The sequence below is a fragment of the Streptomyces sp. NPDC017991 genome, assembly GCF_044328075.1.
Taxonomy (GTDB): Bacteria; Actinomycetota; Actinomycetes; order Streptomycetales; family Streptomycetaceae; genus Streptomyces.
In genome coordinates, this window is the sequence record NZ_JBIRGP010000018.1 from 113,650 (window position 1) to 169,119 (window position 55,470).

Here is a 55,470-nt window from a genome sequence, read left to right on the forward strand (position 1 = left end):
CGGCGAGGAGGCCGGCCGGCATGGCGGAGCCGTTGCCCACGGCGGCCTGCTCCGGCATTCCCGGTGGCCCGTCCAGCAGCCGTACCGTCTCACGGAGGCGCTCCGCCTCCGCGGCACAGCTCTCGCATCCGGCCAGATGCGGCGGCACGGCCCTCTCGTCCGCGGGCCGCAGGGCTCCGAAGGCCCAGGCGGCCAGCAGTTCGGGCACGCCGTCGTGGTCGTCGCTCACCGGAGGCCTCCTTTCCCTGTCGCCATCATGCGCCCCTTTCCCACGCCGGATCCGACGGGTCGCCCAACGACACGGCCAGCTTGCGCAACGCGGACCGTAATCGGGTCTTGGCGGTGCCCTCCGGGATACCGAGCTCGACGGCCGCCTGGCGGTAGGTGCGGCCCGCGAAATAGGCGAGGTGCACCACCTGCCGCTGGGGCTCGGGGAGTTCGGCGAGCGCGGAGTGCAGCAGGAGCGAGCGTTCGCGTTCGACGATCGCCTCGTCGGGCCCCGGTCCGGTGTCCGGGATGGAGTGCAGCGCCGCGTCGTCCGCCCGGACGTCCTTACGGTGCCTGGCCTCGCTGCGCACCCAGTCCACGGCCCGCCGGTGCGCGAGCAGGGACAGCCAGGTGCGCATCGAACCCCGGCCCGGGTCGAACGCGTACGGCCTGCTCCACAGCTGGGCGAAGACCTCCTGCGCCACGTCCTCGGCGGCTGCCGCGCTGCGTGTGACCCGGACCGCGACGTGCCGCACCAGGCCGCCGTACGCCGCGTACGCCTCGGCCAGCGCGGTCTCGTCGCCGTACACCAGCCGCCGGTGCAACTCCGCATCCGGGGACGGCCGTTCGGACGTGTGGAGAGTTGGCTCCACCGGCACCACCACCTCGTGGTGCCCTTCCTAGCGTTCTCGTGGGCCGGGCGCCAGAGGGGCGCGCCGTCATCCGGACAGGACGTCCAGCAGTCGGTCGACATCCGCGGGCGCGTTGTACAGGTGGAAGGCGGCCCTCAGGTTGCCCGCGCGGTCGGAGACCTCGATCCCCGCCCGGCTCAGCTGAGGCTGCCGGTGACCGAGTCCGGGCACGGAGACGATCGCCGACCCCGGTGCCGGGACCGGCTCGTGTCCCAGTGCGGCGAGGCCCGCCCGGAAACGGTCGGCGAGGGCGAGGTCATGGGCGCGTACGGCCTCCACGCCCAGCTCCTCGACCAGTTCGAGGGAGTGGCGGGCTCCGGCGTACGAGAAGAGGCTGGGGCTCTCGTCGAACCGCCGCGCGGAGTGGGCCAGTTCCTCGACCGGCCCGTAGCATCTGTCCCAGGGGTTCTCTCCCGCCACCCAGCCCGCGAAGACCGGATCGAGCCCCCCGAAGTCCTCCGGAACGACGAGGAAGGCCACGCCCCGCGGACAGACGAGCCACTTGAAGGCGACGGAGGAGACATAGTCGTACGCGTCCGCGTCGACCGACAGCCATCCGGCGGCCTGGGACGCGTCGACGTACGTACGGGCGCCGTGTGCGCGGGCGGCCTCGCGCAGCGCCGGCAGGTCCGCGATCCGGCCGTCCGCGGACTGCGCGGCGCTCACCGCGACGAGCGCGGTGCCGGGGCGCACCGACTCGGCGATCCGCTCCAGCGGCACCGTGCGCACCTTGAGGCCCCGGCGCACATGGAAGGGGTTCACCACGGAGGTGAAGTCGCCCTCGGCGGTGAGGACTTCGGCGCCCTCGGGCAGCGAGGCGGCGATCAGTCCGGTGTAGACGGCGACCGAGGCCCCGGCCGCGACCCGGCTGTCCGGGACTCCGACGAGCCGCGCGAAGGAGGCACGGGCCGCCTCCACGTCGGCGAACATGTCCTGCGGCAGGCCGTCCGCCACGGACTCGACACCGGCCCGCATGGCCGCCACCGCGCGGGCCGGGAGCAGCCCCGTGCTGGCGGTGTTGAGGTAGGTGTTCTTCGGGGTGAACTCGGCTCGGACGAGGCTCTCGAAGGTCTCCATGGCACCACTCTGCGGCGCGGAGAACTCCCCGTCCATTGCGTTCTTTTAAGTGGTTCCGCTAAGGGACGCTTATATGTCCAGGTCAGAGGACCAGGTCAGCGGTAGAGGCCCGGAGCAGGGGCAGGAGGCGCGGGTCAGTGCTGCTGGGGGGCCACGCAGCCGTCCGGACCGCACGCCTTGGCGTCGCCCCGGCTGTCCGGCTGGATCAGCTTGATCGGTGAGTGACTCGCCCACGCCTGCTCCAGTGCCTGCGCGAAGACCTCGGCGGGCTGGGCGCCGGAGACGCCGTACTTGCGGTCCAGGACGAAGAACGGCACGCCGTTCGCACCCAGCTCGGCGGCCTCGCGCTCGTCGGTACGGACCTCGTCGGCGTACGCGGCCGGGTCGGCGAGCACCTTGCGGGCCTCGTCCGCGTCGAGCCCGGCGTCGACCGCCAGCTCCACGAGCCGCTCGTCGTCGCCGAAGACGGAACGCTCCTCGGCGAAGTTCGCCTTGTAGAGGTTCTGGATCAGCTCGTCCTGGCGGCCCCGCTCCTTGGCCAGGTGCAGCAGCCGGTGCATGTCGAAGGTGCTGCCGTGGTCGCGGTCCTTCGTGCGGTACGCGAGGCCCTCGGCGGCGGCCTGGGTGCCGAGGTTCTCCTCGCCGGCCTGGGCCTGGGCCTCGCTCATGCCGTACTTCTTGGTGAGCATCGGGATGACGGGCTGGATGTCGTTCTTGGCGCGGTGCGGGTCGAGCTCGAAGGAGCGGTGTACGACCTCGACGGCGTCGCGGTGCGGGAAGGTCTGGAGGGCCTTCTCGAAGCGGGCTTTGCCCACGTAGCACCATGGGCAGGCGATGTCGCTCCAGATCTCGACGCGCATGTCTTGGGCTCTCCCTCATCTCGACCGATCAGCTCCGCTGGTGCGTGAACGTTCAAGAAGCGTTGCGTATTCCCTGCGGGTCCGGTGGGGGCCGTTCGCGCAGTTCCCCGCGCCCCTCAAAAGCGGGGCTGCGCCCCTGCTTTTGCCCCTTCAGGGGCGCGGGGAACTGCGCGGCCCGCCCCCACCAGGCCCGCAGGCGACATCGGCGGCTAGGCGGCTGCCAGCGCAGCGCCCAGCGCTTCGAGGCAGCGTCGGACCACGGCAGGGTCGGCCGCGGGCCCGTAGTGGTTGACCCGGATCATCGACGACGCCAGCGCACCCCCACCCGCGGCCAGCGGAAGCGAGGGATCGACAGCCAACGCGGCGCGAACCAGCTCCGAGGCATCCACCCCGGCAGGGGTCCGCACCGTCGTGGCGACCGGAGCCGCGTCGGACGCCGCGTACACGTACGGCTCAAGCCCCCCGCCCAGCGCGAGCACCCCCGCCCGGGTCGCCGCCGCAGCCGCCGCGTGCCGCGCCATCACCGCATCCAGCCCCTCCGTCCCGATGCGGTCCACACACGCCTCCAGCGCCAGCATCTCCAGCTGCGCCGGAGCATGGAGAAGAACCTTGCGCCCGGCGTCGACCCACCGCTCCTTCCAGTCCAGGAGGGAGAGGTACGACCGCCGCGGTGCGTCCGGGTTCGCGGCCATCCGCGCCCACGCCCGCTCGCTCACCGACACCGCCGAGACCCCCGCGGGCCCGCCCATCGCCTTCTGCGCCCCGATCACACACAGGTCCACGCCCCACGCGTCCGGCAGCACCGGCTCGGCACCGACCGAGGCGACCGCGTCCAGATAGAAGAGGGCACCGTGCGCCCGTACGACCTCGCCGATCTCCGCGACCGGATTGGTGTTCCCGGTGGCCGCCTCCGCGTGCACCAGGGAGACGAAGTCGATCTGCGGGTGCTCGGCGAGAGCGTCGCGGATCTGGTCGGCCGTGACCGCCGTGTGGAAGGGGACGGCCAGGTCGTACACGGTCGCGCCGCAGTCCCGGAGCCAGTCGCCGAACGTCTGCCCGTACGGGCCGGTGATCACGTTGAGGGCCGTCGTACCGGGACCGGCCGCGCCGCGAATCGCCCCTTCCAGCGGAAGCAGCGCCTCGCCCTGCATGATCACGACGTCCTGCTCGGTGGAGAGCAGCCGCGCCACGCGGTCCTCGATCGCCGCGAAACGCGCGGCGCTCAGCGGCGCCAGGTCCAGGAAAGGGTGGGTCACGGCGTTGCTCTCTTCACTCACGTTGCTCTCGACGCTCACGTTGCTCTCGTCACTGACGGGGTAGGCAGCAACGAGCGTAACCGCCGTCCCAGCGGTCGCCCACCGACGACTTCTGAGGCCGGACAGCCCCAAGGCCATGGGATTGGTTTGAGCGCCTCAAACCAATCCTTATAATCAGCAGTCACAGTTTCCCCACAGGAGGTCTCCCCCGTGAAGATGGTCCCCGGGCGCCGAACCCGCATTCTGGCCGCCACCACCGCGACGGCCGGGCTGCTGCTCGTGTCCGGCTGCTCCTCGGACGACGACGGGGGCAAGAAGACCACCGCGAACGGCGTCGAGCTGGTCAAGGGCGGCCAGCTCACCACCTGCACGCACCTGCCGTACCCGCCGTTCCAGTCGGAGATCGACGGCAAGGTCCAGGGCTTCGACGTGTCGCTGGTCGACCTCGTCGCCAAGGACCTGGGCGTGAAGCAGGAGATCCTCGACCAGCCCTTCGAGAACTTCAAGACCGGCGGATCCCTCAACTCCGGCCAGTGCGACCTCGCCGCGGCCGGTATGACGATCACCGCCGAGCGCAAGAAGAACGTCGACTTCTCCGACCCGTACTTCGAGGCCACCCAGGGGATCCTGGCCGACAAGAAGAGCGGCATCTCCTCCCTCGCGGACCTCAAGGGCAAGAAGGTCGGCGCGCAGGCGCAGACCACCGGCGAGGAGTTCGCCAAGAGCAAGGGCCTCGACCCGGTCTCCTTCGAGTCCTCCGACGCCCTCCTCAACGGTCTGCGCACCGGCCAGGTCAAGGCCGTCGTCATCGACTACCCGGTCGTCCAGGGCTGGCTCAAGGACAAGGCCAACGCCGCCTCCTTCGAGGTCGCCGACAACATCAACACCGGTGAGGAGTACGGCTTCACCATGAAGAAGGGCAACACCAAGCTCCTCGAAGCCGTGAACAAGGCGCTCGCGGACGCCAAGGCCGACGGCACGTACAAGAAGCTGTACGAGAAGTGGATCGGCCCCTACGACGAGACCGCCGCCTCCGCTTCGCCCTCCGCCTCCTCATGACGGAGACCGACACCAGGACCCAGCCCCGCAGGCGCGGTCCGACCAGGAGCCAGAAGCGGGCCGTGTCGCGGGGCGTCCAGTACGCGGTGTTCGTCGCCGCGCTGGTCGCCCTCGGCCTCACGGCCGACTGGGGGCAGCTGCGGAACCAGTTCGCCCAGGTCGACCTGGCCGAGCGGATGTTCCCGGACATCATCACGCTGGCGCTCAAGAACACCGTCCTCTACACGGTGTCCGGTTTCGTCTTCGGCCTCGCCCTCGGCGTGGTCGTCGCCCTGATGCGCCTCTCCTCGGTCGGCCCGTACCGCTGGCTGGCCGGCATCTACATCGAGATCTTCCGAGGGCTGCCCGCCCTGCTGATCTTCATCTTCGTGGGCGTCGCCGTGCCGTTGGCGTTCCCCGGCACGGAGATCCCCGGCGGCACGTACGGGAAGGTCGCCCTCGCGCTCGGTCTTGTGGCCGCCGCGTACATGGCGGAGACGATCCGCGCGGGCATCCAGGCCGTCCCCAAGGGGCAGATGGAGGCGGCCCGTTCGCTGGGCTTCTCGCACGCGCGGGCCATGGTCTCCATCGTCATCCCGCAGGCGTTCCGGATCGTGATCCCGCCGCTCACCAACGAGTTGGTCCTCCTCTTCAAGGACTCCTCGCTGGTGCTGTTCCTCGGGGTCACCCTGGAGGAGCGCGAACTGTCCAAGTTCGGCCGCGACCTGGCCAGCGAGACCGCCAACTCGACACCGATCCTGGTGGCGGGCCTGTGCTATCTGCTGGTCACGATCCCGCTCGGTTTCGTCGTACGCCGTCTTGAGGCGAAGGCCGGGGAGGCCAAGTGAGTGACACCGGCACCACCAGCACCGGCACCACCACCGACGCCACGCCGGAGATCCAGGTCCGCGGTCTGCACAAGTCGTTCGGCGACAACGAGGTGCTGCGGGGGATCGACCTGGAGGTCGGCTCCGGTGAGGTCGTGTGCGTCATCGGCCCCTCCGGCTCCGGCAAGTCGACCCTGCTGCGCTGTGTGAACCTCCTCGAAGAGCCCACCCGGGGGCAGGTCTTCGTCGGCGGCACCGAGATCACCGACCCGGACGTCGACATCGATGCCGTACGCCGCCGGATCGGCATGGTCTTCCAGCAGTTCAACCTCTTCCCGCACCTGACGGTGACCGACAACCTGACGCTGCCGCAGCGCCGGGTGCTGGGCCGTGACAAGGCGGAGGCCGCGAAGGTCGCCGCCGAGAACCTCCGGCGCGTCGGGCTCTCCGAGAAGGCGACGGCCTACCCCGCCTCGCTCTCCGGCGGCCAGCAGCAGCGCGTCGCCATCGCCCGCGCGCTCGCCATGGGCCCCCAGGTGATGCTCTTCGACGAGCCCACCTCGGCGCTCGACCCGGAGCTGGTCGGGGACGTCCTGGCCGTGATGCGGATGCTCGCCGACGAGGGGATGACGATGATGGTCGTCACGCACGAGATGTCCTTCGCGCGCGAGGTCGCCGACCGGGTCGTCTTCATGGACGGCGGTGTCGTCGTGGAGCAGGGCCCCCCGGCCCAGGTGATCGGCGCCCCGACCCACGAGCGGACCCGCCACTTCCTCTCCCGCCTGCTGGACCCGGCGATGGCGGAGGTGGAGGACGCTCCGCGGAAGTCGCCGTAGGACCGGGGTACCGGGGTCCACCTCGGCCTGCGGGCCGGTGGGGGTTGCCCGCGCAGTTCCCCGCGCCCCTCGGTAGGGGCTGCGCCCCATCAGGGGCGCGGGGAACTGCGCGAACGGTCCCCACCGGGGCCGCGGACGGCATACACCGGCGAAGAACTAGGCTGCCGTTCATGAGCGATCAGTCGGTGGTACTGCACGTGAAGGGCCGGGTGCTGGTCGCCCCCGACGAGGCCCGGGACGAACTCTGGGTCGTCGACGGCAGGGTCACGTACGACCGCCCCCGGGGCGAGGCCGCCCAGGACGTCCGTACCGTCCAGGGCTGGACCCTGCCAGGACTGGTCGACGCCCACTGCCACGTCGGCCTCGGCCCCCACGGCGCCGTCCCCGACGACGAGTCGGAGAAGCAGGCCCTGGCCGACCGGGAGGCAGGCACCCTGCTCATCCGGGACGCCGGCTCACCCGCGGACACCCGCTGGGTCGACGACCGCGACGACCTGCCGAAGATCATCAGGGCGGGCCGCCACATCGCCCGTACCCGCCGCTACCTCCGCGGCTTCGCGCACGAGATCGAGCCGGCGGACCTCGTCGCGTACGTGGCCCGGGAGGCCCGGCGCGGCGACGGCTGGGTGAAACTGGTGGGCGACTGGATCGACCGCGGCACGGGCGACCTCGGCGCCTGCTGGCCGCGCGACGCGGTCGAGGCGGCGATCGCCGAGGCCCACCGCCTCGGCGCCCGCGTCACCGCGCACTGCTTCGCCGAGGACTCCCTGCGGGACCTCGTGGAGGCGGGCATCGACTGCGTCGAACACGCCACCGGCCTGACCGAGGACACGATCCCGCTCTTCGCCGAGCGCGGTGTCGCGATCGTCCCGACCCTCGTGAACATCGCCACGTTCCCGCGGCTCGCGGACGGGGGCGAGACCAAGTTCCCCCGGTGGTCCGCGCACATGCGGCGGCTGTACGAGCGCCGTTACGACACCGTGCGCGCCGCGTACGACGCCGGGATCCCGGTGTTCGTCGGCACCGACGCGGGCGGCACGCTTCCGCACGGGCTGGTGGCGGGGGAGGTCGCCGAGCTGGTGACGGCAGGCATCCCGCCCCTCGAAGCGCTTTCGGCCACCACGTGGGGTGCCCGCGCGTGGCTGGGCCAGCCCGGCCTGGAGGAAGGGGCCCCGGCCGACCTCGTCGTGTACGAGCAGGATCCGCGGGCGGACGTACGGGTCCTGGCGGCGCCGCGACGGGTGGTGCTGGACGGCCGAATCGTCGGTTGACGGAGAGTGACCGCTGGGCCCGGTCCGCGCGGCGCGCACTCCCTCCAGTGCTCCGGCGCTTTCCGGCCAGTTGAGTTGGGTTCAGTGATCCGGGTGGCCTTGAGGAACGTACGTGCAGGGTGAATCGAAGAGGTGCGCGGAAAGTCCACGTATGGGTGAACTCCCCTCAGCTTGCTGACTGTTCACTCTCCGTGCGTAAGGATTCCCGTCATCGACGCCGCCGGACGCTCCCCGCATGTCCCTGCGAGCGGAGCGTCCGGCGGCGTCGCGTCTCCAGTTCTGTCTCCTGTGGGGGTCCCACCACCATGAACAGCATCGTCTTCCGCATGCCCGCACACAGGCTGGCCGCCACCGTGGCCGCCGTCTCCTTGGCCGCGGGTCCCGTGGTCCTGGCCGGCGCGGGTCCGGCCCACGCGACCGACGACCACGGCCGGGCGGGGGCCGTCGTGCTCCGTACCGGACTCGACGTGTCCCTGCTCAACAAGACCGTGAACGTCCCGCTCGCGGTCTCGCTCAACGAGGTACAGGCGCCGCGGAGCGCCGAGAAGTCCACGCTCACCGCGAAGCTGGACGGTGTCGACGGCGGTCAGCCGTTCACCGTGCTCGGCGCGGAGGTCGCCAGAGCGAGCGCGACCGTCTCGGCGGAGAAGGCCGAGGGGTCGGTCCATCTGGCCCACGCCGAGGTGCACATCCCGGGGCTGCCCCTGCTGTCCCTCATCGAGGTCGAACAGGTCACCGCGAAGGCGGTCTGCGCGGCGGGGGAGAAGCCGGTCGCCTCGGCGAATCCGCTGGGCGCGGTGACGGTGCTCGGCAAGCGGACCGCGGTGACCTCCGGTGGGGTGACGGAGGTGAAGGTGCCAGGTGTCGGTGAGGTGCGGCTGGACCTGTCGTCGACCCGGACCACGTCCCGTACGGCGGCGGCGACGGCGCTGCGGCTCACAGTGTCCGTGAACCCGCTGAAGCTGAACGTGGCGGAGGTCGAAGGAACGGTCACTCTGGCGGAGGCGACCTGTGAGGCCCCCGCGGGGTCCGTGCCCGGGGTGACGCCGCAGGGGGCTGCCGCCGCCGAGGAGCCCGGGCTCGCGGAGACCGGTGGTGGTTCGGCGACGCCGTATGTCGCGGCGGGGGCGGTCGCGCTGCTCGCCGCGGGCGCCGGAACGGTGGCGCTGACGCGCCGTCGCAACGGCTGACGCCGGGTCCCACACCCTTGAGGGGGAGGGTGGCTAGGGCCGGAGTGCGCGCTGCGGCCCGGCGGGCCCCGCCCGCGCAGTTCCCCGCGCCCCCAAAAAACGGCCCTGCGCCCCATCTCTCACCTCCAGGCCAACGGAGAACAACGCGACAAGCCCCCACCGGCCGGCACGATTCTGGTCGGCGGTCAGCCCCGCCCTCTTCAGGGGCGCGGGGAACGGCGCGACAAGCCCCCACCGGCCCGCACCATTCCGGTCGGCCGTCGGCCCCGCCCCCTGCAGGGGCGCGGGGAACGGCGCGAACGGCCCCCGCCGGGCTGCGGGTTCGTACTCAGTGCGTGGATGTCGAACCGCCGGTCAAGCTGATCGCCTGGTCCAGGGCCTGGAGGAACCGGTTGACCGTAGGACGGTCACGCACCGCCAGCCGCAGCCAGGTCTCATCAAGTCCAGGGAACGTATCCCCCCGCCGCACCGCGAACCCCAGCCGCCGCAACCGCTCCCGCACAGCCCCCGCCCCAGGCAGCGAGACCAGAACGAACGGCCCCTCCGCGGGCTCCGCCACCCGTACCCCGTCGGACGCGAACTCCTTCAGCCCGGCGACCAGATGCGCCCGGTCCGTCGCCACCCGCAGAGCCGCCCGGGCCTGCTCGGCCAGCGCATCCGGCGTCATACAGGCCTCGGCGGCGGCCAGAGCGGGCGTGGACACCGGCCAGAGCGGCTGCCCCCGTTCGAGCTCGCCGATCGTCTCGGGCGCCGCGAGCACGTACCCGATCCGCAGCCCCGCCAGCCCCCACGTCTTGGTAAGACTGCGCAGCACCACGAGCCCCGGTACGTCGGTCCGCTCCGCGAGCGCCTCCCGTTCGTCGGGCACCGCGTCCATGAACGCCTCGTCGACCACCAACGTCCGCCCAGGACAGGCGAGTTCCGCGATCAGCCCGGCCGGATGGAGCACGGACGTGGGATTGGTCGGGTTGCCGATCACCACCAGGTCCGCGTCCTCGGGGACGGCCGACGGGTCGAGCCGGAAACCCTCCTCGGGGCGGAGCAGCACCCGGCTCACCGTGTGCCCCGCGTCCCGCAGCGCCGCCTCCGGCTCGGTGAACTGCGGGTGTACGACGACAGGGTGACGGACCTTCAGCGAACGGGCGAGCAGCACGAAGGCCTCGGCGGCCCCGGCCGTGAGCAGCACCCGTTCCCCGGGCAGCCCGTGCCGTGCCGCCACCGCGGCCCGCGCGGCCCGCCCGTCCGGGTAGGCGGCCAGCCCGCCCAGCGACTCGGCGATACGGTCGCGCAGCCACTCCGGGGGAGTACCGGCACGGACGTTCACGGCGAGGTCGACGAGCGCCGAGCCGCCGTCGCGCACCTCGGCGTCACCGTGATGCCGCAGATCATGGCTCCGCCCCGGCCCCTGCCGCCCGTCTCTCCCGTCGCTGTCAGTGCGCATGGGAGGAAGCCTGGTCGTGGTCGTGGTCGCGGTGGTGGTCGCGGACATGGTGCCCGTGGCCGTCGTCGCCCGGCTGAGTCTCCCGGTAGCGCTCCATCACCAGGTCGAGCAGTTCGGGCTCCGGCCCGATGACGTCGGCGGGGACCACCTCGACCTCCGGACGCGCCGCCGCCCACCCCTCGCTCTGCTGCCGGATCCGCTCCGGGAGCACGCCGGTGAACAGGAAGTAGGGCAGCACGACGATCCGCCGCGCGCCGAGTCTCACGCAGCGGTCCAGGCCCGACGGCACGTCCGGCGCGGCCAGCGACACGAACGCCGTCTCCACGCCCGCGTAACCGCGCCCCTCCCACAGCAGCCGCGCCGCCTTGTGCACCTCCGCGTTGGCCTCCGGGTCGGCCGAGCCGCGGCCGACGAGCAGGACGGTCACCTCGGCCCGGTCCTGGGGTGTGCGCGCCGACCCGCCGAGCGCCTCGTCGAGCCGCCGCTCCAGCACGGCGAGCAGCGCGGGATGCGGACCCAGCGGGCGCCCGTACGCGTACGAGGTCCCCGGATGCCGTGCCTGCTCACGGGCGAGCGCGGCCGGGAGGTCGCCCTCGGCGGACCCGGCGGACACGAGCATCAGCGGGACCGCGGCGAACCGGCGCACCCCCTGCGCGGCCAGCTCGGCCACCGCGTCGCCGAGCGGCGGCGGGGAGAGCCCGATGAAACCGCCCGCCACGGGCAGGCCGGGGTTGCGCCGGCCCAGCTCCCGTACGAAGTCGCGGAACGCCTCGGCTCCGGCATCGTCCCGGGTGCCATGGCCTGCGAGGAGCAGGGCTGGGGCGGGGGTGGTCACGAGGTCTCCTCGGGATACGTCATGGAGTGGGGGGTTGGGGGGCTGGGCGGGGGTGAGAGGGCGGGGCGTCGGCTCCGGGCAGGGCCGGAGCCGGCGAGTGTCCGGCGTGCCCGAGGCGCCTGACGGGTGTGACGGCTCACCGGGGCTCCTCCCGCCGACGGTGGCCGCGCTGCGCCACCTTACGACCGGAGGCCTCGCGGGTCGCCGTCCCGCCCACACTCATCCCGGGCACTCCGGCCCCGGCCGTACGATCCCGCTCCACCTCGGTCCCGAGAACGGCCCCCGCACCGGCCCCGGCCACCGGGAGCCGCCCGCCCCCGGTCCGGCGTACGACCGCGCAGGTCGCCATCGCCGGGCGCGCGGACGACGTGCGCTTGGGGACGAGAAGCTCACCGCCACGGGCGAGGGCCGCGGCCTCGGCGACCGAGGGCGTACCGACGGCGGCGAGCGGCGCGTCCGAGGGGTTCGGCACGTCGACCCGTGCCAATTCCTCGGCGCCGTACGTCACCACGGGCACCCCGAGCCGCTCGGCCGCACCGAGTATCCCGGGCTCGTCGGCCTTCGTGTCGACGGTGGCGAGTTCGACGACGGACCGCGCGGACAGCCCGGCGTCCCGCAGGGCGTCCTCGACGAGCCCGAGCATCTCGTCGACCGGTACGCCCCTGGAGGCACCCACGCCGACCACGAGGGACGGCGATCTTTCCGGAAGCCGTGCAAGCCGGGAGGCATCCGGAGTGCGGCGAACGTGCGTGAAGGCCGGTTGATCGGATAGCAAGGGCGTATGGCGGTGTTCGTCGCGCTCGGCGCGTTCCTCATGACGCTGGCCGGCGGCTGGACGGCGCAACGCGTCACAGACCGCCGCCACCTCGTACTCGGCCTGGCCGGCGGCCTGATGCTGGGCGTCGTCGGCCTCGATCTGCTGCCGGAGGCGCTCCACGCGGCGGGCGAGGAGATCTTCGGCGTCCCGGCCGCGCTGCTGCTGTTCGTGGCCGGTTTCCTCGCGGCCCATATGGTGGAACGGCTGCTGGCCGTGCGCCAGGCCTCGCACGGCGGCGGGGAACACGACGGGCGGACGCCCCAGGTGGGTCTGACGGCCGCCGCCGCGATGGTCGGCCACAGCGCCATGGACGGGGTGGCGATCGGCGCGGCCTTCCAGGTGGGCGGCGGGATGGGAGCGGCCGTGGCGGTCGCCGTGATCGCCCACGACTTCGCGGACGGCTTCAACACGTACACGATCACGACCCTGTACGGGAACGCCCGCCGCAAGGCGGTCGCGATGCTCGTCGCGGACGCCGCGGCCCCCGTGATCGGTGCCGCCTCGACGATGCTGTTCACCATTCCCGGGCATCTGCTCGGCGGATACCTCGGCTTCTTCGGCGGCGCGCTCCTCTACCTCGCCGCCGCCGAGATCCTCCCCGAGGCCCACCACGAACACCCCGCCCGCTCCACACTGCTGTGCACGCTCGCCGGGGTGGCCTTCATCTGGCTGGTCGTCGGCATCGCCGAGTGAGCCAGGGGTGACCGGCCCCAGCGCGCCGGGAGCCGGTCTCATGACCCAGTACTCCCGGCACCGCCAACGTTCCCGGCACACCTCTCCACGAACCTGCGGGCGACACCGGGCGAGCCCGCCCAGTGCGTGTGCAGATAGCTCGCGTGCACGCCCCGCTGCACGAATCCCTCGACCCGCCGCACGGGAGTGCGCAACCCCCAGGCGGCGGTCGCCCCGGCCCCCGGCTCGACGACGGTCCGGTGGAACTCGTGCCCCCGCATCCGGGTGCCCGCCTCGGCCAGCGAACTGTCGGACACCGCCACGGCGTCGCGGTACCCGAGCGTCAGCCGCGCGTCCATCCGGGCCTCGGCGTCGATGACCCCGCACATCGGCAGCCCGTCGAGCTCACGCGAGAGGTAGAGCAGCCCCGCGCACTCGGCCGCGATCGGCGCCCCGCTCTCGGCGAGCGCGGCAACGGCCTTGCGCAGCGGTTCGTTGGCGGACAGTTCCGGCCCGAACACCTCGGGAAACCCGCCCCCCAGGACCAGCCCGCGGGTCCCGTCCGGCAACTGCTCGTCCCGCAGCGGATCGAACGTGACGACGTCGGCCCCGGCGGCGGCCAGCAACTCGGCCTGCTCGGCATAGGAAAAGGTGAAGGCAGACCCCCCGGCGACGGCGACGACCGGAGCGTTTCTCAGCCCGTCCGGCGTTTGAGGACGAGCGCGAAGCGCGATACGGGGGGCAAGGGGGCGCGGCCCCCATGCGTGGATGGGATCGGGCAGGGGCGGCGGGGGCGAGGAAGTCAGCGCCTCACCCGCATCCCAAGCCCCACCCCCCACGTCCCCCGCACTGCGCGCCAACGCGAACAGCGCCTCCAGATCACACCCGGCCCGCACCCGCGCCCCCATCGCCGCGACAGCGGCAACCGCCTCGGCCCGCCGCTCGGCCACAGGCACCAGCCCGAGATGCCGGGACGGCGTACCCACCTCCTCGGCCCGCCGCAGAGCGCCCAGCACCGGCACCCCGGACTGATCCATCGCCTCCCGCAACAGCGCCTCGTGCCGATCGGACGCGACCTTGTTGAGAATCACCCCGCCGATCCGCACCCCGGGATCCCAGGAGGCGAACCCGTGCACGAGCGCGGCCACCGACCGGGACTGCGAGGACGCGTCCACGACCAGCACCACGGGCGCCCGCAGCAACTTCGCCACATGGGCGGTGGAGGCCAGCTCCCCTTCCCCGGAAGCCCCGTCGAACAGCCCCATCACCCCCTCGACCACCGCGAGATCACACCCGCGCGCCCCATGGGCGAACAGCGGCGCGATCAACTCGGGCCCGCACATGTAGGAGTCGAGATTGCGCCCCACCCGCCCGCTGGCGAGCGAGTGGTACCCGGGATCGATGTAGTCCGGCCCCACCTTGTGCGGGGACACGGCGAGCCCCCGCGAGGCGAACGCGGCCATCAGCCCCGTCGCCACGGTGGTCTTGCCACTCCCGGAGGCGGGCGCGGCGACGACCAACCGAGGGACGGACCCGGAGCCAGCCCCAGACCCAGAGCCGAAGTCGGACCCGGAGCTGGACGCTCCCGAGGCGGAACCGAGGGACATCACCACTCGATGCCCCTCTGCCCCTTCTGACCGGTGTCCATCGGATGCTTGACCTTGGACATGTCGGTCACCAGGTCGGCGAAGTCGACCAGCTTCTCGGGAGCGTTGCGCCCGGTGATGACCACGTGCTGGGTCCCGGTCCGGCCCCGCAGCACCTCCACGACCTCGTCGACGTCGACCCAGCCCCAGTGCATCGGGTAGGCGAACTCGTCGAGCACGTACAGCTTGTACGTCTCGGCGGCCAGGTCCCGCTTGACCTGCTCCCAGCCCTCGCGGGCCTTCTCCTCGTTGTCCAGCTGGGAGTCGCGCTGCACCCACGACCAGCCTTCGCCCATCTTGTGCCAGTCGACGGACCCGCCCTCACCGCTGGCGCCGAGGACGCGCAGGGCGTTCTCCTCGCCGACCTTCCACTTCGCGGACTTGACGAACTGGAACACCCCGATCGGCCATCCCTGGTTCCAGGCGCGCAGCGCGAGCCCGAAGGCGGCGGTGGACTTTCCCTTCCCGATGCCGGTGTGCACCATGACGAGCGGCCGGTTCCGTCGCTGACGTGTCGTCAGTCCGTCGTCCGGTACGACACTCGGCTGTCCCTGAGGCATTACGCGGCCTTCCTGCCGTTGCCCTGGCTGCCCTGGCTGTTGCCCCGGCCGCCGCGCTGCACATCCCTGACCAGACCGGCGATGGAGTCGGCCCGCAGCTCGTCGAGCGTCACGGCCGTACCGCCGAGTTCACCCGCGAGCTGCCCCGCGAGTCCGAGCCGCACCAGGCCCGACTCGCAGTCGACGACGACGGACGCGACCTTGTCGGCGGCGAACAGCCGGGCGGCCCGCCCGGCGAGCGCCACCGGTTCGGGGCCGCCCGTGGCCCGTCCGTCCGTCACCAGCACGACCAGCGCGCGCCGGGCCGGATCACGCAACCGCTCCACCCGCAGCACGTCGTGCGCCCGCAGCAGTCCGGCCGCGAGCGGCGTACGCCCGCCGGTGGGCAGCGACTCCAGCCGCACCGCGGCCGCGTCGACCGACGACGTGGGCGGCAGCGCCACCTCGGCCGCGGACCCGCGGAAGGTCACGAGCCCCACCTTGTCCCGGCGCTGGTAGGCGTCGAGGAGCAGGGACAGCACCGCTCCCTTCACGGCGCCCATCCGCTGCCGGGCCGCCATGGACCCGGACGCGTCCACGACGAACAGCACGAGGTTCCCCTCGCGCCCTTCCCTGGTGGCCTGCCGCAGATCGTCCCGCCGTACGACGAGGCCGGGCCCGGACCGTCCCCGTGCCCGCTGATGCGGCGCCGCGGCCTGCACGGTCGCGGCCAGATGCAGCTTGGTGAGCGCCCCGCGCGGCCGGCGCGCCCCGGTGGTGCGCCCGTGCTCGGTCCGGGCCCGCGAGCGCCGCCCGGCCGCTCCCTCGCCAAGACCGGGCACGCTCAGCACCTTCGTACGGAAGGGCTCGGCGGCCCGTACGGGGGACTGCTCGCCCGCGCCGGGGGACGGTGCCCGGCCGTTCTCGGACTCGTTCGCGGGGGCCTCGCCCTGCGCGGGCACCTCACCGGAACCGTCGTCGCCGCTATTACTGTCGCCGCCGTCGTCGGGCCCGTCCTGCGGGGGGCGCCCGCCACCGCCACCGGGCCCGTCCGGATCCGGGTCCTCGTCGCCGGAGCCGTCGGTGTCCTCGGGGCTGCCCGAGTCGTCGGTGTCCTCGTCGCTCGCGAACTCCTCCATCGTCTCGTCGAGCCTGTCCTCGTCGAGACCGGGCGCGTCGAAGGGATTGCGCCGGCGCCGGTGCGGCAGCGCGAGGAGCGCGGCCTGCCGTACGTCCTCGGCGAGCACGTCGGTCCGTCCCGCCCAGGCGGCCAGCGCGGTGGCGGTCCTGGCCATCACGATGTCGGCCCGCATGCCGTCCACCTCGAACGCGGCGCAGGTCGCCGCGATCTGCCGCAGCGCGCCGTCGCCGAGCCGCACCGACGGCAGCAGCTCCCGCGCGGCCACGATCCGCGCCCGTACGTCGGACTCCTCGTCGGCCCAGCGCGTCGCGAACCCCTCCGGGTCGTCGTCGTACGCGAGCCGCCGCCGTACGACCTCCACCCGCTGGTCGGGGTCGCGCGAGGCCGCCACCTCGACGGTGAGCCCGAACCGGTCGAGCAACTGCGGCCGCAGTTCGCCCTCTTCGGGGTTCATGGTCCCGACGAGCAGGAACCGCGCGGCATGCCGTACGGAGACGCCCTCGCGCTCCACGTACGAGGCACCCATCGCCGCCGCGTCGAGGAGCAGGTCGACCAGGTGGTCGTGGAGGAGGTTGACCTCGTCCACGTACAGGAGTCCGCGGTGGGCGTCGGCCAGCAGGCCGGGCTCGAAGGCCTTCACGCCCTCCGAGAGCGCCCGTTCGATGTCGAGCGCGCCGACGAGGCGGTCCTCGGAGGCGCCGACGGGCAGTTCGACCATCCGGGCAGGACGGGGCGTGCCCGGGCCCACCTCGTGGGGGCCGTCCGGGCAGGCCGGATCGGGGGCGTCCGGCGCACAGGAGAACCGGCAGCCGGGGACGACGTCGACCTGCGGCATGAGCGCCGAGAGCGCGCGCACGGCCGTGGACTTGGCGGTGCCCTTCTCGCCGCGGACGAGCACACCGCCCACCGCGGGGGAGACGGCGTTCAGCAGCAGTGCCAGGCGCAGGTCGTCCTGACCGACCACGGCCGTGAACGGGAACGGGGTACTCACTGGTTGTCGTCCTCCAAATAGCCCAAACGGACTTCGTGGCTAAGGCGGCCCTCGCGCAGGCTCATACGGGCGCTCCCGGTGGGATGAAAGGCAGTCCGGCCGGTGCGCCGGACTCGATGAGCCGCCACAGCGCGTCCGTGTCCGCGTGTTCCTCGATCAGATCGCCCAGCCGGTCGAGCTGCTCCTCGCGCAGCCCCTCGAACGAGGTGTCGGCGGCCGGTACGAAGCGCCGCCCCGCCGCGGCCGCCACCTCGCGCAGGAAGGCACGCCGGAAGCCGTCCGACTCCAGCGAACCGTGCCAGTGCGTCCCCCAGACCTCGCCGACCCGGCAGCCGTCCAGGAAGGGTTCGCCGCCGTGCACATGGGCGACCCCGTGATGGATCTCGTACCCCTGGACGGGTTCGCCGAGAGCCTCGCCGACGGGGCGGGTGAGGGTCTTCTCCCGTGCGAACCGCACGCGTACCGGGAGGAGTCCGAGGCCGTCGACGGCGCCGGCCCCCGACTCGACCTCGTCCTCGATGTGTTCGCCGAGGAGCTGGAAGCCGCCGCAGATGCCCAGCACGGGGCGCCCTTCGGCGGCCCTGCGCACCAGGGCGTCCGCGAGGCCGCGCCGCCGCAGCCACTCCAGGGCCCGGACCGTGCCCCGGGTGCCGGGTACGACGACCAGGTCGGCGTCGACGAGTTCCTCGGCGCGGTCCACGAACCGCACGACGACGCCCGGTTCGGCGGCGAGGGCGTCCAGGTCCGTGAAGTTGGACATCAGGGGGATCGCGCAGACGGCGACCCGCAGGATGTCCTCACCGACGGGGGAGGAGACCTCGGACTCGCGCACCGAGCCCCGCAGGGACACTCGGAGCCCGTCCTCCTCGTCGATGCCGAGCCCGTGCCGGAAGGGCAGGATGCCGTAGGTGTGCCGCCCGGTGAGCCCGTGCAGCATGTCGACGCCGGGTTCGAGCAGGGAGACGTCCCCGCGGAACTTGTTGACGAGGAACCCGGCGACCAGCTCCTGGTCCTCGCGCGACAGCAGGGCCACCGTCCCGAAGAACGAGGCGAAGACCCCGCCGCGGTCGATGTCCCCCACCACGAGGACGGGCAGCCGCGCGCCCCGCGCGATCCCCATGTTCACGATGTCGGTGCGCCGCAGGTTGATCTCGGCGGGACTGCCCGCCCCCTCACAGATCACCGCGTCATACGTGCCCCGCAACTCGGCCAGACAGTCCAGCACGGTCCCGAGCAGCGCCTCCTGACGGCCGCCGTGATAGCCGCGCGCGCTCAGCTCGCCCACGGGCTTGCCCATCAGGACGACCTGGCTGCTGCGGTCACCGCCCGGCTTGAGCAGGACGGGGTTCATGAGCACGGAGGGCTCCACGCGGGCGGCCTGCGCCTGCATGGCCTGCGCACGCCCGATCTCCGCGCCCTCCCGCGTCACGAACGAGTTCAGCGACATGTTCTGCGCCTTGAACGGCGCGACCTTGACGCCCCGGCGCACCAGCCACCGGCAGATGCCGGCGGTCACGACGCTCTTGCCCGCGTCGGAGGTGGTACCGGCGACGAGGAGCCCGCCGCCCGGTCCGCCGCCCGGCCTCCCGCCCGTTCCCCCGCTCATGACGTACGCCCTTTCGTGACAGGTGACTTGGCGAGCGGCCCGGCGTGTGACGTGGTGAGCGAGGTGACGAGGGAGGTGACGAGCAGCCGCCCGGCGACACTCGCGCCCAGCGCGAGGAGGCTCACCCGTCGCGAGAGCCGGACGGCCCGCTCGATGTCCTCGACCCGCACGGCCCGCCCCGGACCGTTGAGCACGGGCCGATGTTCGACCCGTCCCGCGTACGAGAGCGTGCCGCCGAGCCGTACCCCGAGCGCACCCGCGAACGAGGCCTCCACGGGCCCGGCGTTGGGACTCGGATGCTTGCCGGCGTCGGCGCGCCAGGCGGTGACCGCCCCACGTGGATTCCCCCCGGCGACGGCGGCGAGGACCGCGGTCAGGCGCGCCCCGGGCCACCCCACCACGTCGTCGAGCCGTGCGGAGGCCCACCCGTACCGCCGGTGGCGGGTCGACTTGTGCCCGACCATGGCGTCCAGGGTGTTGACGGCCCGGAACCCGACCAGCCCGGGCACGTCCGCGACCGCGCCCCACACCAGGGCGCCCACGACGGCGTCGGAGGTGTTCTCGGCGACCGACTCGACCACCGCGCGGGCGATCCCGTCGGCGTCCAGGGCCTGCGGGTCGCGCCCGCACAGATGCGGCAGCCGCTCACGGGCCACCTCGATGTCCCCGGCGGCCAGCGCCCCGCCGACGGCCCGGGCCTCACGCCCGAGCGAGGTCCCCCCGACCACCGCCCAGGTGGCCGCCGCGGTCAGGACGACGGAGGCGACGGGGGAGGTACGTACGGAACGCCTGGCGGCCACGGCGAGGGAGACGGCGCCGCCCGCGCACACCGCGGTGTGCAGCGCCCCCCATCCCCGGTGGTCGCGCCACAGGGCCCGCTCGACGGTTCCCGCGGCCCGGCCGAACGCGGCGACCGGATGCCCCCGGCGGGGATCGCCGAGCAGCAGGTCACCGAGGAGGCCGACGGCGGCGCCGTACGCGAAGACGCGATCGGCTCGCATCGGTTCAGCCCGCCGTCACGCGAGGCGAGACCCTCGTACCGGGCCCGGGCCCGGGCACACTGGTCCACAACAGGTGGGCGCACATGGCGATATGTCCTCACTCAGGGTGTCCACGCCCTGGTTCGACGAGACCGACGGCGAGAGTTCCTGGCTCCCGGGGGATCGATTCCCCGGTGACAGTGGCGGGACCGCGCCGGATTCGCACCGGCTTCCTCTTCTGCCGACGTACATGGCCTCGGCAGTCCACCACGGTCCGAGAACACCCGTCAACTTGCTGTTGACCTGCGACGGGAGAGTGTGCTGAGACCCACATCCACCGACGGGCCCGCCCCGCGGACCGGTTTGCCGCGGACGTGCGACCGCCCTGCCGGGACCGCGGACGAGGCGGCTCCGGCAGGGCGGACGGTGACACTGCGGGCGTACGGCCCGACGGCCGTACCGGTCAGGCGACGATCAGATAGATCCCGTACGCCACGGCCGCCGCGCAGGCGGCGAAGCAGGCGTACGCGCCGGTGACCGCGAGGGTCGCGGAGCCACCCTGTGCGGCGGCCGACTCGCGCTTGGTGAGGCCGACGATGCCGAGGGTGAAGAGGCCCACGAGGGCGACGGTGGAGATGAGGCTGACTCCGAACACGGAGCCGAGGGCTGCCCAGTCGATCTTCATACGGTTCGTTCCTTACACCGTGGCCGGACGGGCGGGCTCGGCGTCCGGGCCCGGGATGGTGGTCTTGAGGTCGATGGCCGGGACGACCGGACCCGCGGGAGGCGGGGTGACGGCGGCGATCGCGGTGGTCACGACGCCCGCGGGCTCGTGGTCGTCGTTGACGTTGTCGACGGTGACGGGCTGGCGGCGGGACAGCGTCCAGATGACCGCGGAGCCGGCGATCAGCAGCGCGCCGGTGAGGACGATGCCCCAGGTGCCCTGCTTGGTCAGGAACTCGGCGCCCGCGCCCACCAGACCGGCGGCGGGGAGCGTGAGGCCCCAGGCGATGAACATGCGCGTCGCGGTCGACCAGCGGACGACACCGCCCTTGCGGCCCAGGCCCGAACCCATCACGGCGCCGGAGCAGGACTGGGTGGTCGAGAGGGAGAAGCCGAGGTGCGAGGAGGCCAGGATGACCGTCGCGGCGCTGGTCTGGGCGGCGAAGCCCTGCGGCGGCGCGAGGTCGGTGAGGCCCTTGCCCATGGTGCGGATGATGCGCCAGCCGCCCAGGTAGGTGCCGAGCGCGATGGCGATACCGGCCGAGACGATGACCCACAGGGGAGGGTTCGAGCCGGGCGCGAGCACCCCGCCGGTGACCAGGGCCAGGGTGATGATGCCCATGGTCTTCTGCGCGTCGTTCGTGCCGTGGGCCAGCGAGACCAGGCCCGCGGAGGTGATCTGACCCGCGCGGTAGCCCTTGGAGGTCGCCTTCTCACCGGCTCCGCGGCTGATCCGGTACGTCAGCCGGGTGGCGAGCATCGCGGCGAGTCCGGCCACCACGGGCGCGGCGATCGCGGGGAGGAGGACCTTGGTGATCACGGTCGAGCCGTTCACCGAGGACCAGCCCGCCGACATCACCGCGGCGCCGATCAGGCCGCCGAAGAGCGCGTGGGACGAACTGGAGGGCAGACCCAGGAGCCAGGTCAGCAGATTCCACAGAATGGCGCCGACGAGCGCCGCGAAGATCACCTCGGTGCGGATCCCCTCTTCGTTGATGAGGCCGCCGGAGATCGTCTTGGCGACCTCCACGGAGAGGAACGCACCGACGAGGTTCAGCACGGCGGACATGGCCACCGCCGTCTTGGGCTTGAGGGCGCCGGTCGAGATGGTCGTCGCCATCGCGTTGGCAGTGTCGTGGAAACCGTTCGTGAAATCGAACACGAGAGCGGTAACGATCACGATTCCGAGGAGGAGCGTGATGTGTTCCATTTACCCAGGCTTCTGTTGGACGACAGTGGCATGGGGAACGTAAGCAACCTGGGTGAACGGAAGATGAACTGAGTCGGGCGGTGGGGTGACCCAATCGAGGTGCCGCCACTCCGCTTGTGTCGAAGTGGCGGCGACGGCACTCGAAAGTCCCGGCACATTCTCGAACAGAGGCGGAATCCAGGGGTCCGCTACCCCGGTCATCCCCTCGCGAAGGTCTTCAGCCGGGACAGCGAACCGTTGAAGAGATTCTGGTCACCCGGCAGGCTGCCGCTGTTGTCGTACTGCCAGAACGTCCAGAATTTCCAGCCCGAGGGCAGCGACCCCGCGGATCCGCTGTAGCGGGCGAGCCACAGCGGATGGTTCGAGGCGAAGGCGGCGCTGTTGCCCGTGCAGGTCTTCCACCAGGTGTAGTTGGTGTAGATCACGGGCCGGCGGCCGGTCTGCCGCTTCACCTCGTCGCTGAAGGCCCTGATCCAGTCGACCATGCCGCTCCTGCTCAGCCCGTAGCACTTCTTCTTCTTGTCGTACGGGTTGTACTCGATGTCCAGCGCGGGCGGCAGCGTCCAGCCGTCCGCCCGCCAGCCGCCGCCGTTGCGCACGAAATAGGCGGCCTGCTCGGTGCCCGACGACGTGTGCGGCAGCGCGAAGTGGTACGCGCCACGGACGATGCCCGCGTTGCGCGCGCCGTCGTACTGCTGAGCGAAGTACGGGTTGCGGTACGTGTGCGACTCGGTGGCCTTCACGTAGACGAATGCGGCGCCTCTGCTCTTCGCGCTCGACCAGTTCACGTTCTTCTGGTGCGAGGACACGTCGTGCCCCTTGGGCTTGCCGGCGGCCGTGGCCGGCACCTCGACGAGTGCGGTGCCGCCGAGCGCCAGCGTCGCCACGGAAGCGGCGACGAGACGGGCACGCCGACGGGACGATGCGCGATGACTGGCCATGTTTTCCCCCGGAATGGCGACGTACGTGAAATACCTGTTCATCATCTTTCGGACGTGTGGGCGCCGCCCTGCAGTGCTCTCGCCCGAACGGAGCAGGGCCGGGCGGCTGGCAGGATCACGGCATGGCTGAGCAGCGGCGGGACACAGGAGACGGACAAGGCGCCGGGAGGGCGGGCGCGTCCCGGCCGGGGGTGGCGCTGGAGCGGGCGTGGGGCGACCTCGTGGCCACGGCCCGCCGGACGGTGTCCGACGGTCTGGTCGTCGGCACGTCGGGCAACGTGTCCGTGCGCGTGGGCGACACCGTCCTGGTCACGCCGACCGGGGTCCCGTACGACCGGCTGACGCCCGAGGATGTCTGCGGGGTGTCCCTGGACGGCCGGCGCGTGCTCGGTTCACTCGTTCCGACCAGCGAACTGCCCATGCATCTCGCGGTCTACTGCTCCACGGACGCGCGTGCCGTCGTGCACACCCACGCCGTGCACGCCACGGCCGTCTCGACCCTCGTCGCCGAGCTGCCCCTCGTCCACTACATGTCGGCCGCCCTCGGCGGGCCCGTCCGTGTCGCGCCCTACGCCACCTACGGCACGGAGGAGTTGGCCGAGAACATGCTCCGGGCCCTGCGGGACCGCACGGCCTGCCTCCTGCAGAACCACGGCACCCTCGCCCACGGCGCCACCCTCGACCAGGCCTACGACCGCACCGCCCAGCTCGAATGGATGTGCCGGGTGTGGCTCACCGCGTCGTCCGTTCCGGGCCTCACGCCCACCCTGCTGACCGAGGACCAGGTGGCGCGGGCGGGCGAGCGACTGGAGGGGTACGGCCAGCCGTGACATCGGGCCGTACGCGTCCGTACGCGGCCGTACACGCACAGGTCCGGCGGTCCGTGGCGGTACGCACAGCCCTCGCCGGACGGGGCCGTACACGCGAGCCCGGCCGGCCGGGGCCGCCATCGGCCCGGCCGTACGCGGCCGTGGACAGAGGCCCCGTCGGCCGTGGCCGCGGCACACCCGCGCGGCGGACGCCGGACCCACCCGCGCCGACCTTCCACTGGCCGACGGCGGGCTCCGTCAGGAGACTGGACCCGTGCGCACCGTGAAGCCGACGACGGCAGCCCTCACCACCGCCCTCACCGTGGCCGTGGCCGGCGCGGCCGGTATCGCCGCCGGCCGCTTCGCCGGCGACGCCGCCCTGAAGGCGGCGCCGGGTCGGCCGCTGCCCACCGAACCCCGCCTGACCGTGCACGCCACGGCCGCGGGCCAGATCGCCCTGACCCGCGCCCTCGCCTCCCGGCGCCCGGGCGTGTACGGCCTCGGCGGCGACGGCGGCCACGCCGTCGTCGGCCCGCTCCTGGCCGGGGCCGCGCACACCGCCGACACGGTGGTGCGCCGTCTGGAGCGCGTCACCCGAGGCACGCTGAAACCCGGCGACAAGGTGTGGTTCACGCCCGGCGTGCACGTCGGCGACCCGGGCACCGCCCTCGGCCTCCCTTTCACCGACGTGGACATCCCCGGAGAACTGGGCACCCTGCCCGCCTGGTTCGTGCCCGCCGCCCGTGACACCTGGGTGATCACCGTGCACGGCCTGGGCACCACTCGCGAACACCCCATGAACGTCATGGAGTTCCTGCACCGCCAGGCCTTTCCCGTCCTCGGCCTCGCCTATCGCGGGGACGCCGGCGCACCGCGGCCCCCGGCCGGCCTGAACTACCTCGGCGAGACCGAGTGGCGCGACCTGGACGCCGCCATCCGCTTCGCCGTGCGGTACGGCGCCGAACGGGTCGTCCTGCACGGCTGGTCGACCGGCGCCACCATGGCGCTGCGCGCCGCCGAGCACTCCGCGCTCCGCGAGCGGATCTCCGGGCTCGTCCTGGACTCGCCGGTCCTCAGCTGGGAGACCACCCTGCGAGCCCTCGCCACCGCCCGCCGCACCCCCGGCGCCCTGCTGCCGCTGGCCGTCCGCGCCGCCCAGGGCCGCACGGGCCTCGTCAGCGGCCGCGTCGAGGGCTCCGCCGACCCGGTACGGCTCAAGGTGCCCACCCTCGTCCTGCACGGCCCCGACGACACCGTCGCCCCCTGGGGGCCCTCCCGCCGCCTCGCGGACCGCCGCCCCGACCTCGTCACCCTCCACACGGTCCGCGACGCCCCGCACGGCGCCATGTGGAACGCCGACCCGGCCGGTTACGAAGAGGCCCTCCGCCGCTTTCTCACCCCGCTGATGTAGCCGCCCTCCCGCCCCGGCGGGGAAGCTTCCGTTTAACCCTGTACCAGTGGCCGGATCCCCCTCACAGTGCCTGCCGGGCCCGGCGCGCGGACCGCCTCTGTGGCCTCCTGTGGCATTCCGTTTGGGTTTTCGGACCGTCAACCGGAAGACTGCTCCCGTGACGTCCCGTATCCCGCGCGACTCCAGGCTCCGACTCGTCCGCCCGCGAACCCTGGCCGCCGCCCCCCGAGCGATGACCCAGAGGCCCGCCCGCCGGCCTGCCCCCCGCCCACCGGAGGGCACACCGGCACCGGCGGAACTCGCCCGCATGGCGCGCGCCGTGCTCGCCGGCGCGGCCCGGGTCGCCCGCTGGGCCGACGCCACCCTGAGCCCCGGCACCGGCCCCCGCCGGGACCGTGACGGCACGGTCTCCGGCGGCGGTTCCGCGGAGAACGGCGGCTCCGGAGGGAAGGGCGGCTCCGGGGGGAAGGGCACACTCTCCGACGCGGTCGCGCAACAGGCCGCCACCAGTCTGTCCCTGACCCCGGATCAGGTACGGGCGGACTGGGACATCGCACGGCTCGCCGGCCTGATCGAGGTGCACGGCGACACCGCGCGCCCCGGCTGGCGCCTGCGCGCCTGGAACCGCGACGACAGCGCCGTACTCCGCGGCTGGGTCGCCTTCTTCGACGCCTGGTCGATCGCCCACCCCGGTCCCGACGGACGCGAGCCCGCCACCGTCGCCGAGGTCGTCTCGGCGATGCCGCAGGTGCTCTCCTTCCTCCAGCTGTCCGCGGGCCCCGTCCCCGTTCCGCAACTCCTCGACCTGCTGGAGCAACGCGTCACGGAACTGCGCACCGAACGCTGCGAGATCCCCTACGGTCCGCAGCCCGGCCCCGTCGAGAGCTCGGCGAGCCCGGCCGAGGACACCCCGCTCGCCCCCCTTCTCGACTGGGCGCTGCACGCCCTCGCCGCCGTGGGCGCCCTCACCTGCGCCGACGGCCAGGCCACGCTCACCCCGCTGGGCAGCTGGGCCGTGTGGGTCAAGCTGGAGCAGATCTGCGTGGCCGCGCAGAGCCCCGCCGGGAACATCGAACAGGGCGCCGAGGACATGCTCCGCGGCTGCGCCCAGCTCAGACCGAACGCGGCCCGCGCCGAGTACCGCGCCTGGCTCGCCGCCCGCCCCGTCGGCAGCGCCGTCACCGAACTCCTCGCCGCCGCCCGCGGTGAGGACGCCCTGTCGCGCGGGCTGGCCTTCGAGGCCCTGCGCGTGGTCGGCGCCCCCGCCGAACCGGACGTCCGCGCGGTGGCGGACGAGACCCCCTTGCGCCCGTACGCCCTGCTGTGGCTCGCCGAGCACGACGGACACGACCCCGAGGACGCCCACCTGGTGCTCACCCGCGAGGAGGCCACCTGGCTGTGGGTCGACACCGCCGCGGCCGTCGCCGACCACGGCGAGGCCCCGCTCCTCGTACGGCACCTGGAGTCCGCGGTGCAGCCGACCGTCCCCGCGCTCCTCGACGAGGTGCGCGCGGTCGGCCACCCCCGCACCGTGCAGGTCCTGGTCGCGCTGGCCGCCGCCCACCCCGACCCGGCCCTCGCCAAGGCCGTCCGCCGCGCCGCCTTCCAGGTCCACCGAGGGGGCTAGGGCCTGCCGCGGCACCAGACACGACAGTGGTCCGGGGGCGGGCTCAGACCCTGGTCTCCGGGGCGTACGTGCCGAAGCTCCAGATGTTGCCCTCGATGTCCCGGGCCATGTAGTCCCGTGAGCCGTAGTCCTGGTCCGTCGGGGGCATCAGGATGTCCGCCCCGTGGTCCACGGCCCGCTGGTGGTGTGCGTCCACGTCGTCCACGACGACGTACACCCCGGTGGGGCCCGCGCTCTTCATGGCCTCGTCGAAGCGGCTGCCGGTGCCCTTGGAGCCCAGCATCACCGCGCCGTTGCCCTGCACCAGCTCGGCGTGCACCACCTTGCCCTCCTCGTCCTCGTAGACCGATGCCTCGGTGAAGCCGAAGGCCTCCGCGAGCTGCCTGATCGCGGATTTCGCGTCCGCGTACAGCAGCGTCGGGTAGATGCTCGGGCGTCCGCTGTCCGTGCCGGCCATGCCGATCACTCCTTCCGGTCCCGCTGTCCTGCCCCACCACTGGGACAGCACCTGAATGTGACCTGCCCCACAGTCTGGCACCCGGCACTGACAACAGCCCGTGAACGCCCGTCGGACAGCCGGGAGCGTGCCCGAGTACTCAGCGGAAGGTGTCGCAGCGGGCCATGTCCCCGGTGCGGTAGCCCTGGTGGAACCACTGCTGCCGCTGGGCGGCCGACCCGTGCGTCCAGGCCTCCGGTGTCACCCGGCCCTGGAACCGCTCCTGGATCCGGTCGTCGCCCACGGCCGCCGCCGCGTCCATCCCGTCGCGGATGTCGGCCTCCGTGAGGCCGGTGATCAGCGGTCGGCCCGTCGACTCGTCCTTCGTGGTCGTCGCGTGGTGCGCCCAGACGCCCGCATGGCAGTCGGCCTGCAACTCCACCCGCACCGCGTTGCTGTTCGCGCCGGTCCGCCCGTCCTGGGAACGGTCCAGGGTCCCCGTCAGGTCCTGCACGTGGTGCCCGTACTCGTGCGCCACCACGTACGCCTGCGCGAAGGGCCCGCCACTGGAGCCGAACGCGGTCCGCAGTTCCTCGAAGAAGCCCAGGTCCAGATAGACCTTCCGGTCACCCGGGCAGTAGAAGGGCCCGACCGCCGAGGTCGCCGTCCCACAGGCCGTACCGACCCGGTCGCTGAAGAAGACGGTCGGCGACCGCGTGTACGTACCGCCGCGGCGCTCGAACTCCTGCGCCCAGAAATCCTGGACGCTGTTGACGACCGCCACGATGCGGCAGTCCTCCTTGGTGTTCGCGTCCCGTCCGGTACGGCAGGTCTGCTGGACCTCGGCGAGGGACGAGGCGCTCGCCCCGGGTTCCTCGTCCCCGGCGGAGAGGCCCAGTTGGTCGGGCCCGACGCCGAGGAAGAGACCCAGCAGGAGGGCGATCAGACCGGCGACGCCGCCGCCCACCGTCGCCCTGCCGCCGGGGATCCGGCTGCCGCGCACATCCTGCACCTCGGAGGTGTCCAGGCCGGCGTCGTCGTCGAACTGCATGGGCGCTCCACCCTCCGCGGACGGGACCTGCGGGGTCGCCGCTCCGGTACCGCGTCGCCCCTGGCGCCATCCTCGCCCGCTCTCCGGAGCGCGGCGCCGGGCGGCGGGCCGAACGGGGGACGGACGAGGGCGCCCCACGACGGGCCGGGCGGGGCGCGGCACGGCCGCCACGGGGCAATGAGCGTCACACCCCCGAACACCCGCACACAGAAAAAGTCCTTGCATCGCCCCGTTAGACTTGGCCCATGGCCATTCTCCTCGTGCATTAGACGGCGTGAACGCCCTCAGCCGCCCACCCCGTCAACAACCCTGCCCAGGAGTCTGTCCGTGATTTCCGCTTCCGGTATCGAACTGCGTGCCGGCGCCCGCCTGCTCATCGAGTCCGCCACCTTCCGCATCGCCAAGGGCGACCGCATCGGCCTGGTCGGCCGCAACGGCGCGGGCAAGACCACCCTCACGAAGGTCCTCGCAGGTGAGGGCACCCCCGCCGCGGGCACCGTCGCCCGCTCCGGCGAGGTCGGCTACCTCCCGCAGGACCCGCGCACCGGCGACCTCGACATGCTGGCCGGCGACCGCGTCCTGTCCGCGCGCGGCCTGGACACCCTGATCCGCAAGATGCGCGAGAACGAGCAGCGCATCGCCAGCGGTTCGGGCGCCACCCGCGAGAAGGCGATGCGGCAGTACGAGCGCCAGGAGACGGAGTTCCTCACCAAGGGCGGGTACGCCGCCGAGGCGGAGGCCGCCACCATCGCCGCCGCGCTCAACCTCCCCGACCGGGTGCTCGGCCAGCCCCTCCATACGCTCTCCGGCGGTCAGCGCCGCCGTATCGAGCTGGCCCGCATCCTCTTCTCGGACGCGGACACCCTGCTCCTCGACGAGCCCACGAACCACCTCGACGCCGACTCCATCGTCTGGCTGCGGGACTACCTGAAGACGTACCGCGGCGGCTTCATCGTGATCTCCCACGACGTCGACCTGGTCGAGACGGTCGTCAACAAGGTGTTCTACCTGGACGCCAACCGCGCCCAGATCGACGTCTACAACATGGGCTGGAGGCTGTACCAGCAGCAGCGCGAGGCCGACGAGAAGCGCCGCAAGCGCGAGCGGCAGAACGCCGAGAAGAAGGCGACCGCCCTGCACTCGCAGGCCGACAAGATGCGCGCCAAGGCCACCAAGACCGTCGCCGCGCAGAACATGGCCAAGCGGGCCGACAAGCTCCTCGCGGGTCTGGAGGCCGAGCGGAAGTCCGACAAGGTCGCCAAGCTGCGCTTCCCCGACCCGTCCCCCTGCGGCAAGACCCCGCTGATGGCGGAGGGCCTGTCCAAGTCGTACGGCTCCCTGGAGATCTTCACCGACGTCGACCTGGCCATCGACAAGGGCTCCCGCGTCGTCATCCTCGGCCTGAACGGCGCGGGCAAGACGACCCTGCTCCGTCTCCTCGGCGGCGCGGAGAAGCCCGACACCGGCCAGATCATCGAGGGCCACGGCCTCAAGCTCGGCTACTACGCGCAGGAGCACGAGACCCTCGACCCCCAGCGCACGGTCCTGGAGAACATGCGCTCCGCCGCCCCCGACCTCGACCTCGTCCAGGTCCGCAAGACGCTCGGCTCGTTCCTGTTCTCCGGCGACGACGTCGACAAGCCGGCCTCCGTCCTCTCCGGCGGCGAGAAGACCCGTCTCGCGCTCGCCACCCTCGTGGTGTCGTCCGCGAACGTCCTGCTCCTCGACGAGCCGACGAACAACCTCGACCCGGCCAGCCGCGAGGAGATCCTCGGCGCGCTGCGCACCTACAAGGGCGCCGTCGTCCTCGTCACTCACGACGAGGGAGCCGTCCAGGCGCTCCAGCCGGAGCGGATCATCCTGCTGCCCGACGGCGTCGAGGACCTGTGGGGTGCCGATTACGCGGACCTGGTGGCCCTCGCCTGAGCGGTCCGTCGAGTGGTCGGCCGGGCGGTCCGTCGAGCGGGCCGCGTTGGTTGATCGTTTGACTGATCCACTCGCTGATCCACTGGCTGATCCACTTCGTATGGATCATTCGGCCGATCCGTGATCCATCATCTGAGTGAGATCTCCTCGTACCGAGGTGTGTCCTACACGCATTTCCCGGCCGGGCCCTTCGTCCTCGAAGGCCCGGCCGTCGTGCGTCGCTGACCTGGCCCTTCGTCCGTGAACTCGTTCGGTGGTCCGGACGAGAGGCGGATGGAATGCGGGATTCCGCTCATGGTGACGGGCTTCCACAGCGCAAGCTCGTCCCATCGACCTTGCCGAATGGGTGGCCAGGACGCTCATGAGGGGTGATCATGAGAAGTCCAGAGCGCACTTCCGCTGAGGAGGCACGGGTGGCCGAGACTCTGAAGAAGGGCAGCCGGGTAACCGGCGCCGCGCGCGACAAGCTCGCGGCAGACCTGAAGAAGAAGTACGACTCCGGTGCGAGCATTCGGGCACTGGCCGAGGAGACCGGCCGCTCGTATGGCTTCGTGCACCGGATGCTCAGTGAGTCGGGCGTCACGCTTCGTGGGCGTGGCGGAGCGACGCGAGGCAAGAAGTCCGCGTCGGCCTGACGCCGGACGGCTCCTCGTTCTCCGATGGTGACCACCCGGTCGGTCTCTTGACCGCCCGGGTGGTTACTGTGCAGTCACTTAAGGGTGTGCCCGTACGGCACCCCCGCTGACCGCACCCATCGGAGGCGCCCTCATGGCTTCGTTCGACTCGCTGCTCGACAAGGACGGCGTACGGCTCACCGTCGACGACGCGATCGCCACGGTGACGCTGACCAACCCGGCCAAGCGCAACGCGCAGAGCCCCGCCCTGTGGCGGGCGCTGGCCGAGGCCGGCCGGCTGCTGCCGGGCACCGTCCGGGTCGTCGTGCTGCGCGCCGAAGGCAAGTCCTTCTCCGCGGGGCTCGACCGGCAGGCGTTCACGCCCGAGGGCTTCGACGGCGAGCCGTCCTTCATCGATCTCGCACGCGGTTCCGACGCCGAACTCGACGCGGCCATCGCCGAGTACCAGGAGGGTTTCACCTGGTGGCGGCGGAGCGACATCGTGTCCGTCGCAGCTGTGCAGGGACACGCCATCGGTGCGGGCTTCCAGCTCGCGCTCGCCTGTGACCTGCGCGTCGTCGCCGACGACGTGCAGTTCGCCATGCGCGAGACCGGCCTGGGCCTCGTCCCCGACCTGACGGGCACGCATCCGCTGGTGGGGCTCGTCGGTTACGCCCGTGCGCTGGAGATCTGTGCGACGGGGCGGTTCGTGCAGGCGGAGGAGGCGCAGCGGGCCGGGCTCGCGAACATCGCCGTGCCCGTCGATCAGCTCGACGACACGGTGGGTGAACTGGCCGCCGCGCTGTTGACCGCGCCGCGGGACGCGCTTGTCGAGACCAAGGCACTGCTCCAGGGTGCGCTGGGTCGTACGTATGAGGAGCAGCGGGTTGCCGAGCGGGGGGCTCAGGGGCGGCGGTTGCGGGATCTCGCGGGGCTTTCCGACTGAGGGCGCGCGCCTCGTCCCCGGGGGGTGGGGTCCGCGGGTCGGGGGCGTGTGCGGGTGCGTGGGGGCTGGTCGCGCAGTTCCCCGCGCCCCTTGAGGGGCTGGGGCCGCGGGTCGGGGGCGTGTGCGGGTCCGGTGGGGGCTGGTCGCGCAGTTCCTCGCGCCCCTGACGGGGCCTCTAAGGGCCCGGAGTCACGGCCGTCACCAGTACCGCTGTCGACGGGTGGTCCGGGAGTGACTTCGTGAGGGTCGCGCGGACCGTTCTGGTCGTGTCCAGCGTGCGCCCGGTCGTGTCCACCGCGATCTCCACCTGGACATGGCGGCGGGGGAGCGCCGTCTCGCTGGGGAGTTCGGTGATGCGCGCCTTGCCCGTCAGAGCTGTCACGCCCGGGACGCCGAGTGCGGCTGCGGCCACGCGGGACTCGTCCGTGCCGGGGGAGGGGCGCGGTCCGGCGGTGTGCGCGGGATCGGAGCCGGCCGGTTCCGGCGTGCCCTCGCCCTCCTCCAGCAGGCCCGTCACCCGTAGGTCCACCTCCGTGACCGTCAGACCGAGTGCGTCCGTCGCCGTCGCGATGAGGGCCGTGCGGAGACGCGACGCGGCCACGGGCAGGGGCTCGCTCGGCGTAGCCGCGAACTCCGCGTCGATGCGCAGCGGACCGGGCGGCAGCGCGCTCGGCGGCGGGGGCACGGCGGGCTCGGACGCGCTGTCCGGGTCGGCGAGGGCGAGGCGCAGGGAACCGAGGCGTACACCCGGCACAGGGCGTACCCCCCGGCGCAGTACGGCGACGGCCGCCGCCTCCGTGATCCACGCGCCGTCACCCGGGCCGCCCAACGGCAGCAGTCTGCCCAGGCCGAGCTGTTGCCGTACTGCTTGCGTCCATCGGTCCGCCGTCATCGCCCCAGCCTGCCGTATCCCTGGCGCGCGACTCGGCAACCCGTCTTAATGTGGGCGAAGAAGCCCACCGAAAGGGGATGCACGGCGATGAGCGACACGACTCAGCGCAATCGGCCGGAAGGCGCGGAGGCCGAGCAGCCGGACCAGCAGCAGGTGCGCAAGAGCGCCGTGAGCAAGCGCGGCGGCGGCGATCCGTCGACCCGGGGGCGTACCACCATCGCCGACGGGGTCGTCGAGAAGATCGCCGGACTCGCCGCCCGGGACGTCCTCGGTGTGCATGCCATGGGCAGCGGGATCTCGCGGACCTTCGGCGCCGTACGCGACCGGGTGCCGGGCGGTGGCGCGAAGTCCGTCACGCGCGGTGTGAAGGCCGAGGTCGGTGAGGTGCAGACCGCGCTCGACCTGGAGATCGTCGTCGACTACGGCGTGTCCATCGCCGATGTCGCCCGCGACGTACGGGAGAACGTCATCGCGGCCGTCGAGCGCATGACGGGCCTTGAGGTCGTCGAGGTCAACATCGCGGTCAGCGACGTCAAGCTGCCGGAGGAAGAGGACGAGGAACCGGAGAACCGGCTCCAGTGACCGATCTGCTGAGGAGCGCACCATGAGCATGGCCGTGATCGGCATGATCGCCGGAATGGCGCTGGGATTCGCCGGGTACTTCGGTGGCTTCGGCGCGTTCCTCCTGGTGGCCGCGCTGGGCGCCATCGGCTTCGTCGCGGGCCGTTTCCTTGAGGGGGACCTGGACCCCGGTGACTTCTTCCGGTCCCGCGGTACCCGCGACGACCGCCGGCGGTGACGCGCGTGTCCGAGGCCGTCGAGCCGGGCGAGCGGGGCGCCACGAAGATCGCCGACCGGGTCGTAGCGAAGATCGCCGCGCAGGCGGCCCGTGAGGCGCTCGACGTGCTGCCTCCCGGCGCGGTGCCCCCGCACGCCACGGTCGTCGTCCACCAGGACCACGCCCGCGTCAGCGTCAGTCTCGAACTCGGCTACCCCTGTGACATCGGCGGCCGGTGCGGTGCCGTGCGTCGCCAAGTCGCTCAGCGGGTAGAGGCGTTGGCGGGAATGAAAGTTCCCGAGGTCGCCGTCCAGGTGGAGCGACTGCACTCCGCGCAGACGCGCGGCGCGGCACAGGGGAGGACGCAATGAGCGAGCCCCAGGGCTCCGGGAGCACCCGACAGCAGCCCGTCATCGAGAAGGACGCCGAGAACGAACTCGGCCAGTCCACCTCCGCCGCCGACTACACACCCCTGCCGACCCTCGACGGCGCCGAGGACGGCAACGGCCGGTTCTGGTCGGCCCGCCGCGTCCCCGCGGGCCTCCTCGCGCTGCTGGTCCTGGCCGCCGCGGGTCTCCTGCTGTACGACGTCGTGGCCGTCCGCGCCGACCGGCCGGCCATGCACTGGCGCAGGTCCCTGGCCCGGGAACTCGCCGAGCGGCCCCTGGACGACACCTGGGTGCTCGTCGGCGCCGGGGTCGCGACCGCCCTGGGCCTGTGGCTGCTCGTCCTCGCCGCGACCCCGGGACTGCGCTACATCCTCACGATGCGGCGCGCCCACCCGGACGTACGGGCCGGACTGCACCGGAACGCCGCCGCGACGGTGCTGCGCGACCGGGCCATGGAGGTGTCCGGCGTGCAGTCCGTCCGGGTCCGTATGGGGCGCGGGAAGGCCGACGTCCGCGCGGTCTCGCACTTCCGAGAACTCGACGACGTACGCGCCGATCTGGACGCCACGCTCGCCGACGGCGTCAGAGGGCTCGGCCTCGCCCGACGGCCCGCGCTGTCGGTGCATGTGGCCCGGCCGGGCCGGAAGGGGTGAACGGAGTGCTGAAAATCGTGAACCGGGTCCTGCTGGGCCTCGCGGGTCTGCTCCTGGTCGTGCTCGGCGGCTCCGTGCTCGCCGTGGGCCTCGGTGCGGACCCGCCCTCGTGGTGGATCCACGACGGCCGGCACGACGTGCTGCTGAGCGACGCCGACCGGGCGCGATGGCGGGCCGACGGCTGGTGGTGGCCCGCCGTCATCGCCGCGCTGACGGTGGCCGTGCTGCTCGCCCTGTGGTGGCTGACGGCGGTGCTGCGCCGGCGCCGCCTCGCCGAGGTGCTGGTCGACACCAGCGACGGCGAGGGCGCGCTCCTGCGGGGCCGGGCCCTGGAGGACGTACTGGCCGCCGAGGCGGGCGCGTTGGAAGGGGTACGGGGTGCGCGGGCGTCGCTCATCGGTCGGCGCAGCGCTCCCGAGGCGCGGGTCCGCCTGTTGCTGGAACCGCACGCCGCCCCCGCCGAAACCCTGACTCGCCTGACCACGCAGTCACTCGCCCACGCCAGGGACTCGGCCGGCCTCACGTCACTCCCGGCCGAGGCACACCTACGCGCGGCGAAACACCCCGCAGAACGAGTCAACTGACCCGCCCCCCGCCTCTTCGGCCGCGGCCGACCTTCCAGCACCGCACCAAGCCCCCACCGACCCGCGGCCGGTCTTTCAGGGGGCGCGGGGAACGGCGCGCCAAGCCCCCACCGGGCCGCAGCGACAAAACCGACCCGCGGCTGGTCTTTCAGGGGCGCGGGGAACGGCGCGCCAAGCCCCCACCGGGCCGCAGCGACAAAACTGACCCGCGGCTGGTCTTTCAGGGGCGCGGGGAACGGCGCGCCAAGCCCCCACCGACCCGCAGTGACCACACGACCCGCAGTCGCGAGCGCGGATCCCCGGGATCAGAACCCGTTCCGGGCCCCGCCATCCACCGGCACCATGATCCCCGTCAGATAGGACGCCGCGGGCGACAACAGAAACGCGGCGGTCCGCCCGAACTCCTCCGGCCTCCCATACCGCCGCAACGGAATCCGCGCCTCATTGGCCGCCCGAGTGGCCTCAGGATCGGCCGAGTACCCGTCCAGCTCGCGCACGCGATCCGTGTCGATCCGGGCAGGCAGCACCCCGACCACCCGGATCCCGCGCGGACCCAGCTCGTCGGAGAGGGACTTGGCGAACCCGGCCAGCCCGGGCCGCAGCCCGTTGGAGATGGTCAGCCCCGCGATCGGCTCGTGCACCGAACCGGACAGCACGAAGCCGATGACCCCACCCTCGCCCAGCTCGGCGGCAGCCGCCCGCGCCAGCCGCACCGCGCCGAGGAAGACGGACTCGAACGCCGCCTGCCACTGCTCGTCGGTGTTGTCGGCGACGAAGCCGGGCGCCGGACCGCCGACGCTGATCAGGATGCCGTCGAAGCCGCCGAACCGCTCGCGGGCGGCCGCGATCAGGCTCGCCGGCGCCGAGGGGTCGGCGTTGTCCACGGCCACCCCGTGGGCGTTCGGGCCGAGCGCCGTCGCCGCCTCGGCCACCGTCCTCTCGTCGCGCCCGGTGACGATCACCTTCGCGCCGTCGGCGACGAGTTCACGCGCGGAGGCGTGACCCAGGCCGCGCGTTGCTCCGGTGACGACGTAGACGCGGTCCTTCAGTCCAAGATCCATGGCTCCTATCCTGCCTCGTCCGCCCCAGCCTCGTCCCCCTCGGGCACTCCGGTCTTCCCCTCGTCGTCGAACAGCGCGAGGGCGGTGCCCACCAGACCGATGTGGCTGAACGCCTGCGGAAAGTTGCCGAGCTGGTGTCCGGCCACGGGGTCGTACTCCTCCGCCAGCAGTCCCACGTCGTTGCGGAGCGCGACCAGCCGCTCGAACAGGTCGAGGGCCTCCTTCGTACGGCCCGTCAGATGCAGCGCGTCCGCCAGCCAGAACGAGCAGACGAGGAAGGAGCCCTCGCCGCCGGGCAGCCCGTCGACATCCTTGAGGTCCGAGCCGGACGGCTCCGAGCCGTGCGGGCCCGAGCCGTCGAGGGACGCGTCGTAGCGGTGTACGAAGCCGTCGCGGGCGAGTTCCGAGCGCACCGCGTCGACCGTGCCGACCACGCGCGGGTCGCCCGGCGGCAGAAAACCGAGGCGGGGGATGAGCAGCAGCGCGGCGTCCAGTTCACGGGAGCCGTAGGACTGCGTGAACGTGTTCCGCTCGGGGTCGAAGCCGCGTTCGCACACCTCTCGGTGCACCTCGTCCCGCATCGCGCGCCACTTGTCGATGTCGCCGTCCAGCTCGGGGTTCTCCTCCAGGGTGCGTACCGTGCGGTCGGCGGCGACCCACGCCATCACCTTCGAGTGCACGAAGTGGCGGCGCGGCCCGCGCACCTCCCACAGCCCCTCGTCGGGCTTGCGCCACGCCGTGTGCAGGAAGTCCATCATGGCCTGGTGGAGACGCCACATGTCCGGTTCGGCCGGCAGCCCCGCGTGCTGCGCCAGCGTGAGGGAGTCGATCACCTCGCCGTACACGTCGAGCTGCAGCTGCCGTACGGCGTCGTTGCCGATCCGCACCGGCGCCGAGCCCTGGAACCCGGGCAGCCACGCCAGTTCGTACTCGGGGATCCGCCGCTCGCCCGCCAGCCCGTACATGATCTGCAGGTCCGCCGGATCGCCCGCGACCGCGCGCAGCAGCCAGTTGCGCCAGGCCTCCGCCTCCTCCTGGTAGCCGCACGCGAGCAGCGCGCCCAGCGCGAGTGTGGAGTCCCGCAGCCAGCAGTAGCGGTAGTCCCAGTTGCGGACGCCGCCGATCTCCTCGGGGAGCGAGGTCGTGGGGGCCGCGACGATACCGCCGCTCGGCGCGTACGTGAGGGCCTTGAGGGTGATCAGGGAACGGACGACCGCGTCGCGGTGCGGTCCGTCGTAGCGGCAGCGGTCGGCCCAGGCCCGCCAGTCGTCGACGCTGTGCCGCAGCGCCTCGAAGGGGTCGACGAGGTCGGGGCGCGGCTCGTGCGAGGGGTGCCAGGTCAGGACGAAGGCGACCTTCTCGCCCTCGGCGACCGTGAACTCCGAGTGCGTACCGAAGTCCTCGCCCCAGGTGTGGACCTCGGGTTCGCTGCGCAGCCACGCCGAGTCGGGGCCCGCCACGGCCACCCGGTGGCCGTCGGACCTGCGCACCCACGGGACGACCGAGCCGTAGTCGAAGCGCAGCCGCAGGGTGCTGCGCACGGTGACGCGGCCCTTGAGGCCCTCGATGATCCGTACGACATCGGGGGCGCGGTCGCGCTGGGGCATCAGGTCGGTGACGCGTACCGAGCCGTCCTCGGTGTCCCACTCCGTGTCGAGCACGAGCGTGTCGGGTCGGTACGCCCGCTGGGTGCAGGCGGCCGATCCCTTCGGCGCTATCCGCCAGTGTCCGTTGTCGTCGTCGCCCAGCAGTTTCGCGAAGCAGGCGGCCGAGTCGAACCGGGGCAGGCAGAGCCAGTCGATCGATCCGTCCCGCCCGACCAGGGCGGCGGTCTGGTGGTCGCCGATGAGCGCGTAGTCCTCGATGGAAGGGTGCACGTTGTGCGGGTTCCCTTGGGATCCGGCGATCAACCTTTGTGGGGCGACTCGCCAGGTCCCCCTGCCGGGGGCGTGTTTCGGGTGCGGGCCCGGTGGGGGCTGGTCGCGCAGTTCCGCGCGCCCCCAAAAAAGCGCGCGGTTGGTCGCGCAGCCGAAGACGCGCGGGTGCCCGGGCCTCTTTAGAGGCGCGGGGAACTGCGCAGTCTTTTCGCCTTCAGGGGGGCGCAGGGCTCAGACGGGGGCGGGTTCCGTCGTCGGGGTGGACGCGGCCTCGGCGGCCTCCGCGCGGTCCCGGCGCTCGCGGCGGACCAGGACCACGAAGCCCACCGGGACGCCCGCGGCGAAGAGCCACCACTGGACCGCGTACGCCATGTGGGGTCCGATGTCGCTGTGGTCGGGCGCCGGGATCAGTTCGGGTACGTCGCCCTTGGGCTCGGGCGCGGTCAGTTCGACGTAGCCGCCGAGGACCTGCCTGCCGAGCGCCTTCGACTGCTGCTCGCTGTTGATCAGCATGACCATGCGGTCGGGCAGGCCGCGCACGTCCTTGATGCCGCTGCCGCCGGCCGTCTCGTCGGCCATCAGCCGGCCGGTGACCGTGGTCTCGCCCTTCGCGGGCGCGGGAATCCTCGGGAACTCGGTCTGCGCGCCGTCCGCGGGGATCCAGCCGCGGTTGACCATGAGGACCCGGCCGTCGTCCAGGACGAACGGTGTCAGTACGTGGAAGCCGACCTCTTCGTCGGAGTTGGTGCGGCGCCGGACCACGACCTCGTCGGCGGTGTCGAAGGTGCCCTTCGCCGTCACCCGGCGGTACAGGTTCTCGTGCTCGACCGCCTGCCCCGGCGCGGTCAGCGACTCGGCGGGGGCGGGCTTCGCGGACAGCGAGTCCGAGATCACCTGGTTCAGCGCGACCTTGTGCTCGTGCCGGTGCAGTTGCCAGAAGCCCAGCTCGATCATCGTCGGGATGAGCGCGAGCATGATGAGGGTGAGGATCACCCACTGCCGGGACAACAGGAAGCGGTACACCCCACGACCGTACAACCGGGTCGTGGGGCGCGTTCGGTCGGGTACCGGGTCATCTGCGCACCGGATCACACCCTGTCGACGATCCCCGCCTTTCCCTCCGCGCGGGCACAGTGGGCACCGCAGTACCAGTGGCCCTCCACCTCCACGCCCTGCCCGATGATCTGGACCCGGCAGTGCTCGCACAGAGGTGCCATGCGGTGGATGGCGCAGGAGAAGCAGTCGAAGACGTGCACCGCTCCCTGTGCGTGGACTTCGAAGGTCATTCCGTAGCTGTTGCCGCAAACCTCACATGTCGCCATGCGCCACAGGGTGGGCCGTTCCCGCGGTCCGGGCGAGCGGTCCGTGGGCGAGTCGCGCGGCAATCACCCGTCCGTACGGTCGCGGCAATCACCCGTTCGTACGGTCACGTCCGCGCTGTCGGTCCCGCCGCCGGTTCCACGTTCCCGAGGAGCTGGCCGAACGCCGCCTCGTCGACGACCGGGGTGCCGAACTGGCGTGCCTTGACCACCTTGGACGTACCGGACTCCGGGTCGTTCGTGACGAGCAGGCTGGTCAGCCGGGACAGGCTCGTCGCGACATGCAGCCCGGCCTCCACGGCACGGTCCTCCAGGAGGTCGCGCTCGACCGAGGTGTCCCCGGAGAACGCGATACGCATGCCCTGTTTGAGCTGCTTGCCCGGTTCGTACCGGCCGGGATTCGGATACGGGCAGGCGGGCCGCTTGCGCGAGGGACGCCAACTCGCGGGCGGCCCCGACGAGTAGCCGCCCGACGCGTAGCCGCCGGAGCCCCCGGACTGCCGTCCGATGAGCGGGGCCGCCCGGTCCGTCCACTCCGTCAGAGGCCGGCACTCCAGGAGCGGCAGCCGTACGCCGTCGCGCGCGGCGGTGTGCAGACTCGGCCGGAACGCCTCGGCGAGCACGCGCGCGTCGTCCAGCGCGTGGTGCGCGCGCTGCTGTACGACGCCGAAGTGCGCGGCCAGCGACTCCAGCTTGTGGTTGGCCAGCGGCAGCCGCAGCTCCTTGGACAGCGCGATGGTGCACAGGCGCTGACGGACCGGTGCCTCACGCCGGGCGCGCGCGTACTCCCGGGCGATCATCGACCAGTCGAAGACCGCGTTGTGCGCGACGAGCACCCGGCCCTCAAGACGGGTCGCGAACTCCTCGGCGATCTCCGGGAACAGGGGCGCCCCTTCGAGTACGTCGCTCGTCAGACCGTGGATCCACACCGGGCCCGGGTCCCGCTCCGGGTTGACCAGCGTGTACCAGTGGTCCTCGACCTCGCCGCGCGCGTCCAGCCGGTAGACCGCGGCCGACACTATGCGGTCGTCGCGGGCCAGTCCTGTGGTCTCCACGTCGACGACCGCGTACCCCTGGGGATACGCGGTCGGCCACGGGGTGGCGGACGGTGCGGTCTGACGGTCTTCGAGCATGGTCACTGAGGATAAGGGGCGCGACTGACACTCCTGTCCCCGGAGTCCGAACCCGGGGCGTATTCCGCCCCCTTCGGCACCCTTCCGGCGATATTCCGGCGATGTGCCGCAAGCTCGTGCCTGCACGGCTATGGACCATTGCCGCGCCCGGTGCGACCGTGCTGCGCGCCCGCACCGAACGGGTGGCACGCACGAGCGGAAACGCGGGAGTGGCACACACGGGCGGAATGCGCGAGTGACACGCACGAGCGAGACGCATGCGACGCGAAGGGCGGTACGGCATGGCACGCGTACGGTACGGCGCGCGGACCGGGGCGGAGATCGCCGCCGCGCGCACCGCGGGTTCCCGGCTCCCCGACATCTGGTCCACCGGTGTGGTGGCCGTCTGGGAGAGCGACCCGGACGCGGTCGCGGCGGTCCTGCCGCCTCCGCTCAAACCCACCGGACGTCCCCTCGTGAGGGTGAACATCAGCAAGGTGGACCTGCCCGGATACCCGCTGGGCGCGGGTTCGTTCGCGGTCGCCGCCGCGCACGACGGGGTCGAGGGCTGGTATCCGCTCGTCATGCCGATGACCCACGAACGGGCCCTCGTCGGCGGCCGTGAGGTCTTCGGCGAACCCAAGAAGCTCGGCGAGGTGACGGTCGAACGCGAGGACCTCGTCGTACGCGCCGCCCTCGCCCGGCACGGCATCGAGTTCGTGGAGGTGCGCGGCGCGGTGAGCGGGCCGCTGCCCCTGCCGGAACCCGTCCGGAAGACCGACTTCTACTTCAAGTTCCTGCCCGCCGTGGACGGTTCGGGCGGCGGCTCCGGCTTCGACGCCGACCCCGTCCTCGTGCACTGCGTGCGCAACGAGAAGGTGCGGAAACTGGAGCGGATCACCGGCGACGTCGTCCTGCGGGAGTCGATGTACGACCCTGTCGCCGATCTCCCGGTCCGTGAACTCGTCGGGATCACCATCGGTGAGAAGACCACGGACCAGAAGGGCACCGTCGTCGAACGCGTCGATGCGCAGGCGCTGTTGCCCTACATCCACCAGCGGTACGACGACCCGCAGCAGATCCTCGACGGGCCGCCCGAGGGGAGCGCCTGATGGAACTGGCGGAGGGACAGGTCGCCGTCGTCACGGGCGCGGCGAGCGGGGTCGGCCTCGCCCTGGCACGGCGGTTCGCGGCGGACGGGCTGAAGGTCGTCCTCGCGGACGTGGAGGCGGGCGCCCTGGAGAAGGCCGCCGCCGCGCTGCGCGGGGACGGAGCCGTGGTGCACGCGCGCGTGGTGGACGTCGGCGAGCGCGAGGAGGTCGTCGCGCTCGCCGAGGAGACGTACGACAAGTTCGGTGCCGTACACGTCCTGTGCAACAACGCGGGGGTCGGCTCGGGCGCCGAGGGCCGTATGTGGGAGCACGACCCGAACGACTGGAAATGGGCGTTCGCGGTCAACGTGTGGGGCGTCTTCCACGGCATCCAGGCCTTCGTACCGAGAATGCTGGCCGGCGGCGAACCGGGACACGTCGTCAACACCTCGTCCGGCGACGGCGGTATCGCGCCGCTGCCCACCGCGTCGGTGTACGCCGTCACCAAGTCGGCCGTCGTGACGATGACGGAGTCCCTGTACGCGCATCTGAGAGCGGAGCACGCGCGCGTGGGGGCCTCCGTGCTCTTCCCCGGGCCCCACATGCTCCGTACGGGCCTGTGGGAGTCGCACCGCAACAGGCCGGCCCGGTACGCCAAGCAGCGGCCCCGCAGGACCCCGTACCGCAGTCTCGGCCAGTGGGAGGCGGCGACGCGGGAGGCGGGGCAGGAGGTGCGGTTCACGCCGGTCGAGGAGGTCGCCGACTTCGTGGCGGACGGCATCCGCGCGGACCGCTTCTGGCTGCTGCCGGAGAGCGAACACAGCGACGCGCAGATCCGCGCACGGTCGCGCTCGATGCTCGACCGCGCCGATCCGGCGTACCTGGAGAACTTCATCCTGGACTGACAGCTGAGCTGAGACCTGGACCGAGGAGCCGAAATGTCCTCTGCAACGGAGCCCTACCTGATCATCTCCTCCGACTGCCACGCCGGGCTGCCCACCGAGGAGTACCGGCCCTATCTGGAGGCCCGGTTCCACCGGGACTTCGACGAGTTCCTCGCGGGGCAGGGCCGCCGCCGCGAGGAGATGACACGCCTGGGCATCCGCAACGAGTCCTTCGCCGACAAGTGGTTCCACGACAACGAGGAAGGCCTGCGCGGTGGCTGGGACTCCGCACAGCGTCTCAAGGAGCTGGACGGCGACGGGGTGGCGGGTGAGGTGGTCTTCCCGGACGCCGACGCCGTGGACAGCCGCACGGCCGCGCCCTTCGGCGTGGGCCTCGGCCTCTCCGGCGACCACGACCCCGCCCTCGGCATGGCGGGCGCGCAGGCCCACAACAGGTGGCTCGCCGAGTTCGTCGGCGAGCACCCCGAACGCCACTGCGGCGTCGCCCTGCTGCCCGTCACGGCGCCCACGGACCGGGTCGTCGCCGAGATCCACCGCGCCAAGCAGTCGGGGCTCGGCGCCCTGATGATCCCCTCCATGTGGGTCGACAAGGAGCCGTACCACGACCGCCGTTACGACCCCGTGTGGGCGGCGGCGGCCGAGTGCGGGATGCCGGTGCTGACCCACTCCGGAGCGGCGCCGCGCCACGAGTACGGCGACCACCTCGGCATCTATGTGAGCGAGGTGACCTGGTGGCCCGCGCGCCCCCTGTGGTTCCTGCTCTGGTCCGGTGTCTTCGAACGCCACCCCGGCCTCACATTCGGTGTGGCGGAGTCCGGCTGCTGGTGGCTGCCGAACCTGCTGTGGTTCATGGACCGGCTCTACCTGGGCGCGCACGGCGGCAAGAAGCTGTCCCCCTTCGCGGAACTACGGCGTCCGCCGCACGAGTACCTGGACCGCCAGGTCTTCGTCTGCGCGACCAACACCAAACGCCGTGAGCTGGCCCAGCGGTACGAGATCGGCGTCGACAACATCCTCTGGGGCAGCGACTTCCCGCACCCGGAGGGCACCTGGCCCGACACGCGCGCGTGGCTGTCGCGGACCTTCCACGACATCCCGGTGACGGAGACCCGCCGCATGCTGGGCCTCGCGGCGGCGGAGGTCTTCGGCTTCGACACCGACAGGCTGGCCCCGCTCGCGCGGCGCATCGGCCCCACCCCGGCGGACCTCGGCCAGCCCGAGGACCAGCCGTCCGTCGAGGCGTCCTGGGCGCGCTCGCGCGAGGTGGGCCGCCACTGGCTGACGGACCACGACTTCCCGGTCCTGGGGGCCGACCGGTGAGCGCGGACCGTACGAGCGGCTCGGACCGCTACACCGTCATCTCGGCGGACTGCCACGCGGGAGCCGACCTGCTGGACTACCGGCCGTACCTGTCGAAGGCGTACCACGACGACTTCGACGCCTGGGCGGCCACGTACGTCAATCCGTACGAGGACCTGATGGCCGACACGGCCGACAGGAACTGGAACTCGGAGCGACGGCTCGCGGAGCTGGAACAGGACGGCATAGTCGCCGAGGTCGTGTTCCCGAACACCATCCCGCCGTTCTTCCCGTCCGGGTCGCTGATGGCGCCGGCGCCGACGGCCGAGGAGTTCGAACGGCGCTGGGCCGGCCTGCGCGCCCACAACCGCTGGCTCGCGGACTTCTGTTCGGCCGCTCCCGGCCGCCGGGCGGGCGTCTTCCAGGTCCTCCTGAACGACGTGGGGGAGGCGGTGAAGGAGATCAGGTGGGCCGTCGGGGCGGGCCTCAAGGGCGGCCTGCTGCTGCCCGGCACCCCACCGGGCTCGGGACTGCCGGAGCTGTACTCGGCGGCGTACGACCCCATCTGGGCGGTCTGCGAGGAGCTGGCCGTGCCCGTGAACCACCACGCCGGCTCGGCCTCGCCGCCGCTCGGGGAGGAGCCAGCGGCCCGCGCGGTCTTCATGGTGGAGACGACCTGGTTCTCGCACCGCGCGCTCTGGCACCTGATCTTCGGCGGGGCCTTCCGCCGTCATCCCGGCCTGAAACTGGTGCTGACCGAGCAGGGTTCGGGCTGGATCCCCGGGGTGCTCGACATGCTGGACTACTACCACGGCCGTCTGGTGGCCGCGGCGACGAAGGCGGCCACCGCGGAGTCCAGGTTCGGCGCGGGCCTCGCCGCTTCGATGGGCAAGGGTCCGTCGCAGGTATGGCGGGACAACTGCTTCGTAGGGGCGAGTTTCATGCGCCCGCACGAGGTGCCGCTGCGGGACCGCATCGGCCTCGACAAGATCATGTGGGGCAGCGACTACCCGCACGACGAGGGCACGTACCCGTACAGCAGGGAGGGCCTGCGGATCGCGTACGCGGGCCTGCCGCGCGAGGAGATCACGGCGATGGCGGGCGGGAACGCGGCCCGGGTGTACGGCTTCGACCTGACCCTCCTCGATCCCGTCGCGGCGAGGACCGGCCCGACGGTGAAGGAGATCGCGGAGCCACTGGACGAGCCTCCGGCGGACGCGACGAGCCCGGCGTTCGCAAGGGGAGGGTCGGTACGGGTCTGGTGACGGGTCGTTCCCCGGGGCTGAGGCGCTCAGCCGCACCGCCCTTGGTGGGGATCACCAAGAAGCAAGCGCGTACCGTCGGTAATAGTTGTGGGTAACAACGTCTAGCCGCGGTGGGACGGTCGCCCTACGGTGCAGTAATGCCGAACCTGCCCGATGTCGTGCTGTGGTCGATACCCGCCTTCGTGCTGCTCACCGTGGTGGAGATGGTGAGCGTCCGCATCCATCCGGACGAGGACGCCGCGGGATACGAGACGAAGGACGCTGCCACGAGTGTCGGCATGGGCCTGGGCAGCATGGCCTTCGACTTCCTGTGGAAGATCCCGATCCTCGCCGTCTACACGGCCATATATGAGCTGACACCACTGCGCGTACCCGTCCTGTGGTGGACCGTGCCACTGCTCTTGCTGGCGCAGGACTTCTTCTACTACTGGTCCCACCGCGGGCACCACGTGATCCGCATCCTGTGGGCCTGCCACGTCGTGCACCACTCCAGCGAGAAGTTCAACCTCACCACCGCGCTGCGACAGCCGTGGACGACCTGGACGGTGTGGCCGTTCTACGTGCCCCTCGTCGCCCTCGGCGTCCATCCGGCCGCGCTCGCGTTCTGCTCGTCCGCGAACCTCGTGTACCAGTTCTGGATCCACACCGAGCGCATCGACAAGCTGCCCCGGCCCTTCGAGTTCGTCCTCAACACGCCCTCGCACCACAGGGTCCACCACGCCTCCCAGGGCGGGTACCTCGACCGGAACTTCGGCGGGATCCTGATCGTCTGGGACCGCCTCTTCGGGTCGTTCGTCCCGGAGACGGACCGGCCGGTGTACGGGCTGACCAAGAACATCCACACGTACAACCCGATCCGCGTCGCCACGCACGAGTACGGCGCCATCGCCAGGGACCTGAGAGCGGCGGGGAGCTGGCGCGAGCGGGCCGGGCGGGTGTTCGGGGGGCCGGGCTGGCAGCCGGCGCTGTCCGAGCCGGCTCGCGACGCCGCCCCGGCCCCGGCTGCCGTGCGGGCCGCCTCCACGGAGACCCCCGTCACGGAATCCGTCACGTGAATCCGCGCCACGCGCGCGTGTTGCCCGTCTCCCTCGGCGTCTCCTTCGCGCTGCTGAGCACCGTGGATCTCGTCTCCCTGGCCGTCGGCCCCGACACCGGTCACACCGTGGCCAAGCCGCTGCTGATGCCCCTGCTCGCCGCCTACGCGCACCTGCGCGGCGGGCCCCGGCTCCTCGTCGGTGCCCTGCTGTTCGGGTGGGGCGGCGACGTCCTGCTCCTCCTCGACGCCGAACCGGCGTTCCTCGCCGGGATGGCCTCCTTCGCGGCGGGCCATGTGTGTTACCTGCTGCTCTTCGCGAAGCTCGGGAGATCCGGGAAGTCCGGGGAGAGGACCGCTCCACGCACGCGTGCGGACCGCCTGACGGCAGCCGCGTACGCCCTCGCCCTCCTCGCCACCGTCACCCTCCTGTGGCCGGGCCTTCCCAGCGGCCTCCGGGTCCCCGTCGCCGGGTACAGCCTGCTGCTGACCGCGATGGCGTACGGCGCCACGCGGCTCGGGCCCCTCGCGGCGGCCGGGGGAGTGCTGTTCATGCTGTCGGACACCCTCATCGCGACCGGCGTCGCCGACCGGCCGCAGCCGCCACGGCCCGACCTGTGGATCATGCTGACCTACATCGCGGCGCAGTACCTACTGGTCAGAGGCGTGCTCGGGGCGCCCGGCGCACGTCCCGGACCCCCTGCCACGTACCGCGGGAGCCGGACCGTCACCAGCGGATCGGCACCGGCACCGCCGTGAGCAGGGCCGAGACCGCCACCACCAGACCCAGCACCACGACCTCCGAGCGCGCGGGGGAGTAGGCGCTGAGCGGATCTGCCGCCCGGCGCAGCCGACGCCGGGCCCACAGCGCGAGGACGGCGACGACGACCACGAGGAGCACCTTCGCGAGCAGCGTGCGTCCGTACGCCGTCGTCGTCAGCTGGTCCAGTACCGTGCCGGGCGGCATCCGGCGCAGGGTGCTGCACACGCCCGTCGCGGTGATCACGGCGAGCAGAACGGCCGCCACGCGCGCGTAGAGGCCCAACAACGCGGCACCCGCCCCGGGGGAGGTGTTCCGCCACCGGAGCAGCGTGCGCAGCGCGTACAGCAGCCCGCCCGCCCACAGGGCCGCACAGGTCACATGAACGAGTGTCAGGCCCGAACCGATCAGCGGGCTCTGTTCGGTCGTCGGATGGGCGCGCAGCGCCTCCGCGACGGCCAGCGCGGCCAGCGGCCACACCTGGGTGCCCGGCCGGCGCGACAGGGCGCACAGGCCCAGCACGACGAACGCGTTGACCTCCAGGAGCGCGAGCGCGCCGTCCCGCGACTGGTAGAGCCCGCCGATGTCCATGTCGGACAGCCGGCGCGGGACCAGGTTCCCGGTGGCCACCACGGAGGCGAGACCGAGCGCGGCGACGAAACCGGCGGCGGCCGACGCCGGGGCCCAGCTGCGCGGCGCGTCCTGCCAGGGGGCGCCGGGCACCCGACGGGCCAGCCGGGTGACGAACAACTCGCCGGCCGCCACGCACACCGCCGCGAACAGCACCGTCCGCAGCAACGCGATCCCGCCCACGCCGGGCGCGGCGGCCTCACCCGTGCCGTTCAGCACGAGGGACGGCCCGAGCAGGGGGATCAGCGCGGCCAGCGCCACCAGGGCGAGGACGGTGACGGAACGTCGCAGGGAGGCCGCGCTCATCCGGGGAGCACCCGGCTCACCGGCCGCCTCGCCGGCCGTGTCGGCAGTCGGTCGTATCGAACTCACCCCGAGATCTTCACCAGTCGTCCCAGACCGGGGCAAGTCCTGGAAAACAACCGGCGGAACGGCATTCCACCCGCCCCACGGGCATTCCGCCCCTTCATACGCGCACGGTCGCCCCGCGACTCAGCCGGGGCGGAGGGAATCCCCGCCCGTCAACGCGAAGGGGCCGGACAGCACACGGCTGCCCGGCCCCTCACACAGTGCCCTCGGACCGCGCGGGTCCTACTTGGTCACCGCGTCCAGCGCGTCCGCGGTGCCCCAGCCGTAGAAGCTGTTGCGGTTCTTCGAGCCCTCGCAGACCGCGTCGACCTTGCCGTCGCCGTCGATGTCGTACGGGTCCGTGCACGGCGTGGCGTCGGCCTCCGCGTACAGCAGGGCCTTGACCAGTGCGGCCGAGGCGTGCGGGTGCGTCGACTTGATCAGGGCCGCGACACCCGCGACGTGCGGCGACGCCATCGACGTACCGGCCATGTAACCCCATGAGCCGCCCGGCAGCGGGCCGAGGATCAGGCCGCTGGTGGCGGGCGGGGCCGGGGTCTGGTAGCGCGTCGAGTCGCCGCCGGGGGCCGCGATGTCGATGACGCCCAGGCCGTGGTTGGAGAACGACGACTTGATGCCCTTCGCGCCGGTCGAGGAGACCGTGACGACGCCCGGCAGCTGGGTCGGGATGTCGAGGCACTCGGACGGGTCGATGACGCGGTCCGAGGGGGTCGAGTCGTTCGGCGAGGTCGGGTCGGTGATCTCGTCGGCGGCGAGGTCGTAGTTCTCGTTGCCGGCCGCCGCGACGTTGACCGTGCCCTTCTTCTCCGCGTACTTCGTGGCCCGGGTGAGGGCCTCGACGAGCGCCTTCTGGTCCGGGTCGTTCTTGCAGTTGAAGTACCACGGGTCGGTGTAATAGCTGTTGTTCGTGACGTCCACGCCGTGCTCGGCCGCCCACATGAAGCCGCAGACGACGGCCTCCGTGTAGAAGAAGCCGGCCGTGGTGGAGACCTTGATGCCGGACACCTTCACGCCGGGCGCGACACCGGTGACGCCGACCCCGTTCTTCGCGGCGGCGATCTCGCCGGCCACGTGCGTGCCGTGCGGGCTCTCGGCGGCGCTCGGCCGCCAGGCGCCGTCGGTCGTGTCCGGCTTGCCCGACACGCAGTTGACCGACGCGTCGCGGTCGAAGTTCGGCGCGATGTCGGGGTGCGTGTCGTCGACGCCGGTGTCGATCACGGCGACGGTGACCTTCTTGCTGCCGAGCGTCTTCTCGTGCGCCTTGTCCGCCTTGATGGCGGGCAGGTCCCACTGCAGGGGCTCCAGCGGGTCCTGTCCGGCGACGGCGTCGACGTCGGCGATCTCGTCCGCGCTGAGCGCCTTCGGGGTGCCGACGTCGGTCGTGGACTGCGCGGGCAGCGGCGCCGTACGCGTCGAGCCCGCCGACTCCACACCGCGCACCTTGCGGATGGTCTTGGCGAAGTCGGCGTTCGACGAGTGGACGACGATCACGCCGATCCGGTCGTACGACGTCACGATCGTGCCGCCTGCCTTGGCGATGGCCTTCTTCACGTGGGACGAAGTGCCGTGCCCGGAACGGACGTTGACGACGTAGCTCAGCGGGGTGGCCTCCGCCGAGATCTTCCCGGCCACGTCGGCCGCCGTGGTCGCCCCGGCCGTGTCGGCCGCGCCGGCCGCCGGAGCGGCGGACGCGCTGACGTTCGGCAGGAAGGCGAGAGCCGTGGCCATGGCCATTCCCAGCGGGATGGCTATGAAGCGACGTGAGCGGGTGGTAGGCGCGGTCATGCTGTCTCCAGTTCGTTTTCGCGAGTTCGAGCGGGCCGTGCGGGTGGTGCGGGTGGTGCGGGCCGTGCGGGTGGTGCGGGCCGTGCGGGTGGTGCGGGTGGTGCGGGCCGTGCGGGTGGTGCGGGTGGTGCGGGAGTCCCCGGGCGGGAACCGGTCTACTTGACCGCCTTCAGCGCGTTGACGATGCCGAAGCCGTAGAAGCCGTTCACGCGCTCGCCGCCCTCACAGGTGGCGTCCTGCGTGCCGTTGCCGTCCTGGTCGTACGAGTCCGGGCAGCCCGGGTTGTCGGCCTGGGCCTTCAGCAGCGCCTGCAGCTGGGCCGGACTCGCCCACGGGTGCTCGGACTTCAGCAGCGCGGCGACCCCCGCGGCGTGCGGCGACGCCATCGACGTCCCCTGCAGGAAGCCGTACTGGTTGTTCGGCATCGTGGAGAGGATGCGGCCGTTCTTCGACGGGGTGTCCGGGATCTGGTAGAGCCGGTCACCGCCGGGAGCGGCGATGTCGATGACACCCTTGCCGTACGTCGAGTAGTACGACTTGAGGTTCTGTACGCCGGTCGCGCTCACCGTGACGACACCCGGCAGCTGGGTCGGTACGTCGAAGCACTCGTGCGGGTCGATCGTGCGGGGGACCGGCGTGGAGTCGTCGGGGCTGGACTCGTCCACGATGGCGTCCGAGGCCAGGTCGTGGTTGGAGTTGCCGGCCGACGCGAGGTGCAGGGTGCCCTTCTTCGTGGCGTACCGCTGGGCCCGGTCGACCGCGTCGACGATCGCCTTCTGGTCCGGGTCGTCCATGCAGTTGTAGAGCCACGGGTCCACGTAGTAACTGTTGTTCGTGATCTCCACGCCGTGGTCGGCGGCGAACACGAAGGCGCAGACGACGCTCTCCGGGTAGAAGAGGCCGTTGTCCGGGTCGCTGACCTTGATGCCGGAGACCTTCACGCCGGGCGCGACACCGGCGACGCCGATGCCGTTGCGGGCGGCGGCGATCTCACCGGCGACATGCGTGCCGTGGTAGTCCTCGGCGGTGTACGGACGCCAGGCGCCCGCACTCGTGTCGGCCACGCCGCCCACGCAGTTGGCGGACTGCCCGGCGGAGAAGTTGGGGGCCAGGTCCGGGTGCGTGTCGTCGACACCCGTGTCGATCACGGCGACCGTGACCTTCCTGCTGCCCGGGTTGATCTTCGCGGCCTTGTCGGCGCCTATCGCGCGCAGGTCCCACTGGTCGGCCTCAAGGGGCTCGCTCTCCGGGGTGGCCGCGGCCTTCACCTTGGCGGCCTCGGCGGCCGACAGATAGTCGGCGGCGCCCTCGTCCGTCGTACCCGCGGCGGTCAGCGGGGTCGTACGCGTCGCGCCGGCCGACTGGACGCCGCGCACCGCGCGGATCCGCGGCCCGAACCCGGGGTCGGCCGAGTGGGCGACTATGACGCCGATCTTCTCGTACGTGATGACGACGGTGCCGCCGGCCTCGGCGATCGCCTTCTTCACCGACCCGATCGTCCGGTGGTCGGTCCTCGTGTTGACCACGTACGCGAGGTTCGGTCCGTCGGCCGCGGTGACGGCGGGTGCGGACTCCTGCGGGGCGGCCGAAGCGGCACCCGGCAGAAAACCGAGCGTGGCGGTGAGCGACAGCACGACGGGCACGGCGAGCGCGAGGCGGCGTCTGGAGCGCAGATGAGCCATGGGGTCTCCACATCATCCGGAAAAGGAACCGGCCCGAACACAGGTGGTGCTCGGGCAGGTACATGACGGGTGGTGCTGGGCCGAAGCTATCTCCCGTCGTCCCTGGCCAGCAATGACTTACGGGGATGTCTTGTGAAACGACGGAGACGAGTTCCGAAAGAAGTGCCCTGGGTTGAACCGCTCCCCGTGCGGCGCCGTGACGTTGAGCAGGGAGCACGAGCACCGTCGAGCCCCCTGTTGGATCACGCCCGGGGGACCCAGGAGGTGTTCGAAAGTCCCGCACAGCACCCACGGCGCCCGGCACGCACCGAGCACCGCGGGCATTGCACCGGACTTCTCGAACACCTCCTGGCATCGCCACCCGGCCAACGTGATCCACGTCACCGTGAGGTCAGAAATCAGCCATGCCCGAACCCAGTCCGTCCGCCGATCCGGACAGACCCCCGTCCGCCGTCGAACCCGAACCCGCCTCTGAACCCGCACCCGCACCGCGAGGAGACTCCGTGGCCACCGACGCACCACCCCCCTCGAAAGCCGAACCTCATCTCCCGTCCACAGCGGAGTTCGTCGAGGTGCAGGAGAGCGCCGAGTTCGGTGAACTGCGCCGCGCCCACCGCTCCTTCGCCTTCCCGCTGACCATCGGCTTCATCAGCTGGTACCTGCTGTACGTCCTGCTGTCGATCTACGCGGACGACTTCATGGGCACCAAGCTGTTCGGCAACTTCAACGTCGCCTTCGCCCTGGGCCTCGCCCAGTTCCTCACCACGTTCCTCATCGCCTGGTGGTACGAGCGGCACTCCTCGACCAAGCTCGACCCCAAGGCCGAGGCGATCAAGTCCCGGATGGAGGGCGGCGCATGAGCCCCGCGATCACTCAGGTCCACCTCGCACAGGCGCAGTTGGCGGCGGGGGAGGCCAGCGAGCACCGGCCGCTGATCATCTCCCTGTTCGCGGTCTTCGTCGTCGCGACCCTGGTCATCACCGTCTGGGCGGGCCGGCAGACCAAGGACGCCGCCGACTTCTACGCCGGCGGCCGCCAGTTCAGCGCCTTCCAGAACGGGCTCGCCGTCTCCGGCGACTACATGTCCGCCGCCTCGTTCCTCGGCATCGCGGGCGCCATCGCCCTCTTCGGCTACGACGGCTTCCTGTACTCCATCGGCTTCCTCGTCGCCTGGCTGGTGGCGCTGCTCCTGGTCGCCGAACCGCTGCGCAACTCCGGCCGCTACACGATGGGCGACGTCCTCGCCTACCGCATGCGCCAGCGCCCGGTCCGTACCGCGGCGGGCACCTCCACGATCGTCGTCTCGATCTTCTATCTGCTCGCGCAGATGGCGGGCGCGGGCGTCCTGGTCTCGCTGCTGCTCGGCATCACCAGCGACGCCGGCAAGGTCGGTATCGTCGCCCTGGTCGGCGTCCTGATGATCGTGTACGTCACCATCGGCGGCATGAAGGGCACCACCTGGGTCCAGATGGTCAAGGCCGTGCTGCTCATCAGCGGCACCCTGCTCATCACCTTCCTGGTGCTGCTCAAGTTCGACTTCAACCTCTCGGACCTGCTCGGCAAGGCGGCCGAGAACAGCGGCGGCGGCGCGGCCTTCCTGGAGCCCGGCCTGAAGTACGGGCTCACGACCACCTCCAGCGTCGACTTCATCTCGCTGGGCATCGCCCTGGTGCTGGGCACCGCCGGTCTGCCGCACATCCTGATCCGCTTCTACACCGTGCCCAACGCCAAGGCCGCGCGTAAGTCCGTGAACTGGGCGATCGGCATCATCGGCGGCTTCTACCTGATGACCATCGCGCTCGGTTTCGGCGCGGCGGCCCTCATCTCGAAGAAGGAGATCGTCGAGTCGAACCCCGCGGGCAACACGGCCGCGCCCCTGCTCGCCCTGCACCTCGGGGGCGTCGACTCGGCCTGGGGCGCGATCCTGCTCGCCACGATCTCCGCGGTGGCCTTCGCCACGATCCTCGCCGTGGTCGCCGGCCTGACCCTCGCGTCGTCCTCGTCGTTCGCCCACGACATCTACGCGAACGTCATCAAGAAGGGCAAGGCCACCGAGAAGGAGGAGATCCGGGCCGCCCGGTACGCCACCATCGGCATCGGTGTCGTCTCCATCGGCCTCGGCGCCCTGGCCCGTGACCTCAACGTCGCCGGTCTGGTGGCCCTCGCCTTCGCGGTCGCCGCCTCCGCCAACCTGCCGACGATCCTCTACAGCCTCTTCTGGAAGCGGTTCACCACCCAGGGCGCGCTGTGGTCGATCTACGGAGGACTCACCACGGCGGTCGGCCTCGTGCTCTTCTCGCCGGTCGTCTCGGGCAAGGCCACCTCGATGTTCCCGGACGTCGACTTCCACTGGTTCCCGCTGGAGAACCCGGGCATCATCTCGATCCCCGTCGGCTTCCTGCTGGGCTTCCTCGGCACCCTCCTGTCCAAGGAGGAGCCGGACGCCGGCAAGTACGCCGAGCTGGAGGTCCGCTCCCTCACCGGAACCGGAGCGCACTGAACCGCCGGCCACCGTTCGTCACGCACCGCGGCCGCGTCGTAGGGATCTACGACGCGGCCGCGGTGCGTCTCGTGGGATCGGGCCACCCTGGTTGTCGGTCCTGTCACGTAGGCTCGTTCGTATCGGGTCGACCGATCGTTCGAAGCGGTCCGGTCGTTCGAAGCGGTCAGGTCGTTCGGAACCGGCGGCCCGTGTCGCGGTCCGTATCTAGGGAGGGGCCCACGTGCTCATCGACACCTACGGCCGGGTGGCCACCGACCTGCGCGTCTCGCTGACCGACCGGTGCAACCTCAGATGTACGTACTGCATGCCCGAGGAGGGCCTGCAGTGGCTGGCCAAGCCCGACCTGCTCACGGACGACGAGATCGTCCGCCTCATCGACCTGGCGGTGACCCGGCTGGGTATCACCGAGGTCCGCTTCACCGGCGGCGAGCCACTGCTGCGCCCCGGCCTGGTCGGGATAGTGGAGCGTGTGGCGGCCCTTGAGCCCCGCCCCCAGATGTCCCTGACGACGAACGGCATCGGCCTCAAGCGCACCGCGACCGCCCTCAAGGCGGCGGGCCTCGACCGTGTCAACGTCTCGCTGGACACCCTGCGCCCGGACGTCTTCAAGACCCTCACCCGCCGCGACCGCCACAAGGACGTCATCGAAGGCCTCGAAGCGGCCCGCGCCGCCGGACTGACCCCGGTCAAGGTCAACTCCGTACTGATGCCCGGACTGAACGAGAACGAGGCGCCCGAGCTGCTCGCCTGGGCCGTGGAGAACGACTACGAACTGCGGTTCATCGAGCAGATGCCGCTGGACGCGCAGCACGGCTGGAAGCGCGACGGCATGGTCACCGCCGGTGACATCCTCGCCTCGCTGCGCACGCGCTTCGAGCTCACGGAGGAGGGGTCCGACGAGCGCGGCTCGGCACCCGCCGAGCGCTGGGTGGTGGACGGCGGCCCGCACCGGGTCGGCGTGATCGCCTCGGTCACCCGCCCGTTCTGCTCGGCCTGCGACCGTACGAGGCTCACCGCGGACGGGCAGGTCCGCACCTGCCTCTTCGCCCAGGAGGAGACCGATCTGCGGGCGGCGCTCCGCTCGGACGCGTCGGACGAGGAGATCGCCCGGATCTGGCGGCTGGCGATGTGGGGAAAGAAGGCCGGGGCGGGTCTGGACGACCCCTCCTTCGTACAGCCGGACCGCCCGATGTCGGCGATCGGCGGCTGACCCCCAGCTCTTCGCCCGGCTCTTCGCTCAGCTCTCGGGCGGCTGCTCCGCGGACTCCCAGTCCGCCAGGAGGACCACGTCCTTCAGGAACCCGCGGACGCTCAGGAACTTCGACAGATGGTCGCGGTGCTCCTCGCACGCGAGCCAGGTCTTGCGGCGGTCCGGCGTGTGCAGTTTCGGGTTGTTCCAGGCGAGCACCCACACGGCGTCGGCCCGGCAGCCCTTGGCGGAGCAGATGGGGGAGGACGGGGACGACGGCTCGGAACCGGGAACGTTCAGGATCACGTCCTCGACACTAGTCGAGTCCCGCCGGGTCGAAAAAGGCGACGCCGAGCAGCCACGGGGGGAGCTGCCCGGCGTCGGTCTGTCACTCCGACGGGGGATGCGGAGTGCGTATCAAGTATGTCACGGGTAACCCATCGCCCGGCAACGGAACAACATGATTGATCTGAGCTTTTCTTGAGCTTGGCAGGGACTTCGGATTCCGCTTTTTCCGGATCCCCGGTGCTCAGGCCCGTTCGTGCGGCTCGTCCCGCAGCCGGGTGCCGGGGTCGGCCGTCAGGTCTTCCGCGACGGGTTCCGCGGCCCCGCCGGCGCCCGGACCCGCGAGCATCGGACGGGTCGGAGCGGTCACGAAGGTGGACGGCAGCGAAGGCG

The 55,470-nt window shown here is 71.9% G+C and carries 55 protein-coding genes, 1 pseudogene and 1 riboswitch (2 of these 57 cut by a window edge); of the genes and pseudogenes, 27 read left to right on the top strand and 29 right to left on the bottom strand.

The genetic code is table 11. The features are described 5' to 3' along the window. The 5 genes from ACH4DZ_RS39800 to ACH4DZ_RS39820 form a co-directional block, all read right to left on the bottom strand. On the bottom strand, nt 1-229 hold the 5' portion of the coding sequence (locus ACH4DZ_RS39800) for a maleylpyruvate isomerase family mycothiol-dependent enzyme (RefSeq protein ID WP_398293849.1). It extends 809 nt beyond the left edge of the window; only the first 229 of its 1,038 coding nucleotides appear in the window; its start codon is at nt 227-229; its stop codon lies off the left edge, out of view. Between the two features lie 25 nt (nt 230-254). Next, on the bottom strand, nt 255-872 hold the full coding sequence (locus tag ACH4DZ_RS39805; RefSeq protein ID WP_398293851.1) for an RNA polymerase sigma factor: 618 nt from the start codon (nt 870-872) through the stop codon (nt 255-257). A 54-nt stretch (nt 873-926) separates the two neighbouring features. Continuing rightward, entirely contained in the window at nt 927-1,976 is a 1,050-nt protein-coding gene (locus tag ACH4DZ_RS39810) for an aminotransferase class V-fold PLP-dependent enzyme (protein ID WP_398293853.1), read from the bottom strand. 134 nt (nt 1,977-2,110) lie between these two features. Continuing rightward, a complete protein-coding gene (locus tag ACH4DZ_RS39815) occupies nt 2,111-2,836 on the bottom strand; it encodes a DsbA family oxidoreductase (protein ID WP_398293855.1) in 726 nt (241 codons plus the stop codon). Nucleotides 2,837-3,045: 209 nt separating this feature from the next. Further along, nucleotides 3,046-4,092, bottom strand: coding sequence for a pyridoxal-phosphate-dependent aminotransferase family protein (locus tag ACH4DZ_RS39820; protein ID WP_398294004.1), 1,047 nt, complete (start codon nt 4,090-4,092; stop codon nt 3,046-3,048). Between the two features lie 210 nt (nt 4,093-4,302). Here ACH4DZ_RS39820 and ACH4DZ_RS39825 point away from each other — a divergent pair, with 210 nt between their 5' ends. The 5 genes from ACH4DZ_RS39825 (at nt 4,303) to ACH4DZ_RS39845 (ending at nt 9,254) form a co-directional block, all read left to right on the top strand. Beyond that, nucleotides 4,303-5,151 (top strand): ABC transporter substrate-binding protein, encoded by an 849-nt coding sequence (locus tag ACH4DZ_RS39825; protein ID WP_398293857.1) that lies wholly within the window; start codon nt 4,303-4,305, stop codon nt 5,149-5,151. After that, nucleotides 5,148-5,978 carry an amino acid ABC transporter permease gene (locus ACH4DZ_RS39830; RefSeq protein WP_398293859.1) on the top strand — a complete coding sequence of 277 codons (831 nt, stop codon included), beginning with the start codon at nt 5,148-5,150 and terminating at the stop codon, nt 5,976-5,978. The genes ACH4DZ_RS39825 and ACH4DZ_RS39830 overlap by 4 nt, the downstream gene beginning before the upstream one ends. After that, complete coding sequence (locus tag ACH4DZ_RS39835; RefSeq protein WP_398293861.1) at nt 5,975-6,793, top strand: amino acid ABC transporter ATP-binding protein; 819 nt, start codon at nt 5,975-5,977, stop codon at nt 6,791-6,793. Before ACH4DZ_RS39830 ends, ACH4DZ_RS39835 begins: the two co-directional genes overlap by 4 nt. Nucleotides 6,794-6,963: 170 nt before the next feature. Further along, on the top strand, nt 6,964-8,064 hold the full coding sequence (locus ACH4DZ_RS39840) for an amidohydrolase family protein (RefSeq protein ID WP_398293863.1): 1,101 nt from the start codon (nt 6,964-6,966) through the stop codon (nt 8,062-8,064). 305 nt (nt 8,065-8,369) lie between these two features. Further along, nucleotides 8,370-9,254: an SCO1860 family LAETG-anchored protein gene (locus ACH4DZ_RS39845; protein WP_398293865.1), complete on the top strand. Its 885-nt coding sequence runs from the start codon at nt 8,370-8,372 to the stop codon at nt 9,252-9,254. A gap of 328 nt (nt 9,255-9,582) precedes the next feature. On the opposite strand, the gene cobC is transcribed toward ACH4DZ_RS39845, so the two are convergent. From cobC to ACH4DZ_RS39860, 3 genes and pseudogenes are all read right to left on the bottom strand, one after another. Next, entirely contained in the window at nt 9,583-10,695 is a 1,113-nt protein-coding gene (gene cobC, locus ACH4DZ_RS39850; RefSeq protein WP_398293867.1) for an Rv2231c family pyridoxal phosphate-dependent protein CobC, read from the bottom strand. Continuing rightward, entirely contained in the window at nt 10,685-11,530 is an 846-nt protein-coding gene (locus ACH4DZ_RS39855; RefSeq protein WP_398293868.1) for a sirohydrochlorin chelatase, read from the bottom strand. The genes cobC and ACH4DZ_RS39855 overlap by 11 nt, the downstream gene beginning before the upstream one ends. A gap of 277 nt (nt 11,531-11,807) precedes the next feature. Further along, nucleotides 11,808-12,230 (bottom strand): annotated as a pseudogene (locus ACH4DZ_RS39860) (cobalamin biosynthesis protein); the annotation flags it as partial. An 81-nt stretch (nt 12,231-12,311) separates the two neighbouring features. Between ACH4DZ_RS39860 and ACH4DZ_RS39865 the strand changes: the two are divergent. Next, nucleotides 12,312-13,040, top strand: coding sequence for a ZIP family metal transporter (locus tag ACH4DZ_RS39865; RefSeq protein ID WP_398293870.1), 729 nt, complete (start codon nt 12,312-12,314; stop codon nt 13,038-13,040). A 38-nt stretch (nt 13,041-13,078) separates the two neighbouring features. On the opposite strand, the gene ACH4DZ_RS39870 is transcribed toward ACH4DZ_RS39865, so the two are convergent. The 8 genes from ACH4DZ_RS39870 to ACH4DZ_RS39905 form a co-directional block, all read right to left on the bottom strand. Beyond that, nucleotides 13,079-14,626 carry a cobyrinate a,c-diamide synthase gene (locus ACH4DZ_RS39870; protein ID WP_398293872.1) on the bottom strand — a complete coding sequence of 516 codons (1,548 nt, stop codon included), beginning with the start codon at nt 14,624-14,626 and terminating at the stop codon, nt 13,079-13,081. Continuing rightward, on the bottom strand, nt 14,626-15,225 hold the full coding sequence (gene cobO, locus ACH4DZ_RS39875) for a cob(I)yrinic acid a,c-diamide adenosyltransferase (RefSeq protein WP_398293874.1): 600 nt from the start codon (nt 15,223-15,225) through the stop codon (nt 14,626-14,628). The genes ACH4DZ_RS39870 and cobO overlap by 1 nt, the downstream gene beginning before the upstream one ends. Next, nucleotides 15,225-17,336 carry a putative cobaltochelatase gene (locus ACH4DZ_RS39880; RefSeq protein WP_398293877.1) on the bottom strand — a complete coding sequence of 704 codons (2,112 nt, stop codon included), beginning with the start codon at nt 17,334-17,336 and terminating at the stop codon, nt 15,225-15,227. The genes cobO and ACH4DZ_RS39880 overlap by 1 nt, the downstream gene beginning before the upstream one ends. A 61-nt stretch (nt 17,337-17,397) precedes the next feature. Continuing rightward, nucleotides 17,398-18,942: a cobyric acid synthase gene (locus tag ACH4DZ_RS39885; RefSeq protein WP_398293879.1), complete on the bottom strand. Its 1,545-nt coding sequence runs from the start codon at nt 18,940-18,942 to the stop codon at nt 17,398-17,400. Beyond that, on the bottom strand, nt 18,939-19,943 hold the full coding sequence (locus ACH4DZ_RS39890) for a cobalamin biosynthesis protein (RefSeq protein WP_398293881.1): 1,005 nt from the start codon (nt 19,941-19,943) through the stop codon (nt 18,939-18,941). The genes ACH4DZ_RS39885 and ACH4DZ_RS39890 overlap by 4 nt, the downstream gene beginning before the upstream one ends. Nucleotides 19,944-20,064: 121 nt before the next feature. Next, nucleotides 20,065-20,198: riboswitch (cobalamin riboswitch) on the bottom strand. Nucleotides 20,199-20,385: 187 nt separating this feature from the next. Beyond that, the gene (locus tag ACH4DZ_RS39895) at nt 20,386-20,607 is read right to left on the bottom strand and encodes a hypothetical protein (RefSeq protein ID WP_398293882.1); all 222 of its coding nucleotides are present in this window, start codon (nt 20,605-20,607) and stop codon (nt 20,386-20,388) included. 12 nt (nt 20,608-20,619) lie between these two features. Continuing rightward, a complete protein-coding gene (locus ACH4DZ_RS39900) occupies nt 20,620-21,855 on the bottom strand; it encodes an anion permease (protein WP_398293884.1) in 1,236 nt (411 codons plus the stop codon). 197 nt (nt 21,856-22,052) lie between these two features. Continuing rightward, entirely contained in the window at nt 22,053-22,796 is a 744-nt protein-coding gene (locus ACH4DZ_RS39905; protein ID WP_398293886.1) for a lysozyme, read from the bottom strand. A gap of 122 nt (nt 22,797-22,918) precedes the next feature. On the opposite strand from ACH4DZ_RS39905, the gene ACH4DZ_RS39910 reads away from it, so the two are divergent. The 3 genes from ACH4DZ_RS39910 (at nt 22,919) to ACH4DZ_RS39920 (ending at nt 26,643) form a co-directional block, all read left to right on the top strand. Then, the gene (locus ACH4DZ_RS39910; protein WP_398293888.1) at nt 22,919-23,626 is read left to right on the top strand and encodes a class II aldolase/adducin family protein; all 708 of its coding nucleotides are present in this window, start codon (nt 22,919-22,921) and stop codon (nt 23,624-23,626) included. Nucleotides 23,627-23,879: 253 nt separating this feature from the next. Then, nucleotides 23,880-25,016 (top strand): alpha/beta hydrolase, encoded by a 1,137-nt coding sequence (locus tag ACH4DZ_RS39915; protein WP_398293890.1) that lies wholly within the window; start codon nt 23,880-23,882, stop codon nt 25,014-25,016. Between the two features lie 157 nt (nt 25,017-25,173). Beyond that, nucleotides 25,174-26,643, top strand: a complete 1,470-nt coding sequence (locus ACH4DZ_RS39920) for a hypothetical protein (RefSeq protein WP_398293892.1) — start codon at nt 25,174-25,176, stop codon at nt 26,641-26,643. A 43-nt stretch (nt 26,644-26,686) separates the two neighbouring features. Here the strand turns inward: ACH4DZ_RS39920 and ACH4DZ_RS39925 are convergent, their stop codons facing one another. Together ACH4DZ_RS39925 and ACH4DZ_RS39930 are read right to left on the bottom strand one after the other, a co-directional pair. After that, a complete protein-coding gene (locus ACH4DZ_RS39925; protein WP_398293894.1) occupies nt 26,687-27,100 on the bottom strand; it encodes a VOC family protein in 414 nt (137 codons plus the stop codon). 139 nt (nt 27,101-27,239) lie between these two features. Continuing rightward, the gene (locus ACH4DZ_RS39930; protein ID WP_398293896.1) at nt 27,240-28,130 is read right to left on the bottom strand and encodes a neutral zinc metallopeptidase; all 891 of its coding nucleotides are present in this window, start codon (nt 28,128-28,130) and stop codon (nt 27,240-27,242) included. Between the two features lie 327 nt (nt 28,131-28,457). On the opposite strand from ACH4DZ_RS39930, the gene ACH4DZ_RS39935 reads away from it, so the two are divergent. The 3 genes from ACH4DZ_RS39935 to ACH4DZ_RS39945 all read left to right on the top strand — a co-directional run bounded on the left by ACH4DZ_RS39935 (nt 28,458) and on the right by ACH4DZ_RS39945 (nt 31,616). Continuing rightward, complete coding sequence (locus tag ACH4DZ_RS39935; protein WP_398293898.1) at nt 28,458-30,056, top strand: ABC-F family ATP-binding cassette domain-containing protein; 1,599 nt, start codon at nt 28,458-28,460, stop codon at nt 30,054-30,056. 413 nt (nt 30,057-30,469) lie between these two features. Further along, a complete protein-coding gene (locus tag ACH4DZ_RS39940; protein WP_006143370.1) occupies nt 30,470-30,691 on the top strand; it encodes a helix-turn-helix domain-containing protein in 222 nt (73 codons plus the stop codon). Between the two features lie 133 nt (nt 30,692-30,824). After that, entirely contained in the window at nt 30,825-31,616 is a 792-nt protein-coding gene (locus ACH4DZ_RS39945; protein ID WP_398293900.1) for an enoyl-CoA hydratase/isomerase family protein, read from the top strand. Nucleotides 31,617-31,791: 175 nt separating this feature from the next. Here ACH4DZ_RS39945 and ACH4DZ_RS39950 read toward each other — a convergent pair whose 3' ends face one another. Next, nucleotides 31,792-32,508, bottom strand: coding sequence for a nucleopolyhedrovirus P10 family protein (locus tag ACH4DZ_RS39950; RefSeq protein ID WP_398293902.1), 717 nt, complete (start codon nt 32,506-32,508; stop codon nt 31,792-31,794). An 87-nt stretch (nt 32,509-32,595) separates the two neighbouring features. Here ACH4DZ_RS39950 and ACH4DZ_RS39955 point away from each other — a divergent pair, with 87 nt between their 5' ends. From ACH4DZ_RS39955 to amaP, 5 genes are read left to right on the top strand one after another with little or no spacing between them, the layout of a single operon-like run. Continuing rightward, on the top strand, nt 32,596-33,090 hold the full coding sequence (locus ACH4DZ_RS39955) for an Asp23/Gls24 family envelope stress response protein (protein WP_398293904.1): 495 nt from the start codon (nt 32,596-32,598) through the stop codon (nt 33,088-33,090). 22 nt (nt 33,091-33,112) lie between these two features. Further along, nucleotides 33,113-33,307 carry a hypothetical protein gene (locus tag ACH4DZ_RS39960; RefSeq protein WP_398293906.1) on the top strand — a complete coding sequence of 65 codons (195 nt, stop codon included), beginning with the start codon at nt 33,113-33,115 and terminating at the stop codon, nt 33,305-33,307. 5 nt (nt 33,308-33,312) lie between these two features. Further along, nucleotides 33,313-33,657, top strand: a complete 345-nt coding sequence (locus ACH4DZ_RS39965; protein ID WP_398293908.1) for a hypothetical protein — start codon at nt 33,313-33,315, stop codon at nt 33,655-33,657. Then, a complete protein-coding gene (locus tag ACH4DZ_RS39970; RefSeq protein ID WP_398293909.1) occupies nt 33,654-34,328 on the top strand; it encodes a DUF6286 domain-containing protein in 675 nt (224 codons plus the stop codon). Before ACH4DZ_RS39965 ends, ACH4DZ_RS39970 begins: the two co-directional genes overlap by 4 nt. 5 nt (nt 34,329-34,333) lie before the next feature. After that, a complete protein-coding gene (amaP, locus tag ACH4DZ_RS39975) occupies nt 34,334-34,912 on the top strand; it encodes an alkaline shock response membrane anchor protein AmaP (protein ID WP_398293911.1) in 579 nt (192 codons plus the stop codon). Between the two features lie 305 nt (nt 34,913-35,217). On the opposite strand, the gene ACH4DZ_RS39980 is transcribed toward amaP, so the two are convergent. The 5 genes from ACH4DZ_RS39980 to ACH4DZ_RS40000 form a co-directional block, all read right to left on the bottom strand. Next, the gene (locus tag ACH4DZ_RS39980) at nt 35,218-35,973 is read right to left on the bottom strand and encodes an SDR family oxidoreductase (RefSeq protein WP_398293913.1); all 756 of its coding nucleotides are present in this window, start codon (nt 35,971-35,973) and stop codon (nt 35,218-35,220) included. Between the two features lie 5 nt (nt 35,974-35,978). Then, the gene (locus ACH4DZ_RS39985; RefSeq protein WP_398293915.1) at nt 35,979-37,850 is read right to left on the bottom strand and encodes a glycoside hydrolase family 15 protein; all 1,872 of its coding nucleotides are present in this window, start codon (nt 37,848-37,850) and stop codon (nt 35,979-35,981) included. Between the two features lie 231 nt (nt 37,851-38,081). After that, nucleotides 38,082-38,873, bottom strand: a complete 792-nt coding sequence (locus ACH4DZ_RS39990) for an SURF1 family protein (protein ID WP_398293916.1) — start codon at nt 38,871-38,873, stop codon at nt 38,082-38,084. Between the two features lie 65 nt (nt 38,874-38,938). Further along, nucleotides 38,939-39,172: a hypothetical protein gene (locus tag ACH4DZ_RS39995; RefSeq protein ID WP_398293918.1), complete on the bottom strand. Its 234-nt coding sequence runs from the start codon at nt 39,170-39,172 to the stop codon at nt 38,939-38,941. A gap of 104 nt (nt 39,173-39,276) precedes the next feature. Next, the gene (locus ACH4DZ_RS40000) at nt 39,277-40,302 is read right to left on the bottom strand and encodes a DEDDh family exonuclease (protein WP_398293920.1); all 1,026 of its coding nucleotides are present in this window, start codon (nt 40,300-40,302) and stop codon (nt 39,277-39,279) included. A 281-nt stretch (nt 40,303-40,583) separates the two neighbouring features. Between ACH4DZ_RS40000 and ACH4DZ_RS40005 the strand changes: the two genes are divergently transcribed. From ACH4DZ_RS40005 to ACH4DZ_RS40030, 6 genes are all read left to right on the top strand, one after another. Next, on the top strand, nt 40,584-41,393 hold the full coding sequence (locus ACH4DZ_RS40005; protein WP_398293922.1) for an acetoacetate decarboxylase family protein: 810 nt from the start codon (nt 40,584-40,586) through the stop codon (nt 41,391-41,393). Further along, on the top strand, nt 41,393-42,277 hold the full coding sequence (locus ACH4DZ_RS40010; RefSeq protein ID WP_398293924.1) for an SDR family NAD(P)-dependent oxidoreductase: 885 nt from the start codon (nt 41,393-41,395) through the stop codon (nt 42,275-42,277). The genes ACH4DZ_RS40005 and ACH4DZ_RS40010 overlap by 1 nt, the downstream gene beginning before the upstream one ends. Nucleotides 42,278-42,310: 33 nt before the next feature. Then, nucleotides 42,311-43,597 (top strand): amidohydrolase family protein, encoded by a 1,287-nt coding sequence (locus ACH4DZ_RS40015; protein WP_398293926.1) that lies wholly within the window; start codon nt 42,311-42,313, stop codon nt 43,595-43,597. Beyond that, complete coding sequence (locus ACH4DZ_RS40020; protein ID WP_398293928.1) at nt 43,594-44,841, top strand: amidohydrolase family protein; 1,248 nt, start codon at nt 43,594-43,596, stop codon at nt 44,839-44,841. The genes ACH4DZ_RS40015 and ACH4DZ_RS40020 overlap by 4 nt, the downstream gene beginning before the upstream one ends. Nucleotides 44,842-44,978: 137 nt before the next feature. Then, nucleotides 44,979-45,896 carry a sterol desaturase family protein gene (locus ACH4DZ_RS40025; protein WP_398293930.1) on the top strand — a complete coding sequence of 306 codons (918 nt, stop codon included), beginning with the start codon at nt 44,979-44,981 and terminating at the stop codon, nt 45,894-45,896. Continuing rightward, nucleotides 45,893-46,633 (top strand): lysoplasmalogenase, encoded by a 741-nt coding sequence (locus ACH4DZ_RS40030; RefSeq protein ID WP_398293932.1) that lies wholly within the window; start codon nt 45,893-45,895, stop codon nt 46,631-46,633. The genes ACH4DZ_RS40025 and ACH4DZ_RS40030 overlap by 4 nt, the downstream gene beginning before the upstream one ends. Here the strand turns inward: ACH4DZ_RS40030 and ACH4DZ_RS40035 are convergent. Both ACH4DZ_RS40035 and ACH4DZ_RS40040 read right to left on the bottom strand, forming a co-directional pair. Beyond that, nucleotides 46,602-47,636: a CopD family protein gene (locus ACH4DZ_RS40035; RefSeq protein ID WP_398293934.1), complete on the bottom strand. Its 1,035-nt coding sequence runs from the start codon at nt 47,634-47,636 to the stop codon at nt 46,602-46,604. The two genes, ACH4DZ_RS40030 and ACH4DZ_RS40035, sit on opposite strands and share 32 nt — an antisense overlap. Nucleotides 47,637-47,855: 219 nt before the next feature. Continuing rightward, nucleotides 47,856-49,418, bottom strand: coding sequence for a S8 family peptidase (locus ACH4DZ_RS40040; protein ID WP_398293936.1), 1,563 nt, complete (start codon nt 49,416-49,418; stop codon nt 47,856-47,858). Here ACH4DZ_RS40040 and ACH4DZ_RS40045 point away from each other — a divergent pair. Further along, nucleotides 49,417-49,581 (top strand): hypothetical protein, encoded by a 165-nt coding sequence (locus ACH4DZ_RS40045; RefSeq protein ID WP_398293938.1) that lies wholly within the window; start codon nt 49,417-49,419, stop codon nt 49,579-49,581. The genes ACH4DZ_RS40040 and ACH4DZ_RS40045 overlap by 2 nt on opposite strands. Here the strand turns inward: ACH4DZ_RS40045 and ACH4DZ_RS40050 are convergent. Further along, a complete protein-coding gene (locus ACH4DZ_RS40050) occupies nt 49,574-51,100 on the bottom strand; it encodes a S8 family peptidase (RefSeq protein WP_398293940.1) in 1,527 nt (508 codons plus the stop codon). The two genes, ACH4DZ_RS40045 and ACH4DZ_RS40050, sit on opposite strands and share 8 nt — an antisense overlap. A gap of 503 nt (nt 51,101-51,603) precedes the next feature. Between ACH4DZ_RS40050 and ACH4DZ_RS40055 the strand changes: the two genes are divergently transcribed. The 3 genes from ACH4DZ_RS40055 to moaA all read left to right on the top strand — a co-directional run bounded on the left by ACH4DZ_RS40055 (nt 51,604) and on the right by moaA (nt 54,813). Next, a complete protein-coding gene (locus ACH4DZ_RS40055; RefSeq protein ID WP_398293942.1) occupies nt 51,604-51,960 on the top strand; it encodes a DUF485 domain-containing protein in 357 nt (118 codons plus the stop codon). Beyond that, the gene (locus tag ACH4DZ_RS40060) at nt 51,957-53,600 is read left to right on the top strand and encodes a cation acetate symporter (RefSeq protein ID WP_398293944.1); all 1,644 of its coding nucleotides are present in this window, start codon (nt 51,957-51,959) and stop codon (nt 53,598-53,600) included. Before ACH4DZ_RS40055 ends, ACH4DZ_RS40060 begins: the two co-directional genes overlap by 4 nt. Nucleotides 53,601-53,823: 223 nt before the next feature. Beyond that, nucleotides 53,824-54,813 (top strand): GTP 3',8-cyclase MoaA, encoded by a 990-nt coding sequence (gene moaA / locus ACH4DZ_RS40065; RefSeq protein ID WP_398293946.1) that lies wholly within the window; start codon nt 53,824-53,826, stop codon nt 54,811-54,813. Between the two features lie 27 nt (nt 54,814-54,840). On the opposite strand, the gene ACH4DZ_RS40070 is transcribed toward moaA, so the two are convergent. Further along, the gene (locus tag ACH4DZ_RS40070) at nt 54,841-55,098 is read right to left on the bottom strand and encodes a hypothetical protein (RefSeq protein ID WP_398293948.1); all 258 of its coding nucleotides are present in this window, start codon (nt 55,096-55,098) and stop codon (nt 54,841-54,843) included. A gap of 223 nt (nt 55,099-55,321) precedes the next feature. Further along, on the bottom strand, nt 55,322-55,470 hold the 3' end of the coding sequence (locus ACH4DZ_RS40075) for a DUF3099 domain-containing protein (RefSeq protein WP_398293950.1). 238 nt of this gene lie beyond the right edge of the window; 149 of the gene's 387 nt are visible here — the last part of the coding sequence; its start codon lies beyond the right edge, outside the window; its stop codon occupies nt 55,322-55,324.

Bases quoted from the DNA above. Each gene is read 5' to 3' on its own strand.
- ACH4DZ_RS39995 (WP_398293918.1), bottom strand. From the start codon at position 39,172: ATGGCGACATGTGAGGTTTGCGGCAACAGCTACGGAATGACCTTCGAA.
- ACH4DZ_RS39910 (WP_398293888.1), top strand. From the start codon at position 22,919: ATGGCTGAGCAGCGGCGGGACACAGGAGACGGACAAGGCGCCGGGAGG.
- ACH4DZ_RS39890 (WP_398293881.1), bottom strand. From the start codon at position 19,943: ATGCGAGCCGATCGCGTCTTCGCGTACGGCGCCGCCGTCGGCCTCCTC.
- ACH4DZ_RS39905 (WP_398293886.1), bottom strand. From the start codon at position 22,796: ATGGCCAGTCATCGCGCATCGTCCCGTCGGCGTGCCCGTCTCGTCGCC.
- ACH4DZ_RS39810 (WP_398293853.1), bottom strand. From the start codon at position 1,976: ATGGAGACCTTCGAGAGCCTCGTCCGAGCCGAGTTCACCCCGAAGAAC.
- ACH4DZ_RS40050 (WP_398293940.1), bottom strand. From the start codon at position 51,100: ATGGCTCATCTGCGCTCCAGACGCCGCCTCGCGCTCGCCGTGCCCGTC.
- ACH4DZ_RS40060 (WP_398293944.1), top strand. From the start codon at position 51,957: ATGAGCCCCGCGATCACTCAGGTCCACCTCGCACAGGCGCAGTTGGCG.
- ACH4DZ_RS39960 (WP_398293906.1), top strand. From the start codon at position 33,113: ATGAGCATGGCCGTGATCGGCATGATCGCCGGAATGGCGCTGGGATTC.
- ACH4DZ_RS39945 (WP_398293900.1), top strand. From the start codon at position 30,825: ATGGCTTCGTTCGACTCGCTGCTCGACAAGGACGGCGTACGGCTCACC.
- ACH4DZ_RS39895 (WP_398293882.1), bottom strand. From the start codon at position 20,607: ATGAAGATCGACTGGGCAGCCCTCGGCTCCGTGTTCGGAGTCAGCCTC.
- ACH4DZ_RS39955 (WP_398293904.1), top strand. From the start codon at position 32,596: ATGAGCGACACGACTCAGCGCAATCGGCCGGAAGGCGCGGAGGCCGAG.
- ACH4DZ_RS39930 (WP_398293896.1), bottom strand. From the start codon at position 28,130: ATGCAGTTCGACGACGACGCCGGCCTGGACACCTCCGAGGTGCAGGAT.
- ACH4DZ_RS39950 (WP_398293902.1), bottom strand. From the start codon at position 32,508: ATGACGGCGGACCGATGGACGCAAGCAGTACGGCAACAGCTCGGCCTG.
- ACH4DZ_RS39925 (WP_398293894.1), bottom strand. From the start codon at position 27,100: ATGGCCGGCACGGACAGCGGACGCCCGAGCATCTACCCGACGCTGCTG.
- ACH4DZ_RS40015 (WP_398293926.1), top strand. From the start codon at position 42,311: ATGTCCTCTGCAACGGAGCCCTACCTGATCATCTCCTCCGACTGCCAC.
- ACH4DZ_RS39870 (WP_398293872.1), bottom strand. From the start codon at position 14,626: ATGTCCCTCGGTTCCGCCTCGGGAGCGTCCAGCTCCGGGTCCGACTTC.
- cobO (WP_398293874.1), bottom strand. From the start codon at position 15,225: ATGCCTCAGGGACAGCCGAGTGTCGTACCGGACGACGGACTGACGACA.
- ACH4DZ_RS39980 (WP_398293913.1), bottom strand. From the start codon at position 35,973: ATGGATCTTGGACTGAAGGACCGCGTCTACGTCGTCACCGGAGCAACG.
- ACH4DZ_RS40025 (WP_398293930.1), top strand. From the start codon at position 44,979: ATGCCGAACCTGCCCGATGTCGTGCTGTGGTCGATACCCGCCTTCGTG.
- ACH4DZ_RS39970 (WP_398293909.1), top strand. From the start codon at position 33,654: ATGAGCGAGCCCCAGGGCTCCGGGAGCACCCGACAGCAGCCCGTCATC.
- ACH4DZ_RS39815 (WP_398293855.1), bottom strand. From the start codon at position 2,836: ATGCGCGTCGAGATCTGGAGCGACATCGCCTGCCCATGGTGCTACGTG.
- ACH4DZ_RS40005 (WP_398293922.1), top strand. From the start codon at position 40,584: ATGGCACGCGTACGGTACGGCGCGCGGACCGGGGCGGAGATCGCCGCC.
- ACH4DZ_RS40000 (WP_398293920.1), bottom strand. From the start codon at position 40,302: ATGCTCGAAGACCGTCAGACCGCACCGTCCGCCACCCCGTGGCCGACC.
- ACH4DZ_RS39830 (WP_398293859.1), top strand. From the start codon at position 5,148: ATGACGGAGACCGACACCAGGACCCAGCCCCGCAGGCGCGGTCCGACC.
- ACH4DZ_RS40010 (WP_398293924.1), top strand. From the start codon at position 41,393: ATGGAACTGGCGGAGGGACAGGTCGCCGTCGTCACGGGCGCGGCGAGC.
- ACH4DZ_RS39900 (WP_398293884.1), bottom strand. From the start codon at position 21,855: ATGGAACACATCACGCTCCTCCTCGGAATCGTGATCGTTACCGCTCTC.
- ACH4DZ_RS39865 (WP_398293870.1), top strand. From the start codon at position 12,312: ATGGCGGTGTTCGTCGCGCTCGGCGCGTTCCTCATGACGCTGGCCGGC.
- ACH4DZ_RS39840 (WP_398293863.1), top strand. From the start codon at position 6,964: ATGAGCGATCAGTCGGTGGTACTGCACGTGAAGGGCCGGGTGCTGGTC.
- ACH4DZ_RS39885 (WP_398293879.1), bottom strand. From the start codon at position 18,942: ATGAGCGGGGGAACGGGCGGGAGGCCGGGCGGCGGACCGGGCGGCGGG.
- cobC (WP_398293867.1), bottom strand. From the start codon at position 10,695: ATGCGCACTGACAGCGACGGGAGAGACGGGCGGCAGGGGCCGGGGCGG.
- ACH4DZ_RS39845 (WP_398293865.1), top strand. From the start codon at position 8,370: ATGAACAGCATCGTCTTCCGCATGCCCGCACACAGGCTGGCCGCCACC.
- ACH4DZ_RS40040 (WP_398293936.1), bottom strand. From the start codon at position 49,418: ATGACCGCGCCTACCACCCGCTCACGTCGCTTCATAGCCATCCCGCTG.
- ACH4DZ_RS40045 (WP_398293938.1), top strand. From the start codon at position 49,417: ATGCTGTCTCCAGTTCGTTTTCGCGAGTTCGAGCGGGCCGTGCGGGTG.